The 57,671-nt window shown below is 42.5% G+C and carries 50 protein-coding genes and 1 tRNA gene (1 of these 51 only partly in view); 27 read left to right on the plus strand and 24 right to left on the minus strand.

Annotated elements, in window-relative coordinates:
* Positions 1-158 precede the first annotated feature (158 nt).
* Complete coding sequence (locus tag EO132_RS12640) at positions 159-587, plus strand: hypothetical protein (protein ID WP_127138211.1); 429 nt, start codon at positions 159-161, stop codon at positions 585-587.
* Between the two features lie 69 nt (positions 588-656).
* Here the strand turns inward: EO132_RS12640 and EO132_RS12645 are convergent.
* Positions 657-729, minus strand: a tRNA-Phe gene (locus tag EO132_RS12645).
* 102 nt (positions 730-831) lie between these two features.
* Here EO132_RS12645 and EO132_RS12650 point away from each other — a divergent pair.
* The 7 genes from EO132_RS12650 to EO132_RS12680 all read left to right on the plus strand — a co-directional run bounded on the left by EO132_RS12650 (position 832) and on the right by EO132_RS12680 (position 8,598).
* Complete coding sequence (locus tag EO132_RS12650; RefSeq protein ID WP_127138212.1) at positions 832-1,560, plus strand: type III pantothenate kinase; 729 nt, start codon at positions 832-834, stop codon at positions 1,558-1,560.
* Positions 1,561-2,826 carry a BamG family beta-barrel-assembly machinery protein gene (locus EO132_RS12655; protein ID WP_127138213.1) on the plus strand — a complete coding sequence of 422 codons (1,266 nt, stop codon included), beginning with the start codon at positions 1,561-1,563 and terminating at the stop codon, positions 2,824-2,826.
* A gap of 103 nt (positions 2,827-2,929) precedes the next feature.
* Positions 2,930-4,300 (plus strand): hypothetical protein, encoded by a 1,371-nt coding sequence (locus EO132_RS12660; protein WP_127138214.1) that lies wholly within the window; start codon positions 2,930-2,932, stop codon positions 4,298-4,300.
* The gene (lptC, locus tag EO132_RS12665) at positions 4,300-4,911 is read left to right on the plus strand and encodes an LPS export ABC transporter periplasmic protein LptC (RefSeq protein ID WP_127138215.1); all 612 of its coding nucleotides are present in this window, start codon (positions 4,300-4,302) and stop codon (positions 4,909-4,911) included. The genes EO132_RS12660 and lptC overlap by 1 nt, the downstream gene beginning before the upstream one ends.
* A complete protein-coding gene (locus EO132_RS12670) occupies positions 4,904-5,107 on the plus strand; it encodes a hypothetical protein (protein WP_119606555.1) in 204 nt (67 codons plus the stop codon). The genes lptC and EO132_RS12670 overlap by 8 nt, the downstream gene beginning before the upstream one ends.
* A 62-nt stretch (positions 5,108-5,169) precedes the next feature.
* The gene (locus EO132_RS12675) at positions 5,170-6,399 is read left to right on the plus strand and encodes a hemolysin family protein (RefSeq protein ID WP_470299670.1); all 1,230 of its coding nucleotides are present in this window, start codon (positions 5,170-5,172) and stop codon (positions 6,397-6,399) included.
* 84 nt (positions 6,400-6,483) lie between these two features.
* Positions 6,484-8,598 carry a peptidylprolyl isomerase gene (locus EO132_RS12680; protein ID WP_127138217.1) on the plus strand — a complete coding sequence of 705 codons (2,115 nt, stop codon included), beginning with the start codon at positions 6,484-6,486 and terminating at the stop codon, positions 8,596-8,598.
* A 70-nt stretch (positions 8,599-8,668) separates the two neighbouring features.
* Here EO132_RS12680 and EO132_RS12685 read toward each other — a convergent pair whose 3' ends face one another.
* From EO132_RS12685 to EO132_RS12695, 3 genes are all read right to left on the minus strand, one after another.
* Positions 8,669-9,250: a hypothetical protein gene (locus EO132_RS12685; protein ID WP_127138218.1), complete on the minus strand. Its 582-nt coding sequence runs from the start codon at positions 9,248-9,250 to the stop codon at positions 8,669-8,671.
* 612 nt (positions 9,251-9,862) lie between these two features.
* Entirely contained in the window at positions 9,863-10,771 is a 909-nt protein-coding gene (locus tag EO132_RS12690) for a GYDIA family GHMP kinase (RefSeq protein WP_127138219.1), read from the minus strand.
* Positions 10,771-12,087, minus strand: coding sequence for a hydroxymethylglutaryl-CoA reductase, degradative (locus tag EO132_RS12695; protein WP_127138220.1), 1,317 nt, complete (start codon positions 12,085-12,087; stop codon positions 10,771-10,773). The genes EO132_RS12690 and EO132_RS12695 overlap by 1 nt, the downstream gene beginning before the upstream one ends.
* Positions 12,088-12,411: 324 nt before the next feature.
* On the opposite strand from EO132_RS12695, the gene EO132_RS12700 reads away from it, so the two are divergent.
* A complete protein-coding gene (locus tag EO132_RS12700) occupies positions 12,412-13,974 on the plus strand; it encodes a peptide MFS transporter (RefSeq protein ID WP_127138221.1) in 1,563 nt (520 codons plus the stop codon).
* Positions 13,975-14,088: 114 nt separating this feature from the next.
* Here the strand turns inward: EO132_RS12700 and EO132_RS12705 are convergent, their stop codons facing one another.
* The 6 genes from EO132_RS12705 to surE form a co-directional block, all read right to left on the minus strand.
* Positions 14,089-15,318, minus strand: a complete 1,230-nt coding sequence (locus tag EO132_RS12705) for a ComEC/Rec2 family competence protein (RefSeq protein WP_127138222.1) — start codon at positions 15,316-15,318, stop codon at positions 14,089-14,091.
* A 2-nt stretch (positions 15,319-15,320) separates the two neighbouring features.
* On the minus strand, positions 15,321-15,749 hold the full coding sequence (locus tag EO132_RS12710; protein WP_127138223.1) for a ComEC/Rec2 family competence protein: 429 nt from the start codon (positions 15,747-15,749) through the stop codon (positions 15,321-15,323).
* A gap of 251 nt (positions 15,750-16,000) precedes the next feature.
* Positions 16,001-16,555: a C40 family peptidase gene (locus EO132_RS12715; RefSeq protein ID WP_127138224.1), complete on the minus strand. Its 555-nt coding sequence runs from the start codon at positions 16,553-16,555 to the stop codon at positions 16,001-16,003.
* A gap of 33 nt (positions 16,556-16,588) precedes the next feature.
* Positions 16,589-17,701 (minus strand): lipid-A-disaccharide synthase, encoded by a 1,113-nt coding sequence (gene lpxB, locus EO132_RS12720; protein ID WP_127138225.1) that lies wholly within the window; start codon positions 17,699-17,701, stop codon positions 16,589-16,591.
* A 9-nt stretch (positions 17,702-17,710) separates the two neighbouring features.
* Positions 17,711-17,998, minus strand: coding sequence for a hypothetical protein (locus EO132_RS12725; protein WP_127138226.1), 288 nt, complete (start codon positions 17,996-17,998; stop codon positions 17,711-17,713).
* The gene (surE, locus tag EO132_RS12730; RefSeq protein WP_127138227.1) at positions 17,988-18,767 is read right to left on the minus strand and encodes a 5'/3'-nucleotidase SurE; all 780 of its coding nucleotides are present in this window, start codon (positions 18,765-18,767) and stop codon (positions 17,988-17,990) included. The genes EO132_RS12725 and surE overlap by 11 nt, the downstream gene beginning before the upstream one ends.
* Before the next feature lie 201 nt (positions 18,768-18,968).
* On the opposite strand from surE, the gene EO132_RS12735 reads away from it, so the two are divergent.
* Both EO132_RS12735 and EO132_RS12740 read left to right on the plus strand, forming a co-directional pair.
* A complete protein-coding gene (locus EO132_RS12735) occupies positions 18,969-21,155 on the plus strand; it encodes a carboxy terminal-processing peptidase (protein WP_127138228.1) in 2,187 nt (728 codons plus the stop codon).
* A gap of 93 nt (positions 21,156-21,248) precedes the next feature.
* Entirely contained in the window at positions 21,249-22,046 is a 798-nt protein-coding gene (locus EO132_RS12740; protein ID WP_127138229.1) for a DNA/RNA non-specific endonuclease, read from the plus strand.
* Here EO132_RS12740 and rodA read toward each other — a convergent pair.
* The 7 genes from rodA to EO132_RS12775 all read right to left on the minus strand — a co-directional run bounded on the left by rodA (position 22,043) and on the right by EO132_RS12775 (position 29,780).
* Positions 22,043-23,326 carry a rod shape-determining protein RodA gene (gene rodA / locus EO132_RS12745; RefSeq protein ID WP_127138230.1) on the minus strand — a complete coding sequence of 428 codons (1,284 nt, stop codon included), beginning with the start codon at positions 23,324-23,326 and terminating at the stop codon, positions 22,043-22,045. The two genes, EO132_RS12740 and rodA, sit on opposite strands and share 4 nt — an antisense overlap.
* Entirely contained in the window at positions 23,316-25,184 is a 1,869-nt protein-coding gene (locus EO132_RS12750) for a peptidoglycan D,D-transpeptidase FtsI family protein (protein WP_127138231.1), read from the minus strand. The genes rodA and EO132_RS12750 overlap by 11 nt, the downstream gene beginning before the upstream one ends.
* A 54-nt stretch (positions 25,185-25,238) precedes the next feature.
* A complete protein-coding gene (locus EO132_RS12755; RefSeq protein WP_127138232.1) occupies positions 25,239-25,745 on the minus strand; it encodes a rod shape-determining protein MreD in 507 nt (168 codons plus the stop codon).
* The gene (gene mreC, locus EO132_RS12760; RefSeq protein WP_127138233.1) at positions 25,742-26,554 is read right to left on the minus strand and encodes a rod shape-determining protein MreC; all 813 of its coding nucleotides are present in this window, start codon (positions 26,552-26,554) and stop codon (positions 25,742-25,744) included. The genes EO132_RS12755 and mreC overlap by 4 nt, the downstream gene beginning before the upstream one ends.
* Positions 26,555-26,619: 65 nt before the next feature.
* A complete protein-coding gene (locus EO132_RS12765) occupies positions 26,620-27,648 on the minus strand; it encodes a rod shape-determining protein (RefSeq protein ID WP_127138234.1) in 1,029 nt (342 codons plus the stop codon).
* 55 nt (positions 27,649-27,703) lie between these two features.
* A complete protein-coding gene (purH, locus tag EO132_RS12770) occupies positions 27,704-29,236 on the minus strand; it encodes a bifunctional phosphoribosylaminoimidazolecarboxamide formyltransferase/IMP cyclohydrolase (protein ID WP_127138235.1) in 1,533 nt (510 codons plus the stop codon).
* 91 nt (positions 29,237-29,327) lie between these two features.
* Positions 29,328-29,780: a GAF domain-containing protein gene (locus EO132_RS12775; protein ID WP_127138236.1), complete on the minus strand. Its 453-nt coding sequence runs from the start codon at positions 29,778-29,780 to the stop codon at positions 29,328-29,330.
* 132 nt (positions 29,781-29,912) lie between these two features.
* On the opposite strand from EO132_RS12775, the gene EO132_RS19590 reads away from it, so the two are divergent.
* The 9 genes from EO132_RS19590 to EO132_RS12815 all read left to right on the plus strand — a co-directional run bounded on the left by EO132_RS19590 (position 29,913) and on the right by EO132_RS12815 (position 41,286).
* A complete protein-coding gene (locus EO132_RS19590) occupies positions 29,913-30,125 on the plus strand; it encodes an HYC_CC_PP family protein (RefSeq protein ID WP_235856455.1) in 213 nt (70 codons plus the stop codon).
* Positions 30,068-30,298, plus strand: coding sequence for an HYC_CC_PP family protein (locus EO132_RS19775; RefSeq protein WP_417935893.1), 231 nt, complete (start codon positions 30,068-30,070; stop codon positions 30,296-30,298). Before EO132_RS19590 ends, EO132_RS19775 begins: the two co-directional genes overlap by 58 nt.
* A gap of 93 nt (positions 30,299-30,391) precedes the next feature.
* Complete coding sequence (locus EO132_RS12785) at positions 30,392-34,132, plus strand: efflux RND transporter permease subunit (protein WP_127138237.1); 3,741 nt, start codon at positions 30,392-30,394, stop codon at positions 34,130-34,132.
* The gene (locus tag EO132_RS12790; RefSeq protein WP_127138238.1) at positions 34,129-35,349 is read left to right on the plus strand and encodes a TolC family protein; all 1,221 of its coding nucleotides are present in this window, start codon (positions 34,129-34,131) and stop codon (positions 35,347-35,349) included. The genes EO132_RS12785 and EO132_RS12790 overlap by 4 nt, the downstream gene beginning before the upstream one ends.
* A 16-nt stretch (positions 35,350-35,365) precedes the next feature.
* The gene (locus EO132_RS12795; protein WP_127138239.1) at positions 35,366-35,701 is read left to right on the plus strand and encodes a heavy metal-binding domain-containing protein; all 336 of its coding nucleotides are present in this window, start codon (positions 35,366-35,368) and stop codon (positions 35,699-35,701) included.
* 23 nt (positions 35,702-35,724) lie between these two features.
* Positions 35,725-36,276 carry a helix-turn-helix domain-containing protein gene (locus EO132_RS12800; RefSeq protein ID WP_127138240.1) on the plus strand — a complete coding sequence of 184 codons (552 nt, stop codon included), beginning with the start codon at positions 35,725-35,727 and terminating at the stop codon, positions 36,274-36,276.
* 67 nt (positions 36,277-36,343) lie between these two features.
* The gene (locus EO132_RS12805) at positions 36,344-38,842 is read left to right on the plus strand and encodes a heavy metal translocating P-type ATPase (protein WP_127138241.1); all 2,499 of its coding nucleotides are present in this window, start codon (positions 36,344-36,346) and stop codon (positions 38,840-38,842) included.
* Positions 38,843-38,849: 7 nt separating this feature from the next.
* The gene (locus tag EO132_RS12810) at positions 38,850-39,557 is read left to right on the plus strand and encodes a hypothetical protein (RefSeq protein WP_127138242.1); all 708 of its coding nucleotides are present in this window, start codon (positions 38,850-38,852) and stop codon (positions 39,555-39,557) included.
* A gap of 4 nt (positions 39,558-39,561) precedes the next feature.
* Complete coding sequence (locus EO132_RS12815; RefSeq protein WP_127138243.1) at positions 39,562-41,286, plus strand: efflux RND transporter periplasmic adaptor subunit; 1,725 nt, start codon at positions 39,562-39,564, stop codon at positions 41,284-41,286.
* 280 nt (positions 41,287-41,566) lie between these two features.
* Here EO132_RS12815 and groL read toward each other — a convergent pair whose 3' ends face one another.
* The 7 genes from groL to miaB all read right to left on the minus strand — a co-directional run bounded on the left by groL (position 41,567) and on the right by miaB (position 48,278).
* On the minus strand, positions 41,567-43,201 hold the full coding sequence (gene groL, locus EO132_RS12820) for a chaperonin GroEL (protein ID WP_127138244.1): 1,635 nt from the start codon (positions 43,199-43,201) through the stop codon (positions 41,567-41,569).
* Between the two features lie 21 nt (positions 43,202-43,222).
* Positions 43,223-43,501, minus strand: a complete 279-nt coding sequence (locus EO132_RS12825) for a co-chaperone GroES (RefSeq protein WP_014032184.1) — start codon at positions 43,499-43,501, stop codon at positions 43,223-43,225.
* A gap of 146 nt (positions 43,502-43,647) precedes the next feature.
* Positions 43,648-44,010 (minus strand): preprotein translocase subunit SecG, encoded by a 363-nt coding sequence (gene secG / locus EO132_RS12830; RefSeq protein ID WP_014032183.1) that lies wholly within the window; start codon positions 44,008-44,010, stop codon positions 43,648-43,650.
* Between the two features lie 10 nt (positions 44,011-44,020).
* On the minus strand, positions 44,021-44,911 hold the full coding sequence (locus tag EO132_RS12835) for a hypothetical protein (RefSeq protein WP_127138245.1): 891 nt from the start codon (positions 44,909-44,911) through the stop codon (positions 44,021-44,023).
* Positions 44,912-44,917: 6 nt separating this feature from the next.
* Complete coding sequence (locus EO132_RS12840; protein ID WP_127138277.1) at positions 44,918-45,436, minus strand: LptE family protein; 519 nt, start codon at positions 45,434-45,436, stop codon at positions 44,918-44,920.
* Between the two features lie 26 nt (positions 45,437-45,462).
* On the minus strand, positions 45,463-46,743 hold the full coding sequence (locus tag EO132_RS12845) for a sigma-54 interaction domain-containing protein (RefSeq protein WP_127138246.1): 1,281 nt from the start codon (positions 46,741-46,743) through the stop codon (positions 45,463-45,465).
* A gap of 89 nt (positions 46,744-46,832) precedes the next feature.
* Entirely contained in the window at positions 46,833-48,278 is a 1,446-nt protein-coding gene (gene miaB / locus EO132_RS12850) for a tRNA (N6-isopentenyl adenosine(37)-C2)-methylthiotransferase MiaB (protein ID WP_127138278.1), read from the minus strand.
* Between the two features lie 149 nt (positions 48,279-48,427).
* On the opposite strand from miaB, the gene EO132_RS12855 reads away from it, so the two are divergent.
* The 7 genes from EO132_RS12855 to porM all read left to right on the plus strand — a co-directional run.
* Positions 48,428-49,156 carry a hypothetical protein gene (locus tag EO132_RS12855; RefSeq protein WP_127138247.1) on the plus strand — a complete coding sequence of 243 codons (729 nt, stop codon included), beginning with the start codon at positions 48,428-48,430 and terminating at the stop codon, positions 49,154-49,156.
* A 68-nt stretch (positions 49,157-49,224) separates the two neighbouring features.
* Positions 49,225-50,478, plus strand: a complete 1,254-nt coding sequence (locus EO132_RS12860; RefSeq protein ID WP_127138248.1) for an LVIVD repeat-containing protein — start codon at positions 49,225-49,227, stop codon at positions 50,476-50,478.
* 117 nt (positions 50,479-50,595) lie between these two features.
* The gene (gene topA / locus EO132_RS12865; RefSeq protein ID WP_127138249.1) at positions 50,596-53,082 is read left to right on the plus strand and encodes a type I DNA topoisomerase; all 2,487 of its coding nucleotides are present in this window, start codon (positions 50,596-50,598) and stop codon (positions 53,080-53,082) included.
* Between the two features lie 241 nt (positions 53,083-53,323).
* The gene (locus EO132_RS12870; protein WP_127138250.1) at positions 53,324-54,481 is read left to right on the plus strand and encodes a formimidoylglutamase; all 1,158 of its coding nucleotides are present in this window, start codon (positions 53,324-53,326) and stop codon (positions 54,479-54,481) included.
* Positions 54,482-54,604: 123 nt separating this feature from the next.
* Positions 54,605-55,981 carry a T9SS ring complex lipoprotein PorK/GldK gene (gene porK / locus EO132_RS12875; protein ID WP_127138251.1) on the plus strand — a complete coding sequence of 459 codons (1,377 nt, stop codon included), beginning with the start codon at positions 54,605-54,607 and terminating at the stop codon, positions 55,979-55,981.
* Between the two features lie 84 nt (positions 55,982-56,065).
* A complete protein-coding gene (porL, locus tag EO132_RS12880) occupies positions 56,066-56,722 on the plus strand; it encodes a type IX secretion system motor protein PorL/GldL (RefSeq protein ID WP_127138252.1) in 657 nt (218 codons plus the stop codon).
* 67 nt (positions 56,723-56,789) lie between these two features.
* A protein-coding gene (porM, locus tag EO132_RS12885; RefSeq protein ID WP_127138253.1) for a type IX secretion system motor protein PorM/GldM crosses the window boundary here: on the plus strand, positions 56,790-57,671 show its 5' portion. The gene runs 690 nt beyond the window's last position; only the first 882 of its 1,572 coding nucleotides appear in the window; it begins with the start codon at positions 56,790-56,792; the stop codon falls past the right edge of the window.

Genomic DNA, 57,671 nt, shown 5'->3' on the forward strand with positions numbered 1-57,671 from the left:
CGGGATTTCTATGAAACGATATCATTCAATGTATCTAGCCGAGACCTCTCTGTCCCTTCTATTCTAGCTCTAATTTATTATTGGGAAACTACTATATTTATAAATAATAGATTGTGTGCGCGTAAACATACGAGCTGGGACCGTTAGCAGAAAGTTGAATGAGCAAACTAATTGAAAAGCCCTATCTGATTTTTTTAACAGCAATTCCGATAATTTTATTAATCGGAATCTTAAGTGGAGATTCTATACTGTACTTTAATGTTCATGGTACCTACTTAGTTATTTTGTATTTTCATTTAACAATCCTGATTTCAATATTTTTTGGAATCATTGGATTTGGATATTGGATTATGCAAAAGGCAATTAGAAAGTTATCAAAGTGGTTATTTTGGACCCATATCGGATTGACTTTTGGAGGAACATTGATCATACTGATTTTAGCTCAACTTTATCGGGAAGAAATCTTGGAATATGATTTTAATGATAATTTGACCCTCATCATCCTATTGATTCTATTGCTAATTGGAATTGGACAAATCTTATTTCCAATTAATATAATTTACGGACTGACAAAAAAGAAAAACTAACACGGGTTGATTTTAATAGGAAGGAACTAAAAACAAAAAACCCACAAACCAAGTTTGCGGGTTTTTTTGTGGTACCTCCAGGAATCGAACCAGGGACACACGGATTTTCAGTCCGTTGCTCTACCAACTGAGCTAAGGTACCATGCTGTATTAAGCGGGTGCAAATATAATTTCAAAATTAGGATATACAAACAAAAACCCGAAAAAAAGCCCTTGATTTTTTCCAATTCCCGATCTTTGTACTATGAACCTGGTCATCGATATAGGCAATACACGCATCAAATACGCTGTTTTCCAGAACAGAAGGTTAATCTACGACCATAGCTTTGAGTCGGGCCTGTTCCTTTCCAAAATCAAGGAACTCTTTGAGCAGTTCCCGCGCATCAACAACGCTATCATATCATCCGTAGGTAAACTGGACCGCAAGGAAAGGGATGTGGTTGCCCTTTTTTGCAAAGTGCACGTGCTTAGCAGTGCCTCCAAGGTGCCGTTCAAGAACAGCTACGCCACACCGAGCACTTTGGGGGTGGATCGATTGGCCCTCGCCGCAGCGGCCTATTACCAAAACCCACGGGGCAACACCTTGGTCATCGATGCCGGCACCTGCATTACCTACGAAATGGTGAACAATGCAGGGGAATACGTTGGCGGTGCCATTTCGCCGGGCATCCAAATGCGGTACAATGCCATGCACAACCAAACGGCGGGCCTGCCCCAACTGGCACCCGACGAACTTTTGGATTTTATTGGCAACTCCACCGAATCCTGCATGCACAGCGGCGTGATCAATGGTGTGGCGCAGGAAGTGGACGGGGTAATCAATCAATATCGGTCTCGTTTTCAACATTTAACAGTTATTTTAACAGGCGGAGACTCCCATTTTTTTGCCAAAAGGCTAAAAAACACCATATTTGCGAACTCCAAATTTCTCTTGGAGGGGCTAAATTGCCTACTGGAATACAACACAAATTGAATGATTAAAAAAATTCTGATCGCTTTTTTTTGCGTGACTGCCCATGGTTTGTTCGCACAAAATGGAACCATTTCGCCATATTCCTATTTCGGGGTCGGCGACCACAGGGACAACGGAAGTGTGGATAATCAAATGATGGGGGGAATAAGTATGCATGGGGATAGCATCCATGTCAACCTATCCAATCCAGCGGCATACTCCAAATTAAGACTGACCGCATACACTGCGGGACTTTCCCATAAAGAGTATAGGCTCAAGAGCTTTACCGAAGAGCAGAACACCTCCGTTACCAATTTGGATTATCTGGCCATTGGCTTTCCCTTGGCCAAGAATGTTGGTTTCGGTTTCGGTATAATGCCTTATTCATCCGTAGGGTATGATCTAAACTCCACCTCGACCAATAGTGGAGGGGCGGAAGTGACCAACTTCTTTTCCGGGCAAGGAGGGCTGAACAGGTTGTATGCCTCCCTTGGTTTTGAGCTTGTCAAGGACCTTAGTTTGGGAGTGACGGCCAATTTCAACTTTGGGACATTGGAATATGAAAGAATCCAAGCTGTGGAAGGAGTGCAGTTTGGAACATTGGACAACCGGGAATCCAAAATCAACGGTTACGACTTCAAGTATGCGTTGAACTACACACCCAAAATCAAAGATAAATATACATTGTACACATCTATATTGGTGCACACGCAGGGCAACTTGGTTTCCAAGAACAAGCAAACCCTTGGTTCTTTTTCCCTAGCCAGCGGCAACAATGTTGAAGTGGTCGATGTGAACCTCGATGCAACCAACCTAAGGAATACGGAATTAAAGATTCCTACTAGAGCAACCCTGGGACTTGGTCTTGGCGAGGATAGAAAATGGTTTTTGGGAGCGGAGTACAGTTTTCAGAAAATGAGTGATTTTGAAAATGCTTTCCTTGGATTGGAGAACGTAACCTATAATGATGCCAGTACCTATGCTTTGGGCGGATACTGGATACCGGATTATCGTTCACTTTCAAGTTATTTTAATCGCATTACCTACCGCGCTGGATTGCGGTATGATGTAAGCGGAATGACAGTCAACAATAAGGACATAAACAATTTTGGCATAACTTTTGGATTAGGTTTACCGATGGGAGGAACTTTTTCCAATCTTAATGTAGGTTTTGAATTGGGAAGAAGAGGGACAACCGATATGAACCTGATCGAGGAAAGTTATTTCAAAGTCAATTTGGGCTTATCCTTAAATGCAAGTTGGTTTCAGAAAACAAAAATAAATTGATAGCCCTTTTTTTTGATAATTTGATAAATAACCACCCATATAAGGTCCTCCAAGAGGATTTTTTAATGAAAATTTGTACTTTAACAGCTTTAAAACTAGTAAGATGAAAAAGAGACACTACTTAACGATGATAATGGTCACCATGTTGACGGGATTAAGTATGGCCCAAGCACAGAACCCCGAGTGTATGACCAATCTGTCCATTTATGCAGAACACGTAAAGGTTAAAAATTATGACGCAGCTTACGAACCATGGAAAATGGTTTACGAAAGTTGCCCGGATATCAATAAGGCAAACTTCTCCTATGGAGAAAGGATTTTGAAATCCAAAATAGATAATTCAACCGGAGCCGATAAGGATGCCTATATTCAGGATTTATTGGCATTGTATGACAATAGCTTGAAATATTTCCCAACAAAATATTCTGAAGCAGGTGTGGCAATCGATAAAGCATTGTTGTTGTATGACAATAAAATGGCTTCCGATGAAGAGATTTTCAGTATGTTGGACAAAGGATTCAAAGAGGATCAAGCCAACTTTAAGAATCCTAAGGCACTTTACCTATACTTCTCAAGTCTAGTTGATTTGCATGATGCAGGTAAAAAGGATCTTCAGGATGTATTTGAGACTTATGATGATGTAACTGGAAAAATTGAAGAGGAAAATCAAGAATTGACTAGTATTGTTACCAAGCTTCTTCCTAAAGATTCATTGGGCACCATGACTACTAAGGAAAAGAGAATGTTTAAGGTTGCTAGTGTGAATTCTGAAAATTACGGTAAAATAGCAAGCAGTATAGATTCCAAATTGGGTGCACTTGCAGATTGTGACAACCTTATCCCATTGTACGAAAAGAATTTTGACGAAAGAAAAGACGATGTGAAGTGGGTAAAGGCGGCCGTAGGAAGAATGTTCTCCAAGGAATGTACGGACGATCCAATGTTTAGAAAATTGTTCGAAGCCCAGTTGGCTCTAGATCCATCTGCCGATGCATACATGTACGGTGGTGTACTTAAGCAAAAATCAGGGGATTTGAACGGTGCCTTGGCGGACTTCAACAAAGCAGTGGAATTGGAAACCGATTCTTACAAGAAATCTGAAATTCTTTATAAGATTGCAACTACTGTTAGGAAAAATAGTTCGTCGCAAGCCAGGAGCTACGCGCTCAAGGCTATTGATGCCAACCCAGCTAACGGTAAAGCATATTTATTGATAGCTACACTTTATGGTAATAGTGCCAACGCATGTGGTGATACACCATTTGAAAAGAGAGCGATTTATTGGAAAGCTGCTGCCATGGCAAGAAAAGCGGCAACTGTAGATCCAGCATTGAGTGGTCGTGCAAGTCAGTTGGCGGCTAACTACGATGCCAAAGCCCCTTCCAAAGAAATGATCTTTAGCTCAGGAAAAGCGGGTCAAACCATTTCTTTCAACTGTTGGGTAGGTGGTAGTGTTACCGTACCTAATTTATAGTGAAGAAAACATCTGAACATATTTTAAAGAGTTTTGCCACGGTTTTTACCGTGGCAATCCTTTTTATATCCTGTGGTGACGACTACGAAAGAGTGGGAGAAGAGGCGGTAAAGCCCTTATTTCCCCAAGGAGTCGCCCAAAATTTCACATTGACTTATACCGAGACCGTTGAGTCAATGAATACCCAGGATTCCGCTACTTCCCGGGTAATAGCCGTACTTAAAAGTCCATTGTCAGAGGATTATGATAATCAAAGGTTTAAGTTCAAAACCTTTCCCGAAGGCCTACAGGTTGATTTTTATGATGATGAGGGAAAAAAAAGTGTAGTAGTATCGGATTATGCAATATATTATTCCCAAACTAATTTGATAGATTTGCAGGGAAATGTGGTCATTGAAACCCATGATGGTAAGAAACTGGAAACGGACCAATTGTTCGTGGATAGAAAGAACAATTGGATTTTTACCGAAGCCACTTTTACTTATACAAATCCAGAAGATGCAACCGTAATGGATGGCGAAGGAATGGATTTCAATACAGAGTTCACGTTTTTCAAGGCCCATAAGACCTACGGATTAATGACGATAAAAGAAGAAGAACAGGATGATTAAGATTTTACGATACACCGAATACCTTTACTTGGCCGTAGCGGCCATTTCCATTTACAAGATAGCCACACTTTGGAGCATAAATCCAAAGGATACCTACATTTTTATCTTCTTTGCCGTGGTGTCCATCGCCATGTTCGTTTTCAGAAGAAGATACCGGAAGCGTTTTGAACAGCGAAAAAAGGATAATCAACAATAACCTTGGACTCCTCTGTAGTAATTATAGTTCTTTCGCTGCTGTTTTCAGCATTTTTTTCAGGAATGGAGATTGCCTTCGTTTCCGCCAATAAGATTCATATTGAAATAGAGAAAAAGCAAGAAGGTTTCTTGGCCAAAGTACTCACTTTGCTCACGGATAAACCTTCAAAGTTTATTGCCACCATGCTTATCGGCAATAATATTGCTTTGGTAATCTACGGTCTTTTTATGGGCGATATGCTTATGGCATGGTTTCAAACCCTGTTACCGACCGACTATCAATTTTTGAATGCATTGCTGACGGATTTCAGTTTACTGTCTCAAACGGTTATTTCAACATTGGTCATCCTATTGACCGCGGAGTTTTTGCCCAAGGTGTTTTTCCAGATATATGCCAATGCACTGATCAAGATTTTTGCTGTTCCGGCCTATTTCTTTTATCTGTTATTTTCGCTAATATCATGGTTTGTTATCAAAGTGTCGGATTTTATCCTGAAGGTGTTTTTCAAGACCGATGGGGACGAGGTGCAGCTATCTTTTACGAAACTGGAATTGGGGGACTACATCAACGAACAAATGGAAACCGTGGAGGAAGAGGATGATGTTGATTCCGAAATACAGATTTTCCAGAACGCTTTGGAGTTTTCAACCGTGAAGGCACGGGAAGTGATGGTGCCGCGAACCGAGATTACAGCAGTGGAACTCAACGAGACCCCTAAAAACCTGGCCAAGCTTTTTACGGAAACAGGTTATTCCAAAATCCTGATTTTTAAGGAAAGCATTGATGAGATCATTGGGTATGTGCATTCCTATGAACTCTTCAAAAAGCCGAAAACCATCAAAAGTATATTGCTTCCCGTGGAATTTGTTCCAGAGACCATGCTCATACAGGATATATTGAACGTACTGACGAAAAAGCGTAAAAGTATGGCCGTTGTTCTTGACGAATATGGAGGAACTTCCGGTATCTTGACCGTGGAGGATATTATCGAAGAACTCTTCGGGGAAATTGAAGATGAACACGATTCCACCGACCTGCATGAGGAACAAGTGAGCGAGAACGAATACAAGTTCTCAGCACGAATGGAAGTGGACTATATCAATGAAAATTATAAACTGGAGCTTCCTGAGGGGGAAGAATATGAAACTTTGGGAGGATTGATCGTCAATCAAACAGGAGAGATACCCGAACAGGATTCAGAAGTAACCGTGGACAATTTTACCTTCAAAATATTGGAGGTGTCCAATACCAAAATCGACCTGGTAAGTGTACGCGTTCATACTGAAGATTAATAATTTCCGCCCCTTATTTAGCTTTCCTATTTGAAAAGAAAGTGGTATTTTCGCCCACTGAATTTAAAGAAAACAAGCAGTAAAATGGCAATATTAGAGAATATTAGAAAACGGACTACAGTTCTTATTCTAATTATTGGTTTGGCGTTGTTCGCATTCGTGATATCAGGAGTGTTCAGCAGCAATAATTTTTCCGGAGGAAAAGTAGGCTCCTCGGTTGCAGAGGTAAATGGAGAGAATATTCCCATCGATGAGTTCCGAGCTCAGGTAGAGACAGCTTCCAGAAGATACGGGCCAAGCGTTACCTCTACCCAGCTGGTGAACATGGTATACGATCAAGAGGTAAGAAAAACCATTTTGGACCAACAGTTCGAAGATTTGGGGATTGATGTGGAAAGCGATCAGATCATTGAATTCGTAAGAACATCAGGCTATGCCCAGATTCCGGATTTTCAGGATGAGAACGGAGTATTCAACGAGCAGGTCTTTAAAAGTGCCATTGCCGATTGGAGAGCCAACGACCCATTGCGTTACGATGCTTGGTTGCAAGATGAAGCCTCCATCATACAAGCCGCCAAAGAGCGTATGTACTTCAACTTGGTAAAAGGAGGGGTTACTGCCACCCTTGCCGAAGGAGAAATGAACTACGATATGGCCAACGACAAAGTGGACATGCAGTACATCCGTATTCCCTACACTTCAATTCCAGATAGTACCATTGAAGTTTCCAAAAGTGATATCCAATCTTACATCAATGATCACAAAGCTTTGTTCGAACAAGACAAAGCCCGTGATATCCGTTTTGTATATTTTGAAGAAAAGCCATCTGCTGAAGATGAGAATAATGTAAAAGCTGCAATTTCGAGCTTGATAGACGACAAAGTTACCAAGGCTACAGATACTACTTATGTAGAAAAGCAATTTAGGAACACCACTGATATGGCCGCGTTCTTGGACAGACATTCAGATGCCAAATTCGATACCATTTACAAAGCCAAGAAAGACCTTCCTTCCGTAGTTGCCGATACATTGATGGCAATGAGCGTAGGGGAAATCTACGGTCCATATAAAGACGGTGACGCTTACAAAGTATCCAAGGTCATGGACAGAAAGGAAAATGGAACAGTAAAGGCAAGCCATATTTTGATTACTTGGGAAGGTGCAGAGCGTGCTAACCCATCTATTACCAGAACCAAAGAAGAGGCCGAAGCCGAAGCAAATAGATTGTTGGCAGAAGCCAGAAAAGAAGACGTTATTTTTAGTGCTTTGGCAAGAGATAATTCAGATGGACCATCCGCACCACGTGGAGGAGATCTTGGATATTTCCAAGAAGGGGTAATGGCCGATGAGTTCAACGATTTCTGTTTTGGTAACCCAACAGGAACCGTTGGATTGGTGGAAACTCAATTTGGATACCACGTCATCAAGGTTGATGATAAGCAAGATGTGATACAACTGGCTACCTTGTCAAGGGAAATCGAGCCATCCGAAGAAACCATCAATACGTTGTTTACCAATGCCACTAAGTACGAAATGGCCGTGATGGATGCAGAGCCAGAAGATTTTGGGGATATTGCCAGGGAAAGTAACTACACGGTCCGACCAGTGAACAAAATCAAGGAAATGGAAGAGAACCTTCCGGGCCTTGGTTCCCAGCGTAGCATTGTGCAATGGGCATTCAATGATGATACCAGCGTAGGCGACATTAGACGCTTCAACGCAAACAACGGTTATGCCGTAGTACAGCTGACCAAAAAGTACAAGAAAGGACTAATGGCCCCTGAGGATGCTTCTGCAACAGCATTGCCAGCCATTAGAAAGGAACTTAAAGCAGAGCAAATCATAGCTGCCAACAAAGGTAAGACCATGGATGCTATTGCTTCGGACAATAATGTGAGCCCAAGCACTGCATCTGCGGTTACTTTGTCATCACCGACCTTGCCCGGAGCCGGTAGAGAACCTTTGGTTGTTGGGACAGCCTTTGCTCTAGAGCAGGATCAAACTTCCGATTTGATTGAAGGCAACACAGGCGTGTTCATGATCAAGGTTACCAATAAAACCGAAGCTGCCGATGTAGAAAATTACAGTACCTATGCACAAAACTTGCAAACAAGTGCAGCAGCAAGGGTAAACGGTGCCGTTTACAACGCTTTGAAGGACAAAGCTGAGATAGAAGATAAGAGAGCTACATTCTACTAGGATATAGCTGTAGCGGATATTGAAAAAGCCTCCCAACTGGGAGGCTTTTTTTGTTGAACTGTTTCGCAGCTTATTTACTTTCGGGTTCTTCCCACTTCATTTTATAGCAGATATGTGTGATTTTTCCTTTGGAGTTCACGGTAACTTGAAAACCTTGCTTGGAACGGAAATACGCATCCCGGAGGAAGTACCATTTACCATTTTTAAAAAAGAACTCTCTTTTGTCCGGTTTCCATTCGGCAATGGGATAGATGTAATCCAAAAATACTTGAAAGTGTGGCGCGGCATCTTTGTTCTGAACAAAATCTTCACGGATATTGCTGGTTAGTTTGGGGAGTTCGGTATTGGTTTTAATATGCTCAAACCGATTTACTTCCTGCCCATTGTCAATCACTATAAACCCATTGACTTTTCTTTCCTTTTCTCCATAAATGTTTTTGGTTTCTTGTTTGATATGGAACACATCATACTTCAAAATACGCTGTACCGATTCGGAAGTGATCTTATTATATTGGGTTGTACAACTCTTGCTTAAAAAGTTGTCAAGCCTCTGAGTTCCTTCTATATCATTTTGACAAAATGAAGAAGAAACAGAAAGTAGAAAAATGCCAATCAATGCTTTGCTGACTATGTTTTTACAGATTTGGGACATGTTGCAAATAGTTTGATGAATATTCAAACTTAAAAGCTATGGATGGATTTTTTGGGTGCCAATTGACGGATGATGGGTTTGGGTTTATGGATAAAGTAGTATGATTAATATTACGTATGAATTCTTCTTGGAAAATAAAAGAGACCAGATTGTTGTCCATAGAATTTATCGGGATGTTTAATGCAGAAATAAATAAGAAAACCATAGGGGCACAAAGTGACAGAAAGGGCATAAACAATCAGGTTTTGTGATTGGTTCTCTGATTGAATTATACTGTACAAAATCAGTATTGCATTATATGCAAAGAGAAAGAGCAATTTGTTTTTAAATAGATCTGCCCCTTTTTTAAACATTAAAAAGAGAGTGAAAAGAAAACCGATAACAATAAAAAGACTAAAGTGTACTTCAAAAAAATGATATAATATCTCCTTTTTTTGAAAGACTTATTGAACTAGTTACATTCTTCAAGTGCAAAATGAGAAAAAACATTCAATAAAGTCACAGTCAATTGATGAATAGGACATTTGGGTTCACCAATTAGGTAATTCAACTAACCTGAAAAAAAAGAAAGTTCAGAAAACCAGGTTTTTGAAATGCATTTTTCTGAATGACTTATAGCATCATTCTAGAATACGGAATCACCGTATCGTACCCTTTCGATTTAAAATAAGAAATACTTTTTTCATCGCCGGTCGCCAGAACAAAATCCCCTCCCCAAGCTCCAAGACTTTTTATCATTCCAAAATAATCTGGGAAAAGCTGATGCTTTACGGGCTCAATTTTTAGAATATGGGAAAGTAAGGTTTCATGCTCTTCCATCAGCGATTCAAAACCAGCCATAGTCGGGGCCTGAATCATTTTTTTGGTAATACTGGAAACTTCCTTGACCAGCTCGTGCTTGTCAAACTGTTGTTCTCGATAATTGGAAATGGCTTCCCTGCTACTTTGTTTTTGGTTGAGGTGAACAAAGAATAAGGAATTCTTGAAAATTGGATTGAAATCAATCTGTTCAATGTTCGGTTCTCCATCAACTAGTTGATAGGTGATTGGCGAGTTATGCTGTGCACACGCAATATCATAACCACTGCCCCCAAAGGCATTCGATAAAAGTTGGTAGGCATCAACACGTGCCCATTGCGCTAAATTGTTTATCAGTGTGGAAGACGTTCCAAGACCCCATGATCTAGGAAAAGTAAGGTATGTCTCAATCTGAAAACCATCACTATCCGTCAATAATAATGGATTTTGTGCATTGGCTTCCAAAAGTAAGGACCTCAAGGTCTTTGCCACGGTTTCATCAGAAGCGGAAACCACATGTGAATCGGTAAGGTCAAATTTAGCAGAGAACCATACTTCCTTGTTTTCATCTAAACTGGTCCACTCTATATATCCGGACTTGGTTGGAGTCACATGTAGCGATTGCCCGTAGCTAGTGGGGATGGCCAGTCCCAAGGCTCCATCCAAAATGGCATACTCCCCGGATAACAATAATTTTCCGTTGCTGTAAAACTCCTTCTCCATTAGTTTGATTTAATTCTTTCATAAGCCTCTTTTACCGAGGCATTGGTCACGGTTTGGTCCTTAAAATAAGTAACCAGTTCTTGTTTTTCAGCTTCCGTGGCGCCCAATTGGTTCAACATGTTCAACAAATGCATCTTCATATGTCCTTTTTGAATACCGGTGGTTACCAAACTACGAACTGCCGCAAAATTCTGGGCCAATCCGGCTACAGCAACAATTTGCATCAATTCTTTTGCAGATGGATGTTGAAGGATTTCCAAGGCCAATTTTACCATTGGGTGCAAGGTGGTCAATCCGCCAACGGTTCCGAGAGCAAGGGGAACCTCAATCCAAAACGTGAAAATACCGTCCTCGATTTTGGCATGGGTCAAACTGGAATATTGACCATCTTTGGCCGCATAGGCATGCACACCGGCTTCCACAGCTCTAAAATCATTTCCAGTAGCAAGTACAACCGCATCGATTCCGTTCATGATGCCCTTATTATGGGTAACAGCTCTGTAAGGTTCCGCCTTGGCAATGTTCACTGCCTGAACAAATTTTTCAGCAAATTCCTCGGCAGGCATATCAGCAATACCCAATTCCGAAATGGGACAACTAACCTCGGCCTTAACCAAACAATCTGGCACATAGTTGGATAGAATGCTCATTACCACCTCTATGTTTTTTTCTTCTTCCGTAAAACCATCAAAATCGAGTGCCAGCTCTTTTAAGGTCTTTGCGAATTGTTCCAAGCAGGAGTTGATGAAATTCGCTCCCATGGCATCCAAGGTCTCAAAAGTGCAATGGAGTTGATGATAGCCTTCAATCTTATCCGTTAGATCTCGTAATTCAAGGTTTTTGATGCCTCCGCCCCGCTTTTCCATGCGCTGGGTTATGGTAGCAACACTTTGAAGCAATTCTGGCTTGGCCGAAGTAAAAAAATCGGAAAGCTTTTGCTTGTCTCCCTTATATATAAAGTGTATCTGACCTACTTTCTCAGTACCAATGATCTCTGCTTTAAAGCCACCGCGCTCCAACCAGAATTTCGCCGCTTTGCTTGCTGCCGCGACCACCGAACTTTCCTCAATGGCCATAGGCACGGCGTAGAGCTCATTATTGATTTTAAAATTAGGAGCTACGGCAAAGGGCAAATAGTAATTGGAAACGGTATTCTCAATAAACTCATCGTGTAATTTTTGCACTCTGGGGTCTGTGTTCCAATACTGTTCCAACAGTTGTTTGGTAGCCTTGGGGTCCGTAGTGCAATTGGTGGCTATCCAATCAATTTTTTGGGTTTTGGTAAGTTTGGAAAATCCTTCAACGGGCGTGTTCATAAAGCTGGGTTAAAGCATTCAAATATACGGATATTGCCCATTTAGGCGAGCCTCGGATTTATTTTGAACCCGAAGTGGTACTTCAAAGGTTAAAATTTGTTGCAAACACAACATCAGAATTTATTTTTCCGATAAATATTAGTAAACTTGGGAGTTTTTAATCAATTAAACCTAGCGCATAAATAATATGTAGCTATGTGTGATTTGTAACAAAATATCATGTCGAGCGCAGTCGAGACATTTTTGTTTGACCTTTCGACTGCGCTCAAGATGACAAAAATGTTTTCTTGATAGTTCAGGAACCTATAACCAAACCAAAAATTTATGTCAGATATTGCTAAACCAGCCCACAAAAAAGAATTATTTGGCCATCCAGTAGGATTGTACGTATTGTTCTTTACCGAAATGTGGGAACGATTTTCCTATTACGGGATGCGTGCCCTTCTTACCCTGTATATGACTGCGGAAACATTGAAGAATGACCCACAAAGTGGTTTGGGATGGACAACCACTGAAGCTTTGGCACTCTATGGCTGGTACACCATGTTGGTTTATGTAATGAGTATACCCGGAGGGTTTTTAGCTGACAGATATCTTGGACAGAAAAAAGCAGTGACCATTGGAGCCATTCTCTTGACCATTGGTCATGGCGTCTTGGCTATTGATTATTTATGGGCCTATTACACCGGTTTGGGCTTTGTGATTCTGGGTGTAGGAATGCTCAAGCCCAACATCTCCACCATGGTGGGAGGATTATATAAACAAAACGACATCCGCAGGGATAAAGGCTTTAGTATTTTTTACGTAGGAATAAATCTCGGGTCATTCCTCGCATCCATTACCGTGGGTATCGTAGCTGCGGTTTATGGATGGCATTATGGGTTTGGCCTTGCCGGAATAGGAATGTTTGTGGGATTGTTGGTCTACCTCTACGGACAACGGTTTTTGGTCCATGTGGGCAACCAACCGACTTTGGAGGAAAAAGCCTCCGACATAAGTTTGGGACAATTGTTTTCTCAATTGCTCAAATCCCCGTTGCAATTGACCATAGTGGGAGTTCTTTTGGCGTATTCCATTTATGCCGGATTTACATACGACGGCCCCGATAACTGGGGGTATGGGATATTGTTTATTTTCCTTTCGCTCATCACTGGTATGATGATGATGATCTACAAAAACCTGAACGGAAAAGTCGAAAAGGACAGATACGTTGTTCTGCTCATTTCTCTTTTGATGGTAATTGTTTTTTGGGGAAGTTTTGAGCAGATGGGTGGCCTTATGAATCTATATGCCCAAGAAAAAACAAACAGAATGTTCATGGGGTGGGAAGTGCCCGCAGCATGGTTTCAGGCAGCCAATGCAGGATTCATCATCCTTTTTGCCGTAGCTGTGGCTAATTTCTGGGCGAGAAGAAAATTAAAAGGCAAGGAAGCCACCTCGTTGTTTAAAATGGCAACAGGGGTTATCATCATGGGCGTGGGATTCGTCTACATGGTTTTTGCCTCCTTGCAATATGAAAGTTCAGGTTCTTCGGCTATGTACTGGTTGGTTTTGACCTATCTCTTCCACACCATTGGAGAGTTGTGTCTTTCCCCTGTATCATTGTCCTTCTTCACAAAATTGGCGCCAGCAAGGTACATGGCCTTGATGATGGGCGTATACTGGGCCGCCACAGGTTTAGGAAACAAGGTTGCAGGAATCGTTGGGGAAAGCTCGGTTCAAGCAGGGGAACTAAAAGTATTCGGTGGACTGTTCATTTTTGCCGTATTATTTGGTACCTTGGTATTGCTCCTATTAAAACCATTGAAGCGATTGACGCACGGTGCTGAGGACAATGAGACCGAAATCACTGCAGAAAATGAAGTCGAAACCATCGAAAGAGGTTAGTCTTTCTTCAAACTAAAAACATGATATCCCTTTTCACCCTTGTAGCGTAAAGGGATTTCTTTTTTACTGCACGTTGTCTTCCATGTATTGATCAAGCTTGGGTAATTGCTGCCGTCAGCTAATACTTTTTTGGATTTGATGGAATCCAGAACCCGTTCCAGATTGATTTTCGGGGATTGCGCGAGCAACAGATAATCCAAATGTTTCCAAAGGAAGAATGCCCGTACCATCCATAAAAAATAGTTTTTTGGTGCCAATACCATAACTATTTTGCACTACCATGGTATCTACTTTTTGAATCCGTTCAGTCACAGCATTGTTGGTTGCACTGTTTCCAATATTGGAACTATCCGAAGTGATTATGGAAAGTGAATCACCCAATTGATGCAGTACAACCGTATTCCTGGAACGGTGCACCAAGATGATAGTTTCTTTGTGATGGGTTTGGACTTGGGTCCAGATTATCCAGCTTTGAAAAACAATCAGCCCCCCAAAGAATACCAAAACTGACTTCCATCGGGGCTGGGATAGAAAAATCACTGAGGCAAGGATAATGAAGTATGCTAATATCAGCTGAACTGAATCAAAAGGAATGTTTTTGATGATAAAACCTTCTTGCTGGGCTACCCAACCTATGATTGAATTCATGAGCTGAATGGCTCCATTGAAACCATTGACTAAAAATTGTGGTAAGTAATCAATCAAGGCCAATAGGATGACCAAGATGCCAAAGCCCAAAATCAGTCCTAAAAATGGGATGACTAGCAAATTGGAGACAAAAAACAAAGCAGGGAATTGATGAAAATAAAACAAACTGATGGGTAATACACACAACTGGGCGGCTACACTCACCGATAGTAATTGCCACGTTTTACGAATAATGATGTTTTCGGGGAACCAAAATGTTTGCAGTTTCGGATAGATCCAAACAATGGCGAATACCACAGCATAGCTCATTTGGAAGCCCACTTGAAACAGAAACAATGGCTTTACCAATAAAATGAACAGCATGGAAAGCGCAATAATGTTGAACAAGTTGGTCGGCCGGCTCAGGTAAAGCGCATAGGCCACGAAGGAGAACATGGTCACCGCACGGAAAATGGAAGGTGAAAGCCCGGCCACAAAAGCATAGCCCCAAAGTAGTAAAACAACAACTATAAGCTTGATGGTTTTACCTTTAGGTAAACGTTCCAAAGGAGACAAAATAAACTCCAAAAGGAACAGAATAATCCCGACGTGAAGTCCCGATACCGCCAAAATATGAACGACGCCCGCATTTTTGTAATTGTTATAGTTGGTTTCGGAGATATCGTCCCGTTTTCCCAAGAGCAAAGCTTGTATCACGCTTAGCTCCTCGGCTCTAAAGTTTTTGCTTCTAGCTTGGCAATGATATGTTCTCTGAAATTGCTAGCCACACCGAAAAAGGTTTTAGTGGCATGTTCCTTTTTTACGATACTACCGTAGTTGATTCTTATTTGATGCCAAATACCCTGCTTTTCGAGGTAGCTTTTGTAATCAAATTGGAGTGGATTCAAGGATGGACGAATACCTTCAGGTTTGCCATAAATCAAAAGTTCATCATCAACTTGCAACTGCTTTAGCGTAGAGTCCCCCGAAAGGCTGAAAAGTAATCTTCCAGAAGCTTGTTTGTTATCCGCAGCAATGATTTCCGAAACATATCGGTGCGAAAAAGTGCTGGGTTTGAGTACCTCCTTCACTTTTTGATGCCACGCTTTTTCTTGGTTGAGACGCATTTTTGAGTAATGATGGGGCATACCTCATACCTTTGCCCATGGAAATCCCAACAACGAGCACACCCAAACATAGCGTGACGAGCGTAGTGACCACTTCAAAATACGGGAACCCTGTTCTACACTGCTTTTTACCGACCCAATAAAGAATAGGTGTCAAAACCAACATGGATAATAAGGGCAAAAGTGGCGCTACATCAAAATAAAAGCCGATTGTGATGCCCAAGGCCACCCACACTGTGAGTTTAATGGATGCAAAATTTATCTGACGCACCTTACAGGATACGCATGGCCTTTACAAAAGCGCTGTTCCAGTACCCTTCCCGTAGCGAGGATACCAGCACGCCTCGTGAGGTTGTGGCGTGAATAAATTTGATGTCGTTTCCGTCCACATCGACAACAAGTCCTACATGGTTGATGCGCCTTCCCGTTTTACTGGTCTTAAAAAAAAGCAGGTCCCCTTTTTCCACATGGTTTACCCGCACTTTTTGCCCTTCCATGGCCATTTGATAGGAAGTTCTGGGGAACATGATGTTGTTTTCCTTTAACGAAACATAAATCAGTCCAGAGCAATCCATGCCCCGTTTGGTGGTACCCCCGTATTTGTAACGGGTCCCAGAAAAAGTCAATGCGGTGGAAATGATTTCGTGTGCCTTAGTATTTTTACGCCCCTCTTTTTTGCGTTCCTTTTTGGATTCGTTAGGGGGAGTGTCGGTGGTTGACCCCTCTACCGTAACGGTTCGGGTCTTGCTGTAGGTGCGTCGTTTTTTACCTGGACCGCAAGCGGCAATGGTAAAAAGCAATAGTAAGATTATGGTTTTTCGTAACATCCAAGAATAGATTTACTTTCTTGGATGATAAAACTACGCATTTTTCACAATTAATTGGGCCGTCATTTGACTGGCACCTTTTCCTCCCAATTTTTCCTTGAGCGACTTATAGTCGGAAAGCATGCGTTCCCGTTCAGTTCCTTCGACAACTTTGGAAAGTTCCGCTTTAAGGTTCTTTGGGGTCAGATCGTTCTGGATCAATTCTTTGACAACCTCCCTTTTCATGATGAGGTTCACCAAGGAAATATAATCCAATGTGATGATACGCTTCGCTATTTGATAGGAAATCCAATTTCCTTTATAGCAGACCACTTGAGGGATGCCAAAAAGAGCGGTTTCCAAAGTGGCAGTTCCGCTAGTGACCATTGCAGCGTGGGAATGTTTGAGCAGCGTATAGGTTTTATTGGATACAAACTCCACTTTGTCTCCTTTAAGGAATGGGGCATAAAACGCATTGGGAAGACTGGGGGCCCCAGCGATTACGAATTGATAATCTGGAAAATCTTTTTTTACCGAAAGCATCACATCCAACATCTTTTGCACTTCTTGTTTTCGGCTTCCGGGCAATAATGCGATGATGGGCTTTTTTGGGTCTAAATTGTTTTCTTTTCGAAATGTTTCATTATCCTGAAGCGGAGTGTTCTCAATGGCATCAATCAGTGGGTGCCCTACGAACTGCACAGGAAAACCATGTTTTTTCTCATAAAAATCCTTTTCAAAAGGCAGAATAACGTACATGTTGTCAATGTCCCGCTTTATTTTTTTGATCCTGCCCTCGCGGGATGCCCAAATCTGAGGTGAGATGTAATAATTGGTTTTGAAACCATTTTCTTTGGCCCACTTTGCGATTCTAAGGTTGAAACCTGAGAAATCAATAAAGATAATCTGATCGGGGTTGAACTTTTGGATGTCTTCTTTGCAGTACGAAATGTTTTTGAAGATGGTGGGAATGTTCATCAACACCTCCAAAAAACCCATAAAGGCCATATCCTTGTAATGTTTGGCCAGTTCGCCGCCAGCTTGCTGCATCAAGTCGCCGCCCCAACAACGTATCTCCGCTGAGGTATCCACTTTTTTCAGCGCCTTGATCAAATTGGACCCGTGCAAGTCCCCCGATGCTTCGCCAGCTATAATGTAGTATTTCATGTTCCTGTACTATGACATTACTTTGTATAGCAGTATAACCAAAGCGGTCACCAAGGTTGCCAGCATAACACCCTTGGACCGTTGATCTCTTTTGATTCGTAAAAACCCGAAAAACGCCACTAAGTTCAATATAGCACCCAATGCCAACAAGCTGCCAATATGTCCTTGCTCAATGGCGGCATTAAAGGTTTCCACAATGCCCAGATCGGAAAATAGCAGAATATAGAGCAAAGTCCCAAAGGTATTTGCAATGAGTCCCACGATAAAGCCTATGATGATTTCTTTCTTATTGTTCATTTAAGTTCCAGTTGTTGATTTGTGGTATAGCATGATGCGCCGTAAGGTCGAATTGAGTGGGCACTACCGAAATATAGCCCTTTGCCAAAGCCCATTCGTCGGTGTCCTCGCCTTTGTCCAAAAGTTCGAATTCTCCCGTTAACCAATAATAATTTTTTCCTGAGGGACTTGTGCGTTTATCAAATTCCTCTTTCCAATTACCGCGTGCCTGCCGGCATATTTTTATACCCTTTGGTGCAGTTTCCGTTTTTGGAATGTTCACATTTAAAACAGTTCCCTTGGGAATTCCGTTGGCCAATGCTTCGGAGACAATACTTTTGATGGCTCCCAAAGCAGGTTCAAAATTGGCGTCCCATGAGTAATCGCACAAAGAGAAGCCAATAGCTGGAATGCCTTCGATGCCCGCCTCGATGGCAGCGCTCATGGTTCCCGAATAAATCACGTTGATGGATGAATTGGACCCATGGTTGATGCCGCTCACACAAATATCGGGCTTGCGGTCCAAAATGACCCGAAGGGCCAATTTCACACAATCTGCAGGGGTGCCGCTGCAACTGTACTCGCTGGGAGCACCCTCTTTATGGTCCACGACCACCTTTTTGGAAAACAGGGTGCTATCCACCGTAATGGCATGCCCCATCCCACTTTGCGGACTGTCAGGAGCCACTACGACCACATCTCCAAGCTCTTTCATGGTTCGTATCAGAGCCCTGAGTCCAGGAGCCGTGATTCCATCATCATTGGTTACCAAAATAAGAGGTTTTCCCATATTGGATAATTTAAGCCATAAAAATACGTTTTTCATAAGGATATGAAGCTTTTGCCGTTTAACAAAAAATTAAATGCAGCGGAAAGGACTGGCACGGTTTTTTCTGTATATTAGGGAATTCATACAATTAGAAACGACGGATGACGTAATGAAGATTTGACAGTATGAGGTCAGATTATTTCGCTCCAGAAAAATCACATTATGAAAAAGAACTTTATTTTGGCACTTTTGGTTATTCTTGTTGCAGTAGCCTCCTGCAGTTTTACCAATAAGTCTTTTGATAACGACAACAAGGATAAATTTTTATTGGAATTGATTTCCTACGTATTGGAAAGAGGGCATTACGAGCCCAAAGAAGTTAATGATAGCTTCAGTTCCAATGTTTTTGATGATTTCATCGAAGTCATCGACCCTACCAAAAGATACTTCCTGGAAAGTGATATCAGGGAATTTGAAAAATACAGGTTTATGATCGATGATGAGATCAGAAACACTGATATTGAATTTTTCAACATTGTATATCAACGTTTGATGGTACGTATGGAAGAGGCCAAGGAAATCTACAAGGAAGTCCTCTCCACTCCATTTGATTACACCATTGATGAAACCATTGAAATCGATTATGACGATCAAGAGTTTGCTGCCAACAAAAAGGAGCTTAAAGAACGTTGGAGGAAACAATTGAAATACAATACGTTGGCTGGTTTTGAGAATAAGATAGAAAACAAGTGGCGTGCATCGATAGTGGAGTCGGGAGGATCTCCCCAAGACGATGATGCCCTTGTGAACGTTTCCTATAACGAAATTCCAAGCAGCATAGATAAAGCACTTACAGAAGAAGAAGCCAGAGAAGTCACAAAGAACACTTTGGATGAATTCTTTGATTTTGTGGATGATTTGGAACGTGAAGATTGGTTTGTTCAGTACTTGAACACCATTGTGGAAGAATTTGACCCACATACGTTCTATTTTGCTCCAGAGGAAAAGGAAAAATTCGACATAGGCATGTCAGGTAAGTTTGAAGGAATCGGAGCTAGACTGCAGAAGAAGCCCGAAGGAGCCAAAATCGTTGAGATTATTTCCGGAGGTCCCGTTTGGAGAGACCAAAGCCTTGAGGTTGGAGATCAAATCCTCAAAGTGGGGCAAGAAGGAGAAGAACCCATCAATATTGTGGGAATGCGATTGGAAGACGCCATTAAATTGATCAAAGGCCCCGAAGGAACCGTTGTGGAACTAACAGTGAGAAAGGTTGATGGCACCATCGAAACAGTTTCCATTACCAGAGATGTAGTGGAATTGGAAGAATCCTACGCAAAATCTGCCACAATTAATGCTGGCGATCAAAAATACGGACTTATCAACCTTCCAAAATTCTATGTGGATTTTGAAGATTATGCCGAAAGAAATGCTGCCACGGACGTTGCCAAGGAATTGGAACGCCTCAAAGAAGCTGGAGCAGAGGGTATCATATTGGATTTGCGTGATAATGGGGGAGGATCATTGAAAACCGTTGTGGAAATGGCGGGATTGTTCATCAAAGATGGTCCCATCGTCCAAGTGCGTTCCTCTGGTCAGCGCAAGGAAGTTCATGAGGACAAGGACGAGCGCATTCAATGGGATGGACCATTGGTTATCTTGGTAAACGAACTATCCGCATCCGCATCTGAAATATTGGCCGCGGCCATGCAGGATTATAAGCGAGCCGTAATTATCGGTAGCAAACAAACTTTCGGAAAAGGAACCGTTCAAAACGTGATTCCTTTGGACAACATTGTTCGTGGCAACGACCATGGGGATTTGGGGGCCATTAAATTGACCACCCAAAAATTCTACAGGATCAATGGAGGTTCCACTCAGTTGGAAGGTGTAAAAAGTGATATCGTGGTTCCAGACAGGTACAGCTATATCGATTTGGGCGAACGCGATCAACAAAACCCATTGGGTTGGGATAAAATCACACCTGCCGACTATAAAGTTTGGGATGGGTACATCGATTTTGATGAAGCTGTGAAAAGCAGTAAGGAACGCATGGCAAAAAATGAGCAAATAAGGCTTATTGAAGAAAATGCCAAGTGGCTAAAGGAACAGCAAGATGAAAACTTGATTTCCTTGAATTACGATGCTTACGTAAGCAAGGAAAAAGAAGCCAAAAAACGCTCTGAAAAATTCAAAAGCCTAAGGGATTACGATTCCAGACTTACTTTCAGTTCCTTGCAATACGAACAGGAGTTGTTCACTCAGGATTCTGTGCTCAGGGAAAAAAGAGACAGATGGCACAAAGATTTGGCGCGTGACATTTATGTGGAAGAAGCCGTGAACGTACTCAAAGACCTTCACAAGAACAATATCAAGAAAAAAGAGAACGAATTGGCTAGCGTAAAAGGATAGTCATATCGATAATATATTTAAAAAGCCAACTTGAAAGAGTTGGCTTTTTTTATGCAACTTTGGCCGATGAATTTCCAACAAGTGTGGGATCAAATGAAGAATAGGACCATTTATGCCTTGCTCATGGCGCTATGCATTATAGGGTTTTGGGTGTTCGATAATTTTTATACCCCTGCCACATATTCCAATACCAAAGAGCCGGATATTGACCTGAATGAATCCAACTTTTTACCAAGCTCCACAACTGGGGAAATCGTAAGGCACAACTATTACATACTTTCTTACAGTGAAGCCCATGAACAGGCGGAGTGGGTAGCATACACCCTAAAAAAAGAGCATCTAACTTATGATGACAGGAAACGTCCCTATTTTATCGAAGATCCACAGGTACGGACAAAATCCGCGGATTGGCGTAATTACAGAGGTTCGGGATACGATAGGGGGCACTTGCTCCCCGCCGGCGATAGACGGTTTTCGGAACAGGCTTACAATGAGACTTTTTACACCAGCAACATCAGTCCGCAGGACAAGGACTTCAATGCCGGTATTTGGAACCGTTTGGAGCAGAAAGTGCGGTTTTGGTGCAAAAAATATGGTGATATAATGGTGGTAACAGGAGGTGTACTGGAAAATAACTTGATTGAGATTGGCGATGAAGATGTGGACGTACCCCGATTTTTTTACAAAATAGTGATGAGGGGGAAGGGCGATGATGCCAAGGTCATCTCATTTTTGATGCCTGCTGAAGAAACTCGGGAGGAGCTGGAACATTTTGTGGTCTCCATTGATGAGATCGAGACGAAAACGGGCATTGATTTTTTTGAGAAACAACCTGAAGCCTGGCAATTGGAAATAGAATCTAAAGTAGATGCCAGTGGATGGAAATTCTAAATACCGTCCTTCAAGCGGTTGGAGTCCAGTTTCAGGAAGATGAACAACAGCATCGTGAAGAAAATCAATCCGGAACCACCGTAACTGAAGAAGGGCAAAGGGACCCCGATGGTGGGCAATAGCCCAATTACCATCCCGATATTGATAAAGTAATGGAATACCAAGATCGAAATTACGCCATACCCATACATTCGGCTAAAATCGCTTTTTTGTCGTTCCGCGATGTAAATCAACCGTAAGAAGAACAGGGAGAATAATAGAATCACTGCAGAAGTGCCCAAAAAGCCCCACTCTTCGCCCACAGAACTAAAAATATAATCCGTGTGCTGTTCGGGGACAAAATCCCCTTTGGTCCGTGTGCCCTCCATAAATCCTTTTCCTGCAAACCCACCCGATTCAATGGCTTTTTCCGATTGATAGGTATTGTAACCAATGGTCTTTCGGATTTCATCCAGCTTTTCCTCATCCTTTTCCAAACTCAACCATAGGGCAAAGCGATCCCTATGCCGTTGTTCAAAAACGTTCTCAAAAACAAAGTTCACAGATAGGGAAAAGAGTATGGAAACAGCGATTACTCCCAAAACGGGGGCTATCGGGATTTTTACTGAAGCTTTTTTGAAGGTGTAGATCAGTAAAGTCAGTATGATCAATCCAATGGCGACCCAAACCGTGCCGAACATTAATGTTGTGGCAAATAACACTACGGCAAAAATGAGGATGCCTAAGTAATAAATGGGAAACCCCTCTCTGAACAGTACAAAAAAAAGTGAAAAATAAATGAGCGAACTCCCGGGGTCAGGTTGGGGCAAAATCAATAAAGCCGGCAATAGGATAATGGCCACGGCGTATAATTGATGTTTTCCCGTTCGTATATCGGTTTGGATATCGCTCAAGAACTTGGCAAGTGCCAAGGAGGTACCCACTTTGGCCAACTCAGATGGTTGAAGATTGAAGAATCCAAGGTCGTACCATGACGTTGCGCCTGCTATCGTTTTTCCAAAGACAAACAGACCCAAGAGCAAAACAATGGAAACAATATAAAATATGGAGGCAAAGCGTTCAAAAAAGTGCGATTCCACAAACAGTACAAAGATGATGCCCAATGCAGCAAGGCCTATGAAAAAGAGCTGTTTGCCATACAAAGTTGAAAAATCAAAAATGGAAGTGCTGGTCTCGCCTACGGAGGTGGAGTAAATATTGAGCCATCCGATAAATACCAAAAGTGCATAGAGGATGACACTGATCCAATCCAACCTTCCAAAAGGCCCTTTACCAGTCATATTCGTTTATTTCGAAAGGTTCATCACTATACGGTTTGGCATATTCGTGCTCCAAGGTTTTCTCTAGCATTCGTTTTTCCAAATCTTTTCGTGTAATCTCCCCTTTGATATATTTTTCTATCAAGAGTGAAGCAATATGCCCAGCATAACGTGATCCGTAGTAGCCATTTTCAATATATACTGCCAAGGCTATTTGAGGATTTTCAACAGGGGCAAAGGCCACAAAAACAGAGTGGTCCGTTAGCTGCATCCGTTCTCCATCAATACGTATATAATTTTCTACTGTACCCGTTTTACCTGCAATATCAATCCCTGGGATTTTAACCCATCTGGCCGTACCGTGATTATACACATTGGCCATACCTTGGATTACGGGGTCAAAATGTTTTCTGTCAATGGTGGTATAACGGGGTTCCGTGTATTTCGGGTCTATTTTCCCGTTATTTCCTATACTTTTAATCACATGGGGTGTGTAAAAATATCCACGATTGGCAATGGCAGCTGTCATATTGGCCAATTGTAATGGCGTGGCTGCAATTTCTCCCTGCCCTATGGAATTGGAAATGATGGTGGATGCCGCCCATCTGCCATCTCCGTACCATTTGTCGTAATAGGCTACATCTGGAATTCTCCCAGGAGCACCCGTAGGAAGGTCAGTGCCCAAATAATCACCGAGTCCAAAACTTTTCATATGTTTTTCCCAAACATCCATGCCTTCGTCGGTGGTCTCATATTTATCAAAAATCTTCCGAAATACCCCGGCGAAATAAGCATTGCAGGATTGATAGATACCGGAGTTCAAGTCCCTGACACCACCACCGCAATGGCATCCTCTCAGGGTGTTCCCCACGTAAAACCCATGATAACACCTGAACTTCGTGTCAGTGTTGATAACTTCTTCTTGTAAACCTATCAAAGCATTTAATGTCTTAAAAGGAGATCCTGGGGAAGGCTGGGCCAAAATGGAACGGTCCCAAGTGGGTTTGGATATAGTATCGTAATGCAGCTTGCTGTAGTTTTTGGATCGTTGTCTACCTACCAAAAGAGCGGGGTCGTAGGTGGGCCCCGAGATCATGGTCAATATCTCGCCTGTTTTTGGCTCAATGGCCACAATGCCACCGCGTTTGCCGTGCATCAATTTTTCTCCGTACTCTTGGAGTGTTTTGTCCAAAGTGATCTGGATTTCCTTGCCTTGTTGTGGAAGGGTGTCCAATTTTCCATCCTTATACGGTCCAATGTCCCTATTGAAACGGTCTTTTTGAATATGTTTTACCCCTTTTTGCCCCCGGAGGATTTCCTCATATTGTTTTTCAATGCCTGTGCGCCCCTTCAATTCCCCCGCAACGTAGTAGGGATTGTTTTTAAGGTCCCATTCGTTGACCTCACTGATATACCCAAGCACATTGGCGGCACTTTTGGTGTTGTAGTAGCGCAACGATCGTTTCTGGATATAAAAGCCCGTAAAATGGCGCATTTTTTCCTGAAGCTTGGCATAGTCTTCCTTGGAAAGCTGCGGCACCAAAACCGAAGGTAATCTGGGGGAATACCGTCTCGCTTTTTCCATTTTGGATAGAAACTCAGGTTTTTCGATTCCCAAGAGGTTACAGAACTCCAAAGTGTCCAAAGGTTTTACTTCCCTTGGGATGACCATCACATCGTATGCCGGTTGATTTCCCACCAATAGCTTGCCGTTGCGATCGTAGATGTAGCCTCTTTCGGGATAATCATAGACTTTTTTTATGGCAGGATCATCCAGTATTTGGTCCGGCGAAAACCGAAACAATTGCAAATAGGATAACCTACCTATGAAGGTGAAACCTATAAGTACAACAACGGATGAGAGCAATAATTTTTTCATGACCAACCTATATTCTTGGACGCTACATATATACCAACGGTAGAAACTACGTTTTTATTCGCTTTTTGGACTAAAAAGTGAACTGAATAATACACAAAGTATTAAAGTTACAATACCTGTGGTAAAAACTTTTTTCAAAATTAACAGGATATGGGCGATACTTAAAATTTCGAACGAAAAGAATATCAAATGGTGGAATAAAATAAGTAAAGCCAAAAAGGTAATGCGCTGCACCTTTGTGGTATTCTTGAAACTGAAATTTTGGAAATCATAGTTTACACCAAAACAAAAGCGCATAATAGCGGGACGTGCGTAAGCAATGGTTACGGATGCCAATGCATTAAGGGCGAGTGTATCCGAGAAAATATCTATGACCACTCCCAACAAAAATGCTGTGAGCATAAAAATGGCCCTGTTTCCTTTGATGGGATACCAATAAAAGAAGACCACATACACGAATGGATTGATGAATCCCAGAAAGTTCAGGTTGTTGAATATGAGAACTTGTGTGATGACCAACAACACAAAACGCAAAATATTTATGATCAGGGTGTTGTTCATTCTATCGTTCTGGATTCTAGTTCCTCGATTTCCTCTTTGTCTTTATTTTCTATCAAGTATACATTTTTGATGTTGGCCATGTCAGAAAACAGTTCCACATCAATATTGTAAAAACTCTGGGCATCATTGAGGTCGTACTTTTTGATGGTGCCGATGGGTACGTTTTCCGGAAAAATACTGGACATTCCCCCTGTAACAATGGTGTCACCTACGACTAAGGGAACCAGTCGGGGGATATCAACCAACTGGACAACGGTATAGTCTTTTGTGTCCCAAATCAAGGAGCCAAAGTATTCGGTACCCTTTATTTTGGCATTGATGTTCGATTTGGTATTGAGTACGCTCTGAACCGTGGCAAAATTGTTGGATACATTTTCCACGATACCCAAAATGCCATCTGTAGTGATTACGCCCATATCTTGGGCCACACCGTCTTTTTCGCCTTTGTCTATCAGGACATAGTTTCGGGGCGAGGTAAAACTGTTCTTGATAAGTTTGGCATCCAAAACCTGATATACCGCCAAAGTGGAGTCCAAGGGTTCAACACTGTCATATTGGGCATTGAACAACATTTTGCGCAACTGCTGATTTTCCTCTACCAATCTATTGTTCTCCTCTTGCAGGTTGAAATAAGAGGACACATCGGAACCAGCACCATAAATGCTTCCCGTGACCCATCGTGAGGAGTTAAAAAACTTGGATTGATGGTAGGTATGCGACCGAATGGTCATCACCAATGCGATAAACGCAAAAAACGCATACAGAAATGCATTTCTATAACGTAAAATAAAATTGATGATGCGTTGCATGCAATCGTATCGTTAAGAAGGTTTTTCAACTCCTTGAAGGTAATAGAACTGCAAGGATTACAGCGCTATTTTATTAAAATACTTTTATAGCGTTCCAGGTTTTTAAGTGCAATACCCGTTCCTCGAACAACCGCTCTCAAAGGGTCTTCGGCAATGTAAACGGGCAAATCGGTTTTTTGGGAAAGCCTTCTGTCCAGTCCACGGAGCATGGACCCTCCACCTGCTAAATAAATACCTGTATTGTAAATATCGGCGGCAAGCTCCGGAGGTGTTTGGGACAAGGTTTCCATAACCGCATCCTCAACACGCAAAATACTTTTATCAAGAGCTTTGGCTATTTCCCGATAAGAAACCTGGACTTGCTTGGGTTTTCCCGTCAATAGATCACGACCTTGGATGGATTTATCTTCGGGTGGGGATTTCAAATCCTCTGTGGCCGAACCAATTTCTATTTTGATGGCTTCCGCAGTACTTTCACCTACATACAAGTTGTGTTGTGTACGCATGTAATAAATGATATCGTTGGTAAACACATCACCCGCAATTTTAACGGATTTATCACAAACAATACCTCCTAGTGCGATGACCGCAATTTCCGTGGTACCACCACCTATATCCACGATCATGTTTCCTTTGGGCTGCATAATATCGAGACCGATACCAATCGCAGCGGCCATGGGTTCATGGATCAGGTAGACCTCTTTACCGTTTACGCGTTCTGCAGACTCTCGAACCGCACGCATTTCCACTTCGGTAATCCCGGATGGGATACAAATGACCATGCGCAAAGCAGGTGGGAACCACTTTTTCTTTAACGCCGGAATGTTTTTGATGAACATGCTGATCATCTTCTCTGACGCATCAAAGTCAGCGATTACACCGTCTTTCAACGGTCGTATGGTTTTGATGTTTTCATGGGTTTTCCCCTGCATCATATTGGCTTCGCGGCCCACCGCGATTATTTTTCCTGATACGCGGTCCCTAGCCACAATGGAAGGACTGTCGACAACCACTTTGTCCAAGTGGATGATCAGGGTATTTGCAGTACCAAGGTCAATGGCAATTTCCTCGGTCATGAAATCAAAAAATCCCATAAAAAAAGCGTCTATTTCGGATTAACGGTAAAATTTATCGGCTAAAGTACTAAAATTAATGTTTAAAATGTCTAGTACCTGTCATCACCATGGCCAATCCGTTTTCGTTGCAATAATCAATGCTCAATTGGTCTTTGATGGAACCTCCTGGTTGAATCACGCTTTTAATGCCAGCTTTATCCGCAATCTCCACACAATCAGGGAATGGGAAGAACGCATCGCTGGCCATAACGGCACCGTCCAAATCAAAATCGAATGACTTTGCTTTGTGGATGGCTTGGTTCAATGCATCAACACGTGAAGTTTGACCTGTTCCGCTGGCACACAATTGTTTGCTCTTGGCCAAAACAATGGTGTTACTCTTGGTGTGCTTGCACAATTTGGAAGCAAAGATCAAATCCTCAATTTCTTCTGGCGTAGCTTGCTTTTCGGTTACAGGGGTCAAATCTTCTTTGGAATCGGTTTTGGAATCCTTATCCTGAACCAAAACACCGTTCAAGCAAGTTCTGACCAAAGTTTCTGGCAATTCAATCTCGTTTTGAATTAAAATGATTCTGTTCTTCTTGCCCTTCAAGATTTCCAAAGCTTCATCTGAATAGCTGGGAGCAATTACCACTTCACAGAACAGTTTGTGGATTTCCTCTGCCGTGGGCCTGTCAATTTCAACATTGGAAATCAGAATACCGCCAAAAGCGGAAACAGGGTCACCGGCCAATGCATCCACATAGGCTTGGTGTATTGTGCTACGCGTAGCCAATCCACACGCATTGTTGTGTTTTAGAATGGCAAAGGTAGGGTCGTCATTTTTGAATTCACCCATTAGGTTTACCGCAGCATCAACATCCAATAGGTTATTGTACGATAGCTCCTTCCCATGAAGTTTTGAGAACATGGCATCAAAATCCCCAAAAAAGAATCCTTTTTGGTGTGGGTTTTCTCCGTAGCGCAACACTTGACCTTTGGTCTCGCTGATCTTCAATACGGTTTCTTCTTTCTCTTTGTTGAAGTAATTGAAGATAGCAGTATCGTAATGTGAAGAAATATTGAAGGCCTTGGTGGCAAAACGTTTACGGTCTTCCAAGGTAGTGGATCCATTTCCTTCGGAAATCACGTTTAAAAAGTCTACGTAATCCTCCATGGATGATACACAAAGTACATCCTTGAAGTTTTTGGCGGCAGCCCTGATCAGGGAAATACCACCGATATCGATTTTCTCGATAATATCCTGTTCGGATGCACCGCTGGCGACGGTTTTCTCGAAAGGATATAGGTCTACAATGACAATGTCCAACTGAGGAATGTCGAATTCCTTCATTTGGGACACATCATTATCATTGTCCTGCCTGTTCAGAATCCCTCCAAAAACCTTGGGGTGCAATGTCTTTACACGACCGCCCAAAATGGATGGGTAGCTGGTCACATCTTCAACAGGTACCACATCGATACCAAGGTCTCGGATAAATTTTTCGGTTCCCCCTGTAGAATAAAGGGTTACACCTAGTTCATCCAATTTTTTCACAATAGGTTCCAATCCGTCTTTGTGGAAAACGGAAATCAATGCAGCGGAGGCTTTTTTGGCAGTACTCATTTCTATCTTAAAAATCAATTTCTTAAACGTACAAAAGTACTTGATCTGTCCCTAAAAAGCAGTACGGTTTATTAACAAAATGGGAGAAGTTTTACAGGATTTCGGCCACTTTCTGATTGATGAATTCCAAAAAGCGCTCATCTTCCTCGGTAAATGGGTCGGGTGTGTTGGAATCGATATCGATTTGGCCCACATTTTCCCCATTGATAAACAAGGGGACTACGATCTCAGATTTGACCGTAATGCTACAAGCGATATAGTTGTCCTGTGCGGCCACATCAGGTACTACAAAGTTCTCGTTGCTCACCGCAACCTGTCCACAAATGCCCTTTCCAAAAGGTATGATGGTGTGGTCGGTAGGAGCGCCAGCGTAGGGTCCCAATTTCAGTTCTTCCTTGTCACCATTCTTAAAATAGAACCCAACCCAATCGTAATGATTCACATTACTGCGCAAAAGTTCACAGATTTCGCCCAAACGGGTATCCACGGATTTGGTTCCGTCCTTTACGATTTCAAGTACCTTGGGTTCCAAAGATTTTAGCATGAGGGTTTTTTTTTGCAAATGTATTGAATCATGGATTTGTACGACAAATTAAATAATGCTTACATGTTGAAAACAGATAAAGTTCTGTTAAGCAAAACAATAAATGTTAATATTTTGTAGTTTTGTAATCGAATGAAACAGTTTTTTCATCAAATAGTGTCCTCTTTAATGGCCCTTTTGGTCTTGGCTTCCACGGTTTCGTGGACGGTGGACAAGCATATTTGCATGGGCCGTGTAATGGATATATCCCTTTTTCGCATGCAGATGATTGCGGAATGGATATGGATATGGAAAAATCCTGTTGCGATGATGAAACTTTCACTGTTCAAGGTCAGGACGACCTAAAAATCTCTTTCGAGAACTTTGATTTGGACCAACAAGTCTTCTTGGTAAGTTTTGTCCAAACCTATTTTCATCTTTTCGAAATTGATTCCGAAGAACCAAGCACTTTCAGTGAGTACAACCCACCACCATTGATACGGGATGTGCAGGTACTTGACCAGACTTTCCTTATTTGATTTAAGCATTGATTGAATTTTCCCGACCCGAATGGTCGGGCAGTTGCGTTTATACGCGTTTTCCTGTCAATCTAATGTTTAAATCAAAGCTTTATGCTGAACAAAAGCATCAAATTTTTAATAGAGAACAAATTGGTAGCCGTGTTGCTCCTGCTGGTTTTTATGGCTTGGGGTATCGTAAGCACACCTTTTAATTGGGATACGGGCGGTGTTTTGCCGAGTAATCCGGTCGCAGTGGATGCCATACCTGACATTGGCGAGAACCAACAGATCGTTTTTACCAAATGGCCCGGTCGCTCTCCTCAAGATATCGAGGATCAAATAACTTATCCATTGACCACTTCCTTATTGGGTATTCCAGGGGTGAAAACCATTCGAAGTTCTTCTATGTTCGGGTTTTCTAGCATCTACATCATTTTTGAGGAAGATGTGGAATTCTACTGGAGCCGAAGCCGTATTTTGGAAAAACTCAATTCACTTCCAAACAACCTATTGCCCGATGGTGTAAATCCAGCTTTGGGACCCGATGCCACTGCTTTGGGCCAGATTTTCTGGTACACCTTGGAAGGTCGCGATAAAGATGGCAATGTCACCGGAGGATGGGATTTGCAAGAGCTTCGTAGTGTGCAGGATTACTATGTAAAATACGCATTGTCATCCGCAGCGGGCGTGTCCGAGGTAGCATCTATTGGAGGATTTGTACAGGAATACCAAATAGATGTAGATCCCGAACTGATGAAGCAGTACAATGTTGGGCTGAAACAAGTTGTAAAAGCTGTAAAGCAAAGTAATCGGGATATTGGGGCACAGACCCTGGAGATCAATAAAGCTGAGTATTTGGTGCGCGGGTTGGGTTACATCAAATCTTTGGACGACATAAAGAACGCCGTAGTTACAGCAACGGATTATACCTCCATTCGCGTTCAGGATGTGGCCCGAGTTTCTTTGGGGCCAGCTGTTCGTCGTGGGATTTTGGACAAGGAAGGTGCTGAAGTAGTTGGAGGTGTGGTCGTGGCCCGTTATGGAGCCAATCCATTGGAAGTCATCAATAACGTAAAAGAGCAGATTAAGGAATTGAGCGCAGGGCTTCCCTCCAAAGAGTTGAAGGATGGAACCACTTCGCAACTCACCATTGTTCCTTTTTACGACAGGACAGAACTTATCCAAGAAACGTTGGGAACGCTCAACGAAGCCTTGACCCTAGAGATTCTAATTACCATTTTAGTGATTGTGGTCATGGTGTTCAATCTAAGGGCCTCTGTTTTAATTTCTGGTTTGCTTCCTGTTGCTGTTTTGATGGTCTTCATTGCCATGAAAATGTTTGGCGTAGATGCCAATATTGTTGCCCTATCAGGTATAGCGATTGCCATAGGAACCATGGTCGATGTCGGAGTGATCCTCTCCGAAAATATCATCCGTCACATGGATGAAAACGATAAAAATTTATCTACAAATGAGGTGGTGTACAACGCGACCTCCGAAGTTTCAGGTGCTATTTTAACTGCAGTGCTGACGACCATCATTAGTTTCATTCCTGTCTTTACCATGGTCGGCGCCGAAGGAAAACTCTTCAGGCCCTTGGCCTTTACCAAAACCATGGCATTGACGGCATCCATTATCGTAGCCCTGTTTTTGATTCCACCTTTTGCCGCTATCATTTTTAGAAAGAAAAGTTCCAATCAAACCATCAAATACATTTGGAATGGGCTTTTGATTGCTTTGGGATTAATTGCCATCGCTTTTGGATATTGGTTGGGCTTGGCCCTGATTGCTTTTGGTGCTACAGGAATCCTCAAATTGAGAGAGGTTATTGATGAAAAGAAAGCAGGAATGCTCAATGTGGGTATCTGCGTTGCAACGATTGTTTTCTTATTGGCCACATATTGGAGGCCTTTGGGCTTTGATCGCAGTATTGGCATCAACTTGCTCTTTGTTGGGTTGGTTTGTGGTGTGTTATTGGGAGTATTCTACTTCTTCAGACAATACTACAGCCGAATTTTGACATGGGCTTTGGAAAACAAATTGTTGTTCCTGTCCATTCCGACCGTCATCGTTGTTTTCGGATTCTTTATTATGCGAAATACAGGTCAAGAGTTCATGCCTTCCTTAAATGAAGGTTCTTTCCTCTTGATGCCGACTTCTTTACCTCATGCTGGAGTTGAAGAAAACAAACGGGTCTTGCAACAGTTGGATATGGCCGTTGCTACTATTCCGGAAATCCAAACCGTAGTAGGGAAAGCTGGAAGAACGGAATCCGCTTTGGATCCTGCACCACTTTCCATGTACGAGAACATTATTCAATACAGGTCGGAATATCAAAAAAATGAAGCGGGAAGTCCACAGCGATTTAAGGTCAATGCTGACGGCTATTTTGAATTGAGCAATGGAAAAGTGCTGGCCAATCCAAATGTGGAGGTAAGTAATGAGCAAAATTATGCCGAAAACCATGTGAGCGAACCATTGCGAATCGATAGAGATCTTTTGATTCCAGATGATGATGGGGAATACTTTAGAAACTGGCGTACCGAGATCAAGAAACCGGACGATATCTGGAACGAAATTGTGAAAGTAGTGAAACTGCCCGGAGTTACTTCGGCTCCCAAATTACAACCCATCGAAACGCGGTTGGTGATGCTTCAAACAGGGATGCGTGCACCCATGGGCATCAAAGTAAAAGGTCAGGACTTGAAAGAAATTGAAAACTTCGGTCTTCAACTGGAACCGATTCTAAAAGAAGCTACCGGGGTTAAAGATGAAGCTGTTTTTGCGGACCGAATCGTTGGAAAGCCCTATCTCCTTATCGATATTGACCGCGAAAAACTCGTTCGATACGGTCTTGTTATCGAAGATGTACAGCAAATCTTGGAGGTTGCCCTTGGTGGGATGACGTTGACCCAAACTGTGGAAGGAAGGGAACGTTATGGTGTTCGGGTTCGTTACCCAAGAGAACTTAGGGAAAATCCCACCGATATCGGGAACATTTATGTTCCTGTACAAAAAGGCAGCCCTGTTCCTTTGAGCGAATTAGTGACCATTCGATACGAGCAAGGTCCACAAGCCATTAAAAGTGAGGATACTTTTTTGGTCGGCTATGTACTGTTTGATAAGCAAGATGGATATGCCGAAGTTGATGTCGTGGAAAATGCCCAAGCCAAGATTTTGGAAAAGATAGAAAGTGGGGAACTGATAGTGCCCAAAGGTATCAGTTATCAGTTTACGGGCTCGTATGAAAACCAGTTGCGGGCAAAGAAAACCTTATCAGTAGTAGTGCCGTTGGCGCTGTTGATCATATTTTTGATTCTGTACTTCCAGTTTAGGTCAGTTCCCACGTCCTTGATGGTCTTTTCAGGGATTATGGTGGCATTTGCCGGCGGATTTTTAATGATATGGTTCTATGGGCAGGATTGGTTCCTCAACTTCAGTTTTATGGGAGAAAACCTGCGGGACCTTTTCCAAATGCACACGATTAATCTTAGTGTGGCGGTCTGGGTAGGTTTTATTGCCTTGTTCGGAATTGCTACGGATGATGGGGTGGTAATGGCCACGTATCTTACCCAAACTTTTGATAAGAACCGACCCGATAGCTTGAAAGGTATTCGCGCTTCGGTTTTGGAAGCAGGAGAAAAACGAATCAGACCTTGTTTGATGACTACAGCGACTACAATTTTAGCGCTATTGCCCGTACTTACCAGTACAGGCAGAGGAAGTGATATAATGATTCCCATGGCCATTCCAAGTTTTGGGGGTATGTTGATTGCCTTGATCACCTTGTTTGTGGTACCCGTACTGTACAGTTGGAAAAGTGAATTGCAACTTAAAATGCAAAACCGATGAGAAAAATATTCATATATGTAGTTTTTGCTTTAGCAGTAATTGGTCTAAAAGCTCAGTCCTTGGAAAGCTATCTTCTGGAAGCGGAATTGAACAGTCCCATGATTCAGGCTTTGGAATTACGCTATAATATTGCCAAGGAAAAAGTGAAAGAGGTAAACACATTGCCCAACACTACAATTGGAGCTGGGTATTTTGTGAGCGAACCAGAGACGAGAACAGGGGCACAACGAGCAAAGTTTTCGGTATCTCAGATGTTGCCTTGGTTTGGTACTATCACAACTCGTGAAAATTATGCAAGTTCCATGGCAGAGACCGAGTATGCCGAAATAGTGATTGCCAAACGAAAATTGGCCCTTTCCGTAGCGCAATCGTATTACAAACTATATGGAATTCAGGCTAAACAACAGGTGCTTCAGGAAAACATCCAATTGCTCAAAACTTACGAAACGTCGGCCCTGACCTCTGTGGAAGTGGGAAAGGCTTCGGCTGTGGATGTGTTGAAACTTCAAATTCGACAAAACGAATTGCAGCAACAGAAAGAAGTATTGGAACAATCCTATATCGCAGAGCAGGCCGTTTTCAATAATCTATTGAATCGTGAGGAAGGTATTTCTGTTGAGGTGGTGAATGAAATGGATATACCCGAAGAAGACCCTATCCTGAACAAGGAAGATTTGAGCCTCAACCCTGAATTGTTGAAATACGATCGGTTGTATGAATCGGTTACCCAATCGGAATTGCTCAACCAAAAAGAGAATGCACCAAGCTTTGGGATTGGGTTGGATTACATTCCTGTCTCGGAACGGGATGACATGGTTTTTAGCGATAATGGGAAGGATATCGTAATGCCGATGGTCACTTTTTCAGTGCCTATTTTCAATAATAAATTTAAATCGACCACCAAACAAAACGAGCTTCGTCAAAAGGAGATTGAACTTCAAAAAGAAGAACGATTGAACGTCTTGGAAAATGCTTATGCCAATGCCATTTCGCAACGAAACCAAGCGAGAATAGCGCATCAAACCCAAACAAAGAATTTAAAACAGGCGAAGGATGCCGAAGAAATCCTGATCAAGAATTATGAAACGGAAACTATTGACTTTAACGATGTGTTGGATATTCAGGAGTTACAGTTAAAGTTCCAGTCCAATCAAATACAATCTGTGCAGTTGTACTACCTGCAATCTGCCATCATCAATTATTTAATTAACAAGTAAATTTAATTTATCAAAAATGAGAACAAACATTAGAACTATTATCGGAATCGCATTCGCTTCAGTATTGGTACTTACCGTATCGTGCAAAGGGAAAACAGAGGAGGTAAAGGAAACTTCCACCGAAGCGACCACGGAGCATGAAGGTCACGATATGGATAATATGGACCATGAAGGACGTGATATGGACAACATGGAAACCGCAGATAAACAAGGTAAGGAGTACACTTCCAAATATGTTTGCCCAATGCACTGCGAAGGTAGTGGTAGTGACGAAGAAGGGAAATGTCCAGTCTGTGGTATGACCTACGTGTTGAACGATGACTTTCAAATGGAAGAACACGACCAACATTAATTAAAAATTCATTTGTACCGAAGATGCGCATTAAAGTAAAAAATATGGTTTGCGATAGATGCAAAGCAATTCTAAAACAAGAGTTTGGCAAGGCTGGTATCGAAGTGGTGCAACTGGAGTTGGGCGAAATTCAGTTTGCTGAAAATGCCCTAATAAAAATGGAAGGGATTCGGGAAATTTTGGTCAAAAATGGTTTTGAATTGATAGAAGATTTGAATGATAGCTACATTGCTGACATTAAAAAATACTTGCTCAATGCCTTGAATGATGATTTGTACCAGAATCTCTCGAAATACCTTTCAGAAAAAATAAACAAAGAGTATTCGTCTCTCAGTAAAATGTTCAGGGCCAAAGAAGGCCTGACCATTGAAAAATATTTCATCCTTTTAAAGGTTGAGAGGGTAAAGGAAGAAATTCAAATGGAGACGAAAACATTTTCGGAGATCGCTTACGATTTGAACTATAAAAGTAGTAGCCATTTGGCCAAACAATTTAAATCGATAACCGGAATGTCGATGAGCGACTATCGAAAAGTACAAGATTGGAATCGGAAGCCTTTGGATGAAATTGTATAAAAGACATCCAGAATTGTAAAAAACTTCCAACTGGTGTTCAGTTAGTTTTGAATAAAAAACAAACAAGATGAAGCATACCTATCACATACACGGAATGAGCTGTAATGGCTGTAGAAAGCATGTAGAAGAAACCTTGTCCAAAGTGGATGGAGTGAATGCGGTTGAAGTGAATTTGGAAAAAGCCGAGGCCTTGATTGAGATGGAGGGGCATATTCCGATCGAAAGGTTCCAAGAAGCTCTGGAAAACGATGGGGGTGGGTACAGTATTCATGCGAACGGTCAACATCATAAACCGGAGAAGAAGGAGAAGAAAGCGGTTTCCAATGGTAACGGTACCTTTTATTGCCCTATGCAATGTGAAGGAGACAAAACCTATGACAAGCCCGGTGATTGTCCTGTCTGTGGCATGGATCTAGTAGAAGAGCAAAATACAGCTGCAAGCTCAAAGCAGCAATGGACCTGTCCCATGCACCCCGAAGTTGTGGAAGATGCTCCAGGTTCCTGTCCAAAATGTGGAATGGATTTGGTGCCAAAAGAACCAGAAGCCAGTGCTGAGGAAAAAACGTATAAAAAACTGCTCAAAAAGTTTTGGATAGCCTTTGCGTTCGCATTGCCCATCTTTTTGATTGCCATGAGCGATATGATGCCCAATAATCCGCTTCATGAAATACTGGCTCCAAAATATTGGAATTGGGTGCAGTTCGCATTGTCGATTCCTGTGGTTTTTTATGCTACTTGGATGTTTTTTGAAAGAGCCTACCGAAGTATCAAAACATGGAACTTGAACATGTTTACCTTAATCGGGATTGGAGCTGGAGTGGCTTTTGTGTTCAGTGTACTTGGATTATTGTTTCCAGATTTTTTCCCTGATCAGTTTAAAGGGGAAACAGGTGCGGTCCATGTTTATTTTGAAGCAGCAACCGTAATCCTTACCCTGGTGCTTTTAGGTCAATTGTTGGAGGCCAGAGCGCATAGCAAAACAAATAATGCGGTAAAGGAATTATTGAAATTGGCACCCAATAAGGCTATCAAAGTAGTCGATGGAGAAGAAGTCGAGGTAAGCATTGATGATATTGAACTTGGTGATGTCTTACGCGTTAAACCCGGAGAAAAAATTCCCGTGGATGGTGTTATAACCGAGGGGGAAACTTCTGTGGATGAATCCATGATCACAGGGGAACCCATTCCCGTTGAGAAGGGAGTAGAGGATAAAGTGAGCAGCGGTACTATCAATGGGAATCAAACGTTTTTGATGAAGGCCGAAAAAGTGGGTAGTGACACCCTGCTTTCGCAAATTATCAGCATGGTAAACGAGGCGAGCCGAAGTCGTGCGCCCATCCAGAATTTAGCCGATAAGGTGTCCGCCTATTTTGTGCCGACTGTTGTTGTTATTTCCATTTTGACCTTTGGAGTATGGGCCATTTGGGGACCGCAGCCAACCTATGTGTTTGCCTTGATCAATGCCATTGCGGTTTTGATCATTGCATGCCCTTGTGCTTTAGGACTTGCCACACCCATGTCCGTAATGGTAGGAGTCGGAAAAGGCGCCCAAAATGGAGTGTTGATCAAAAATGCTGAAGCTCTGGAGAAAATGGCGGATGTGGACACCTTGATTATTGATAAAACGGGAACCATTACCGAAGGAAAACCCACCTTTGGTCACTTGGAAGTTTTTTCGGATGAGTATTCGGAGAAAGATTTACTGCAATACCTAGTTTCGGTCAATGCCAATAGTGAACATCCTTTGGCTCAAGCGACCGTAAAATATGGTCAGGAGCAAGGCATCAAAATGCTAAAAACAAAATACTTTAATGCCGTTACAGGCATGGGGGTGGAAGGAAAGATCAAAGACTCTGAAATTCATTTGGGGAACATCAAACTGATGGAAAAAGCCAATGTGGAGATTTCTGATGAGATGAAGGATAAGGTCAAAAATGCACAAGAAAAAGGAAAAACAGTTTCCTATCTGGCTGTAGACGGTAAATGTCATGGTTTTGTGGCAATCGGGGATAGAATCAAGAAGACCAGTGGTAAGGCCATCAAAGCGATTCAGAATAAGGGAATTTCGGTAATCATGCTGACTGGCGACAATGCAACTACTGCCCAAGCCGTTGCGAATGAGTTAAACTTGAACGATTTCAAAGCAGAGACCCTACCTGAGGACAAAATGAAGGAAGTGGAGCGCTTGCAGAGTGAAGGTAAAGTGGTCGCTATGGCGGGTGATGGTATCAACGATGCACCAGCATTGGCCAAAAGTAACTTGGGTATTGCTATGGGTACCGGTACCGATGTGGCCATAGAAAGTGCCATGATTACTTTAGTAAAAGGGGACTTGCACGGTATTGTAAAAGCACGGAACCTCAGTGAGGCCGTCATGAAAAACATAAAACAAAACTTATTTTTCGCATTGATATACAACACTATCGGTGTACCAGTTGCAGCAGGTGTACTCTATCCCTTTTTCGGGATTTTGCTTTCGCCCATGATAGCTGCCTTGGCGATGAGCTTTAGCTCGGTATCGGTAATAGCCAATGCATTGAGATTGCGAACTAAATCAATCGACTAAAACAAAAATGGTAAAACGGACGACAGCGGTTAAAATTAGAAAGGCCCATAGGTATTTGGGCATATTCTTGGGCATTCAATTCATTATGTGGACAGCAAGTGGTCTCTACTTTAGTTGGACGGATATTGACGAAATCCACGGAGATCATTTCAGGAATATGGACTATGAACCTGTAGCTTTTGATGGACTTATTGGTTTTTCAGAAGTTAATTTGCCCGTTAAAATCAGTTCGTTGAACTTAAAGGAGATTGCAGGAAAGCCTTATTACTGGATCAATAACGACTATTTAGTGGATGCCAAAAATGGCAATCTTAAAGCGGGGATTACAGAAGAGGAAGCGTTGGCAGTGGCGGAGCGTCAAATGTCACCTGAATTAAAAGTGAAAGGAGTTGAGGTAATCAAAGAAACCGATAAGCACCATGAATATCGAGAAAAAAAACTACCTGCCTATGTGATTAGCTACGACTCACCAGAGAATATCAAAGCCTACGTTTCAGTGGCCGATGGGTCGTTTCAAACCGTACGGCATCGTAATTGGAGATGGTTCGATTTTCTCTGGATGACACATACCATGGATTACGAAAGCAGGGATGATTTCAACACAACCGTGCTCCGAGCTTTCTCACTCTTGGGACTGATTACCGTGTTGAGCGGATTTTTACTTTGGTTTACCTCGTCACCCACGATGAGGAAAGTGGTTAAACGAAAAAGATAACGTTATGAAAAAGGAAAACATCATATACATTGGGATAGCCGTTGTGGTTGGATTGTTGGTGGGGTATCTCATATTTGGGGGCAATGCTGAAACTACTTCAATGAATGAACCTGACCACACCGCTGAATCAACTTCGGGGGAAATGTGGACTTGTTCCATGCACCCGCAGATCATGAAGCAAGAGCCAGGCTCATGCCCGATCTGCGGAATGGATTTGATTCCTGCTGATAATGCAGGCGAGGGGCTTATGGCCAATCAAATTAAAATGACGGAGAATGCCATGATTTTGGCAGGGGTGGAGACGGTTCGAGTTGGCGCAGCTAAGGATGGGGAAGAAAACATAAAGGTTTCCGGCAAAGTTGTTGTCAATCAGGAATCGGATGCGGTGCAATCTGCCTACTTTGATGGGCGAATAGAAAACATCTTTGTCAATTTTGAGGGAGAAGAAGTCCGAAAAGGTCAAAAGTTGGCCACGATTTATGCGCCAGCCTTGGTTTCCGCCCAGCAAGAATTATTGACAGCTGCCACTTTAAAGGAATCCCAACCGGAATTGTACAAAGCGGTCCGGAACAAATTAAAGCTTTGGAAATTGTCCGAAGCACAGATTAATCAAATCGAAAGCTCTGGACAGGTACAGGAAAACTTTCCAGTATATGCCAATGTAGGCGGAGTGGTTTCAGAAATTAAGGTGGAAGAAGGTGATTATATCAAGACAGGCTCGCCTTTGGTGAAAGTGGCCGACTTGAATTCCGTTTGGGCCATTTTTGATACTTATGAAAACCAGTTGAGTTTGTTTGAAGAAGGTCAGACGTTGCATGTAACGACAACATCATATCCCAATGAAACATTCCCTGCCAAAGTCTCTTTTGTAGCTCCAACATTGAACAAGAATACAAGAACATTGGAGGTGCGTGCAGAACTTGACAATACAAGAGGGATGCTCAAGCCAGGTATGTTTGTGCAAGCCGAAGTTGAGGTGCGGGACGATCAGGAAGATGGGGTGTTGACCATTCCTGAAAGTGCTGTTTTGTGGACAGGAAAACGGTCTTTGGTCTATGTACAGCCTAATCCAGATAATTCCATTTTTGAAATGCGAGAAGTACAGTTGGGTAACTTACGAAATGGGGATTATGTGGTCAATTCAGGTTTGGAATCTGGGGATTTAGTCGTGGCCAAAGGTACTTTTACGGTGGATGCAGCAGCGCAATTACAAGGAAAAAGATCCATGATGAATCAAGATGGGGAAACCATGCAAATGGGTAATGGAGCTCATTCTAGCATGTCAATGGCGTTTTCCCAAGAAGCACAAGGTAAGTTTGGGGATTTGTTAAAGGTTTATTTGGATTTAAAGGATGCTCTAGTTGCTTCGAATCAGGAACAAACGCAAACATGGGCACAAAAAGGAGCTGGAATGGCTTCAGAAATCAGCAATATGCAAATGGATGACATGGGAAAGACCCATATGTCCAAATTAGCGGAACAATTCAGGGATATGGCTTCAAAAAATAAACTGGAGAATCAACGAGATGTTTTTGTCCGCCTTTCCCAAAATATGATTCAAATAGGGCAGCAAATGCAAAATTTAGATACAAAGCTTTATGTGCAACGTTGTCCGATGGCCAATAATGATAAGGGGGCTGATTGGCTCAGTCTGGAGGAAGAAATCCGGAATCCCTACTATGGTGATGCCATGCTCACTTGTGGCAGTGTAGTGGGAACCATCGACTAGTTTTAGTTAATATTTAGCCAAATAAATGATACGGATTCATTTCTGAAATACATTTACTTCAGTTTTTAAATTATTGACTGATGAAACAAGCAAAGTCAAACGGAAAGTCATCTCCTGCAAAAGCTGTGAAGCCTGTTGCCAAGAAGACTGCCCAAGCTACTGGTAAGAAGAAGTAACTTGTGGTTTTTGGTTCTCTGCAGAACCGTACAACTTAAGAGAAAAGAAAACGCCCCGATTTGCATCGGGGCGTTCCTATTTTTAATCCGAATAAGATTGTTGATTACATCATGCCTGGCATTCCACCACCACCTCCCATTGGAGGCATTGCTGGGGCATCTTCCTTGATATCGGTCAAGGCACACTCTGTGGTCAAGATCATTCCTGAAACAGATGCTGCGTTCTCCAAAGCAATACGGGTCACTTTTTTGGGATCGATGATTCCTGTTTTAAGCATATCCACGTATTTATCGGACTTGGCATCGTAACCGAAGTCTTTCTTGCCTTCCAATACTTTGGCGATAACCACGGAACCTTCACCACCAGCATTCTCTACGATAGTACGCAAAGGAGCTTCAATGGCTTTGGCCACGATCTGTACACCTGTGGTTTCATCCAAAGAGTCGGTTGCCAATTTCTCAAGAACCTTTTTGGCTCTTACCAAGGCAACACCACCACCGGCAACTATACCTTCTTCAACAGCGGCACGGGTTGCGTGCAAGGCATCGTCCACACGGTCTTTTTTCTCTTTCATTTCCACTTCAGAAGCGGCACCAACGTAAAGTACGGCAACACCACCGGCCAATTTGGCCAAACGTTCCTGAAGTTTTTCTTTATCGTAATCAGATGTTGTGGTCTCGATTTGAGCTTTGATCTGGTTTACTCTCGCTTTAATGTCATCTGCATTTCCGTTTCCGTTAACAATGGTCGTATTGTCCTTGTCAATGGTTACGGTCTCAGCAGTACCCAACATATCCAAAGAAGCGTTTTCCAAAGAGAAACCTCTTTCTTCAGAGATTACGGTACCACCGGTCAAGATAGCGATGTCTTCCAACATGGCTTTTCTTCTGTCACCAAAACCTGGAGCTTTCACAGCGGCAATTTTAAGACCACCTCTCAATTTGTTCACTACCAATGTAGCAAGAGCTTGCCCTTCTACGTCTTCAGCAATGATCAAAAGAGGTCTTCCTGATTGCGCTACTGGCTCAAGGATAGGGAGAATTTCCTGTAGGTTGGAGATTTTCTTGTCGAAAAGAAGAATATAAGGGTTCTCCAAATCGGCAATCATTTTATCGGTATCGGTCACGAAGTAAGGAGAAAGATATCCTCTATCAAACTGCATACCTTCTACCACGTCAACATACGTATCGGTACCTTTTGCCTCTTCCACAGTGATCACACCTTCTTTTCCAACTTTGGCGAATGCCTTGGCTATCAAATCACCAATGGCCTCGTCGTTGTTCGCAGAGATGGAAGCTACCTGCTTAATTTTATCTGAGTCGTTACCAACTTCTTTGGTTTGTTTTTGCAGGTCGGCTACCAAAGCTTCTACGGCTTTGTCGATTCCGCGTTTCAAATCCATTGGATTTGCACCTGCTGCAACGTTTTTAAGACCTTCTTTTACGATAGCTTGGGCCAAAACGGTTGCGGTTGTGGTACCGTCACCGGCTTGATCGTTGGTTTTGGAAGCAACTTCCTTTACCATTTGTGCACCCATATCTTCAAGGGCGTCTTCCAATTCAATTTCTTTTGCAACAGATACACCATCTTTGGTTACTTGTGGTGCTCCAAAGGACTTGCTGATGATTACGTTTCTACCTTTTGGTCCCAAGGTTACTTTAACAGCCTCGGCCAATTTATCAACGCCTCTTTTCAGACCGTCACGTGCATCTATGTCAAACTTAATATCTTTTGCCATTTCTTTCTAGTTGATTTTTAGTTATACAATTGCCAAAATATCGCTTTCGCGCATCATCAAATAGTCGGTGCCATCGAACTTTAGTTCGGTGCCGGCATATTTTCCATAAAGAACGGTATCACCGACTTTAACGGTGACCTTTTCGTCCTTGGTTCCAGGTCCAACAGCCACAACAGTTCCCTTTTGTGGTTTTTCTTTTGCGTTGTCCGGAATGATGATACCGGAGGCAGTTTTGGTCTCGGCCTGTAGAGGCTCAATCAAAACCCTGTCTGCCAATGGTTTGATATTTACTTTAGCCATATTTTTAATTTTTAGGTGTTTGTTTTAAAAATTCTTGAATCTAAAAGGCAGAAATTGTGCCATTGCACAAAAACTGACATTCTGGAAAACAAAAATGCCAGCTTGTCATTTCAAGCTGGCATTTTTCTATGCTTTGTCACTTTTTATTATCCAATAGTGTCTACTGGACTTGTAGTGTCGGCTGGTGGAAGTTGTTCTGGTACTTCCTCAGGAACCGTTTCCGGTATTTCCGTATCGTCACCTTGAAGTAGTTTGGAATCTGCTTGGCTATAGTTTCCTTTTAAGGAAACATTGGAAAGCAATATCAAAACAATCAATAGGGTGGCAAGGGTCCAGGTACTCTTATCCAAGAAGTCCCCTGTTTTCTTTACGCCACCAACAACTTGGTTGCCACTTCCTCCGAAGGATGAGGACAAACCACCTCCTTTTGGGTTTTGGACCATAATGACCAAGACCAATAAAAGGCACACGATAATGATCAATACCAAAAAAATTGCAAACGTGCTCATATCTTAAAACTTAATCTTTTTCTTTCTGCAGCTTCTTCACCGCCTGAATTTGATCTGCAAAGAAACCACTTTTTTCTGGATATTTCAAACTCAATATTTTAAACGCTTGAATGGCCTTTTTATACTTTTTCTGCTCCAGATAAACCTTGGCCAACGTCTCTGTCATCAACTCGTTTTTGTCGATTTTTGTCGACTCTTTAATATTGACTTTTGGGTTGGTTTCCTTGGGAACTATCTTGGGGTTGTTCTCGATGAACTTGTCCAACAGCTCAAACTTTTTCTTCCGTTCCAATTCTTCCATGGCATCCACTTCGGGGGTGTCTTGGGGCTCATCGGTATGGGAGGTAAGCTGAAGCCATTCGGTAAAGGAATGCTTCTCTTTTTTTGTGAAGGGAATCGGCTTGCCCAAGTTTAAATCGGAATCTGATTCTTTGATTTCTTCCGTCTCCTTTTCAACTTCTTTATTGGATGTTCGCGATTCAAAAAGTTCTGGATTGAGAATCTGTTCCGCATCGGTTAAATTCTGAGGCAATGCTGGTTCGTTGGATTCCGAGAGCATACTTGCAGCATTCGGGTTGGGCTGAATTTCTTCTGAAACGGCCTCTTGGTCTTCCAGTTTTGCCCCCCTTCCAGCAATGGCATCCGCAATATTGTTCTGTATGAATTCCTTTGATGTGATGTAATCAAAAAGAACATCCCTGTCTGCCGTATGGGCAGCGGTTACTTTTAAGGCACTGTTGTACTTATAGCTGTCCAGATTTTTAAGTCCCTTTAAATGCAAGGCGCGAGCGGCCTGAAAATAGGGGTATTCCTCAATAATGCCTTCCAGTTCCCTAGTTTGATTGGGCGATAGGATGGTATTGGAGTTTTGAAGAATATGTATAAAATCCGAAACGTTCATATACTGCTACCAATTTCCCAAGGAAGCATTGAAAATGTCTTGGGTAAGTCGTTCAAAAATCTCTTCATGGGCGGCTGCCTGTATCGACGGCAAGGCCGCTGCGGCATCAAAATCATAAAAGAAGGAAAATCTCCTTTCAAAATCGGCATCTTCCTTTGTTGTATTGTAGAACCGAACGTTAACGCTCATCGTCAGTCGGTTTTGAGCTGTTCGTTGGTCAGAGGTGGCTGTCATCGGTACCACTTTGTACTCCACGATTTCTCCTTCGTACAACAAATCCCCATTGCTACCTGTCAAGGACAAGCTGGTCAAGTTGTTGATCATGTCCTGCAGTGCCAAGGTAAAATCCCGACCCAGTCCGGGTACAATTACGGAACCGGGCGTTTGATCGGCATAGTTCTGGAAAAAGTTGACTTGAAAACTTTCGGCGGTACCGATATCGGCACCTGAGAAGTTGTAGGCTCCACAGCTCTGTAGGAACAAAACAAGTCCAACCAACCCAACCTTTAAACCATTCTTTTTCATCATTGTTCTCAAACTTTTACTCTTGATTAAAGATCGTACTGTTTTATTTTTCTGTAGAGCGTTCTTTCCGAAATTCCGAGCTCGGCTGCTGCGGCCTTACGTTTTCCCTTATTGCGCTCTAGGGACTTTTTAATCAATTCGATTTCCTTTTCCTGTAAAGATAGGGTTTCTTCCTCTTCGATTTCCTCCGCAAAATGATATCTGTCCTCTGGTGGTTGTTGTGACGGAGCCGGTGTGGTTGGTTCCAACACGGGCTCTGGCAAATGCAACAGTTCAGCAGGGGTCTCCTCGTGTTCTATATCTTCTTCCTGCTCTTGACTGCCATATATTTTGCGAATCAATCCCTCGTTTTCACGCTGTACCTTGTGGGAGTCGTTCTCTTTTAAGATTTCCAGAGTCAATTTTTTAAGGTCGTTCAAATCGCTCTTCATGTCGAAGAGCACTTTGTACAAGATTTCGCGCTCATTGCTGAAATCCCCTTCTTTTTTAGCCTGTCCCACAACGGCAGGCAAGTTGGAACCGCTTGAATCGGGCAAATAACTTTTAAAGGTTGTGGCAGAAATACTTCGTTCCTCTTCAAGTACCGAAATTTGTTCTGCGATGTTCCGTAATTGACGAATGTTTCCAGGCCAACGGTATTGCAACAATAAATTTACCGCATCATCCTCCAAGCGGATCGTAGGCATTTTATATTTCTGTCCAAAATCCGAAGCAAATTTTCTGAACAACAAATGGATGTCTTCCCTTCTGTCGCGAAGCGGTGGCAAATTGATTTCAACCGTGCTCAACCTGTAATACAGATCCTCACGGAATTTTTCTTTTTGAATGGCCTCGAACATATTGATGTTGGTGGCGGCCACAATCCTCACATCCGTTTTTTGCACTTGGGAAGACCCTACTTTAAGAAATTCCCCATTTTCCAGTACACGTAACAAACGAACTTGGGTGGTCAACGGGAGTTCTCCGACCTCGTCCAAGAAAATGGTTCCGCCATCGGCCACTTCAAAATAACCGCTACGGGTTTGGGTGGCTCCGGTAAAGGCTCCTTTTTCGTGTCCGAAGAGTTCGCTGTCAATGGTTCCCTCGGGAATGGCACCGCAGTTTACGGCAATGTATTTGGCGTGCTTTCGGTGGGAGAGTGAGTGAATGATCTTGGGAATGGATTCCTTTCCCACACCACTCTCTCCTGTTACCAATACAGAAATATCGGTGGGAGCGACTTGTATGGCCTTTTCTATGGCACGGTTGAGCTTGACATCGTTCCCGATGAGCTCGAACCGCTGTTTTATGGATTGTACACTTTCCATATATTTTCATTCCTGCGATGGCAGGAATTTTTTTAATTCAACATTGTACTTCAGTTGCGATTGACAGCCGAGCGTAATGCAAATGGTTATTAATTGTTTTCTGAATATTCCACTGCTTCCCCGATAAGGGTTGCCGATGTACATTCATTGATTTTGACGTTGACGAAATCGCCTACCTTGTAATTTTCCTTTGGAAATACCACAACGGTATTTTGGGAATTACGGCCCATCCAGTGAACATCCGATTTTTTGGAAGTTCCCTCGATAAGAACTTCTTCAGTCTTTCCCAAATGTTCTTGGGTACGGTAATGGCTATGCTCTTGCTGCAGTTCGATGATTTCCGTCAGGCGTCTTTTTTTGATAGCTTCAGGAATGTCATCTTCCATTTTACGCTCGGCCAATGTTCCAGGTCTTTCGGAATAAGCGAACATAAAACCGAAATCATATTTTACGTATTCCATCAAACTCAAGGTATCCTGATGGTCCTCCTCTGTTTCTGTTGGGAAGCCGGTAATCATATCTTGACTTATGGCACAATCGGGAATTATTTTTTTGATGTTATCAATCAATTCAAAATATTCCTCACGCGTATGCAAACGATTCATTGCTTTCAGAATACGGTTGCTTCCACTCTGTACGGGCAAGTGAATGTACTTGCAGATATTTCTGTACTTGGCCATGGCCTCGATGACATCCAAGGTCATGTCCTGTGGGTTGGAGGTGGAAAAACGGATGCGCATTTTAGGTTGGGCTTGAGCCACAAGTTCCAACAATCCTGCAAAGTTTACTGAAGTGGCTTTTTGCATGTCCGTGGCCTTGTCAAAATCCTTTTTCAATCCGCCGCCATACCAAAGGTAGCTGTCCACGTTTTGGCCTAAAAGTGTAATTTCCTTGAACCCCCTTTCCCAAAGGTCGTTTACTTCTTCCAGAATGGATTGTGGGTCGCGGCTACGTTCCCTTCCTCGCGTAAAAGGAACCACGCAGAACGTGCACATGTTGTCGCATCCACGTGTAATGGAAACAAAAGCGGAGACTCCGTTGGTGTTCAAACGAACGGGAGCCACATCGCCATAGGTCTCATCTTTGGAAAGGATAACGTTTACCGCATTTCTACCTTCATCAATTTCCTGGATCAGGTTGGGGAGGTCTTTGTAAGCATCTGGTCCCACAACCATGTCCACGATTTTCTCTTCTTCCAAGAACTTGCTCTTCAGGCGTTCGGCCATGCACCCAAGAACACCCACTTTCATGTTGGGCTTGGTTCTTTTTACCGCATTGAACTTTTCCAAACGTTTGCGAACCGTTTGCTCGGCCTTTTCACGAATGGAACAAGTGTTCACCAAAACCAAATCGGCATCGTCCAAGTTTTGGGTGGTATTGAAACCTTCCTTGGCCAAAATGGATGCTACGATTTCGCTATCGGAAAAATTCATTTGGCAGCCATAGCTTTCTATGTACAGCTTTCTGCCGTTCTTTTCATTGTTTTCCAGCGCCAAGGTGCTTCCCTGTTGGCTTTCGTCTATTACTTTTTCCACGCTCTTTTCCTCTATCATAAATGTTTCAATGGGGTGCAAAGATAGTGCTTATTACAATTTAGTGACAATATGGCAGTATTTTTTAATAATATATTGCGATATCCCTTGTTAGTGTTACCTTCAAGCTTAAAACATAACCAATTTAAAAGATGAATTTCACAAACCTTTCCGAAAGAATCAAACAGAGTGCACCAGTAGAGTTTGGAACTGTATTCAATAATTCTGTGGAGCTCTTCAAAAAAGTATGGCTGCAAGGATTTCTTACTCTTGTATTGACCTTCGTGAGCATTTTGCCCTTTTATTTATTGATTTACCTGCCTATGGTCGCTATGGGAATAAGTGATCCCAATGCATTTGATGAACAGGAGATGCCGCCTGCTTTTGCGGGATTGATGAGTTTAATGATGCCAATTTTTTCTGTAGGTGTGATGACAGTTGGTATTTGTTTGAACGCCGCTTTTTTGCGCATTTGTAGAAAATATGATCTCAATGAATCAGGAAAGGATGATTACTTCTATTACTTCAATAAAGAACATTTGATCAAGGCTCTGATTCTTTCCTTGATAATGACAGGTTTGTCCCTGTTGGGATTATTGACCTGTGGATTGGGAATCATTTATTTGGTGGTGCCCATGTCCCTGTTTCCTGCCTTTTTCGCCTTTGACAAGGAACTTACCGCTCTGGAAATCGTAAAAGCGGGCTTTGCGCTGGGTAATAAAAACTGGTTGATGATATTTCTTTTGGTAATCGTAGCTGGATTAGTGTCGCAACTCGGTGTGGTCTTATGTTTGGTTGGGGTTTTATTTACCGCCATGTTCAGTAAAATCCCAATCTACTTTATATATAAGGATGCCGTGGGAATTTCCATGGATGTTTAAATTTTTATAGGTCTTGGGCGCAACGATATTCTCCTGATTGTATCTAAACAATTAAAAAGCAAACTACTATGAAAACCAAGACCATTTTATTTTTATGCATTAATTTTTTGCTCATCACTTCTTGTTCCACTGATGATTCCAACGGACCATCTGAAGAGTATTTGGTAGCTCGTCCACTAACCATGAGCAGGGCGGAATTTTCCAATAGTGTGGATATAATCGCACCACGTCCCATGGATGAATCGGGCAAAGTCTATACTTATGGGGATTACATTTTCATTAACGATAAGTACCAAGGGGTTCATGTCATTGACAACAGTAATCCCAGCCAGCCGGTAAAGGTGGCTTTTATCCAAATCCCGGGGAATGTGGATATTTCGGTAAAGAATGATTATTTGTTTGCCGACAGTTTGATGGATTTGGTGGTACTGGATATTTCAGACCTTGACAATATCACCATAGTGAATCGGTTGGAGAATGTGTTGCAAAGCTACGTAGCCGCTCCTTTTGAGGCAGATGTGGTCGAATATGGCGATTATGACTATGGCTCCAACGACATTTTGATTGGTTGGGAAGTGGTTTCCGAACGTCTAACGGAAGAGCAGTATCGAGCGCGTTTCGGGGATTACGGCATTGCCTTTGGGGAAGTGATGAATAATGCCAGTGATGGAACAGGGGAAGGAGGGTCGTTGGCAAGGTTCAAAATTGTAGAGGATTATCTCTATGCCGTGGACAGTCACAATATCAACGTTTTCAATATATCGGATTTGGACAACCCCCAAGTTTTGGAAGATGTTTATGCAGGATTTGATATCGAAACCATTTTCAATAGAGACAACTATTTGTTCTTGGGAAGCATGAGAGGCATGTACATATATGATATTACATCCCCTGGTACGCCAACATTGGTTTCGGAATTTGAACATGGAACGGCTTGTGATCCCGTTGTGGTCGACGGCGATTATGCCTATGTGACCTTAAGGGGAGGAAATATGTGCGGTGCTACGGAAAGTGGGTTGTTCATTGTCGATATTTCTGATATAGAAAATCCTGAACTGGCCATATCCTATCCGATGGATGGACCTTATGGTTTGGGCATCAAGGATGAAAAAATATTTATCTGTGACGGGGACTCCGGTCTTAAAGTCTACGATAAAACAGATATAAACGACTTGAAAGAGTTAAATCACTTTGAAGATATTGTTACGTTTGATGTCATTCCCATGGAAAACCACTTGATCATGGTCGGCGATGAAATCCTGTACCAATATGAGTATCTCGACAACAGTATTAAGCTCATTAGTCAAATAGGGCTTGAATAATGGCATGAAAAATCAGTTTTTATATCCCACTTTTAGTGGGATATTTTTTTATTGGGACGGGGGTAAAACCCTAAAATCGAAAAATTGATATACTTTTGTTATCACAAAACCCAGTGCATGCCAAAGAATTTAGTTATTGTAGAGTCCCCCGCCAAAGCAAAGACCATTGAACGATTTCTAGGAAAAGAATTTCAAGTAGAGTCAAGTTTTGGGCACATAGCCGACCTTCCCTCAAAAGAGCTCGGTGTTGATGTGGAGAACGATTTTAAGCCAAAATACACCGTAGATAAGGAGAAGAAGGCCTTGGTAAAAAAACTCAAGGACTTGGCAAAGAAAGCAGAGACCATTTGGTTGGCCAGTGATGAGGACCGAGAAGGGGAAGCCATATCCTGGCACTTGGCAGAAGAGTTGGGCTTGGACAAAAACAAGACCAAACGAATCGTTTTCAACTCCATTACCAAATCGGCCATCCAAAAAGCGATTGAGAACCCAAGGGACATTAACTACAATTTGGTCAATGCACAACAGGCACGTAGGGTGTTGGACCGATTGGTGGGCTATGAACTATCACCAGTGCTTTGGAAGAAAATAAAACCGGGACTTTCCGCAGGTAGGGTGCAATCCGTAGCAGTGCGCTTGATTGTGGAACGGGAGCGCGAGATTGAAGGATTTACCCCAGAGGCCTCATTTCGTATCAAAGCGGAATTCAAAACAGATGGTGGCAATGCGTTTGCCGCTAAGCTGAACAAAACATTTCCCACGAAGGACGCAGCAGAGAAATTTCTGAAAGAAAACATTGGGGCGAACTTTTCGGTTTCCGATTTGTCCCAAAAGCCAGCAAAGAAATCGCCAGCTGCACCCTTTACCACATCCACATTACAGCAGGAAGCTTCAAGAAAACTTTATTTTTCGGTAAGCCGAACCATGCAGGTCGCGCAACGGTTGTACGAAGCAGGTCTCATAACCTATATGAGAACGGATAGCGTCAATCTGTCCAACGAAGCTATTGCAGCGGCAAAAGACGCCATTCTGGACAACTATGGCGAAAAGTACAGTCAAACCAGGAACTTTACGGGCAAATCCAAAGGAGCACAAGAAGCTCACGAGGCCATTCGCCCGACCGATATGAAATTACAGTCGCCCCAACTGGAGCGCGACCAAGCAAAATTATACGAACTGATTTGGAAACGTACCCTTGCTTCGCAGATGAGCGATGCCCAATTGGAACGTACCAATGTGAAAATAAAAGCGAGCACCCATAACGAAGAATTCTCTGCAAATGGGGAAGTGGTGAAGTTCGATGGTTTCCTTAAAGTATACCTGGAGGGAACCGATGATGAAGATGGAGAGGAGCAAGAAGGCATGTTGCCGGCCATGAAAGTGGGAGAGCCGCTTCAAAATGTGTTTATTTCCGCCACAGAAAGATTCACACGACCACCTTATAGATATTCCGAAGCCTCTTTGGTAAAGAAACTGGAAGAATTGGGAATTGGTAGACCATCCACCTACGCACCGACCATATCAACCATCCAAAATAGAGGATATGTGGAAAAAGGTACGGTGGAAGGTTCTGAACGCAAGTACGCGCAATTGGTGCTCGAAGAAAGCAAAGTCTCAGACAAGCAACTGACGGAGATGGTCGGTTCAGAAAAAGGAAAAATCGTTCCCACGGATATCGGGATGATCGTGAACGACTTTTTGGTGACCCATTTTACCCAAATACTGGATTATAATTTCACGGCCCAAGTAGAAGAGGATTTTGATGAGATCGCATCCGGTGAGGAGGATTGGCAAGAAATGATGAAAACTTTCTACAAGGATTTTCATCCCAATGTGTTGGAGGTCGAGGAGAATGCTGAGCGTGCCAGTGGAGAGCGTGTGTTGGGTACCGACCCAAAATCAGGCAGGCAAGTATCCGTAAGATTGGGTCGTTTTGGACCGATGGTACAAATTGGTACGGTGGACGATGAGGAAAAACCTGAGTTCGCCAGTTTGTTGCCCGATCAGTCCATAGGTACCATTACATTTGAAGAGGCCATGACGCTTTTTGAACTCCCAAGAAAATTGGGTGTGTACGAAGGTGAGGAAGTGGAGGCCAATGTGGGCCGTTACGGACCCTATGTCCGATTCGGAAAAAAATTCATATCCCTAGCCAAGGGCGAAAGTGCCTTTGATGTGGATATGGACCGAGCCATAGAGCTGATCATTGAAAAGCAAAAGGCCGATGCGCCAATTGCGACCTACGAAGGAAAAGACGTTACCAAAGGGAAAGGTAGGTTTGGACCTTTCATCAAATGGGACGGCATGTTCATCAATGTGAACAAGAAATACGATTTTGACAATCTATCCGAAGGGGATATTGCTGAATTGATCGAGGCCAAAAAGAAGAAGGAAGCTGAAAAGCTCATTCAAGAATGGCCCGAAGAAAAAATCAGGATAGAAAAAGCCCGTTGGGGAAGACACAATATCATAAAAGGTAGGGTAAAGGTGGAGCTCTCCAAGGATGTGGATGCCACAAAGATCACTTTGGAAGAAGCGCAGGCCCTACTGGAAAAGAAATCACCAAAGAAAAAAGCCAAGACAAAAGCAAAAGCTAAGAAATAGCATGAATAAAGTAAGAATCATTGGCCTGCTAATCCTGCTAGTCGGAATTGTAATTCGTTTTGTGCTTAAAAATGATACTATGGATTTTATTTCTGGACTCTTGGTAGGACTTGGAATTGGACTGATCATAGTTGGGAGAATCTGGGGAATAAGTACGAAGAAATAATATCCCTACTTTATAGCATTCATTTAGATTTCGGAATTGAATTCAAAAAAAATATCATAAAGTTCAAATAAAAAGATGGCATTTGATTTTCTGGTTCCGGTCAAGGACAAGGTATTGGCGCATTCCGAATTGTTGCCAGGACAAGCATTGGGAAAAAACGTCCACATGCACACGGAAAAGGACGGACTTCCGGTATTCGCCCATGCCGATGTTGCCATTTTTGGCGTATTGGAATCCAGAAATGCTTTTGAGAAAAAACCAGAAAAATTGGATTTGGACGAAGTCCGTATTCAACTGTACCGCTTAATGATGGGCAACTGGAACTCCACCATTATCGATATCGGGGATGTGGAGGAAGGCGATACCGTTGAGGACACCTATTTTGTGGTAAAGGAAATCGTGGCGGGGTTGCTCGAGGAAAACATCATACCCATAGTATTGGGGCTTACACAAGATATTACTTTTCCTACCTACCGCGCTTTTGATAAAATAAAGAATATGGTGAATCTGGTCTCCATCGATAGTCGGTTCGACTTTGGTGAGGACGATGAACTGATTTCATCACATTCCTATATGAGCAAGATCATCACCGATAAGCCCAACAATCTTTTCAACTTCTCCAATATAGGATACCAGAGTTATTTCAATGCCCAGGAAGAAAAGGATTTGATGGAGCGTCTTTTTTTCGATGCCTATCGATTGGGCGAGATTGCCGCTAACATAGAATTGGCGGAACCCGTATTGCGCAGCAGTGATATTGTAAGCTTGGACTTGCGCGCCATCCGTGCCAGCGAAATGGGGATGACCCGAAATTTTTCCCCCAACGGTTTTACGGGCAGGGAGATATGTGCCATTGCCCGCTATGCGGGAATTAGCGATAAAGTATCCCTTTTTGGCATCTACGAAGGGGAGAATTCCCATCAGGCTTTTCAGATGATAGCACAGATCATTTGGTATTTCATAGAGGGCCTGAGCTATAGGATAAAAGAATACCCAAGCTCTAAGAGCGAAGACTTCACAAAGTTTACTGTACCCACGGACACGGAGGAATTGATCTTCTTTAAAAGCCATGTCACGGAAAGATGGTGGGTGGAAGTACCAACAATTTTAGCTGAACATACTAAAACAAATTCGGTGGCGTTATTACCTTGCACCGAAGAGGACTATTTGGATGCTTGCAACCAGAACATTCCCGAAAGGTGGTTCAAAGCCTATAGAAAGGGCTTGAACTAAATAAATTAAATTTTGATCATTAATTGTTTTTACACAATAATTCATTCAAAAATCAGTTTTGAGAGTAATGAATGTGTGTAGCACAGTTATTTAAATCTTGAATCGAACAATTTAACCTAAAGTATGAGAAAGCTATTCTTTTCATCTCTAGCACTTGTTTTTTTGCTTACCAGTTGTGGCTCTAAATCAAGGTCAAAAGGTGAACTAGTTGGGGTAAAGGGAAAAAAATGGCATCCAGAAAAACCCTATGGAATGGAACTGATTCCCCAAGGCGCCTTTGTTATGGGTAAAGCCGAAGAGGATCAGGCAAAAGTATTGAACGCTCCCACAAGAACGGTTACCGTACGTTCCTTTTATATGGACGATACGGAAATCACCAATAGTGAGTACCGTCAGTTTGTGGAGTGGGTCAAGGATTCCATTGTAAGGACCAGATTGGCCATTTTGGCCGATGAGTTGGGCATAAGCCCAGAGGATGAGGGTATCGGCGAGTACGCCTTCAAGGATACCGACACCACCGAACTTTCCGTTTACGATAAGTACATGCTCGACAATTATGCGGGTATGGGAGATAATTATTATGAAGGCAGGGCCTTGAACAAAGATGTTGACCTTGTATGGGATACTTCCGAATATCCGGATGAGTACTATGCTGAGGTTATGGACTCCATGTATCTTCCGGAAGAGGAGAGCTACAATGGATTGAGAAGCATCGATGTCACAAAAATCAAATACAAGTACAGCTGGATGGATATCGAAGCTGCTGCCAGAGCAAGATCGGGCAGTAGAAAGGACTTCATCAAACAAGAGGAACTGGAAATTTATCCAGATACCACTGTATGGATTCGAGATTTTGAATACAGCTACAACGAGCCAATGCACAACGATTACTTCTGGCACGACGCCTATAGCGACTATCCTGTAGTGGGGGTCAACTGGATGCAGGCCAAGGCTTTCTGTAACTGGAGAACTAAATTCAAGAACGACGACCAGAAAAGTCGTGGAAAGCAATTTGTGAACCAATTCAGATTGCCGACCGAAGCAGAATGGGAATATGCCGCAAGAGGTGGTATTGAAGGAGGTACATATCCTTGGGGTGGTCCGTATGTGATCAGTGACACTGGGTGTTTTATGGCCAACTTTAAACCACAACGTGGGGACTACGCAGCCGATGCAGCCCTATATACGGTAGAGGCAAAATCCTTTGAGCCCAACGAATACAACTTGTACAACATGGCTGGTAACGTATCTGAATGGACCAACTCCAGCTTTGATCAAGGCGCTTACGAATATCTGTCCACTATGAACCCGAACATCGGTTCACAGGACAATCAACGTAAGGTTATCCGTGGAGGTTCTTGGAAAGATGTGGCCTACTTCCTTCAGGTAAGTACCAGGGATTACGAATATCAAGATTCCGCAAGGAGTTACATCGGATTCAGAACCGTTCAAGATTACATGGGCGAGGAAGATGTCAACAGTAGCAGAAGCGGACTATAAAATACAACGAGAGAACATTATATAAACAAGTAAGAGTAGTAACCAAATACTTATTTTTTATATAACTTAATTAAAACTAGAATTATGGCGCAGTCAAAATCAACAAAAAAGCTGTTTAACATGGCCTACGGGCTTGGAGCATCGGTAGTAATTATTGGTGCATTGTTCAAGATCCTTCACTGGGAGTTCGGACCACTTACAGGTGGACTTCTTCTTGCAGTTGGACTTATCACTGAAGCATTGATCTTTGCCATCTCTGCATTTGAACCAGTGGACGATGAATTCGATTGGTCTTTGGTATACCCGGAATTGGCCGGTGGTGAGCAAAACGCTTCCAGAAAACAAGAAGCTAAAGATGCTCAAGAAGCTGAAGGTCTTCTTTCCAAGAAATTGGATAGCCTTCTTAAAGAAGCTAAAATCGATTCCGATCTTTTTGCCAACTTGGGAGAAAGTATCAAGAGTTTTGAAGGTGCCGCTAAGAATATCACTCCTACAACAGACGCTATTCAGCACACTAAAAAATACTCTGAGGAATTGTCTCACGCTGCAGCTCAAATGGAATCTTTGAACAGCTTGTACAAAGTACAATTGGAAAGTGCAAGCAGACAAGCTTCCATCAACGAAGAAGTAGTTCAGAATGCAGGTGCCTTGAAAGACCAAATGGAGTCTTTGGCCACTAACCTATCTTCTTTGAACGGAGTGTACGGAGGTATGCTTACAGCCATGGGCGGAAAAGTCTAATTAGAGGTTTTAAATCAACAGAAAACCAAACCAAATCAAATTAATTATTAAATCTAATTAGAAAAACATGGCAGGAGGAAAACAAACACCACGTCAGAAGATGATCAACCTTATGTACTTGATCTTCATCGCGATGTTGGCACTTAATATGAGCAAGGAAGTACTTGCCGCTTTCGGACTGATGAACGAAAAGTTGGAAACTTCCAATACAAACATGGACGCCAATAACTCCAGCTTCTTCGCAAGCTTGGAAACCAAAGCTTCGGAAAACGAAGAAGAATACGGCGAACTGTACGAAGATGCTCAGCAGATCAAACAACTTTCAGATTCTTATTATAGCTATTTGGAAGGATTGAAGAAAGAAATGACCGCAGACTTGGAAGACCCAACGGACTATGTGGTTATGGACAAGTCTGACTACTTGGACCAAAAATTCTTTCAGGGCGATAATTTGGGCCCAGAAGGTAAAAAGTTCATGGAGCAGATCAATAATTACCGTGAAGGTGTTGTCAACGCTTTGCCAGCAGAAGGTTTTGAATCTTTGAAATCAGCGGTTAAAGCACGTTTCGCCACAGGTGGTGAAGACGGTAAAGTAGAGAAAAGAGACGGTACACGTCAAGATTGGATCAACTATCACTATGAAGGGTTCCCACTGGTGGCCTCTTTGACAAAGATGACACAGTTGCAGGCCGATATCAAAACTACCGAGCAAGAGGTGTTGAAAACCCTTTTGGAAGGTGAGTTGACAGAGGCTGTATCCTTGACCAACTTTGCAAGTTCTTTGAATGCTCCAAAAACAGCATACTATTCAGGAGAAAAATATGATGGTAAAATCATTGTTAGCAAGACTGACAAGACATCCACTCCTGTAAAAGCTGAATTGACTTTGGACGGAAGACCATTGACAGAAGGTAAGGATTACGAATTGGAAGCTGGTGGTATCAAAATG

It is taken from the genome of Flagellimonas oceanensis, assembly GCF_003992595.1.
GTDB classification, from domain to species: domain Bacteria; phylum Bacteroidota; class Bacteroidia; order Flavobacteriales; family Flavobacteriaceae; genus Flagellimonas; species Flagellimonas oceanensis.

Excerpts from the sequence above, each read along its gene's own strand:
- EO132_RS12785 (WP_127138237.1), top strand. The coding sequence starts at position 30,392 with ATGCTGAACAAAAGCATCAAATTTTTAATAGAGAACAAATTGGTAGCC.
- EO132_RS12640 (WP_127138211.1), top strand. The coding sequence starts at position 159 with ATGAGCAAACTAATTGAAAAGCCCTATCTGATTTTTTTAACAGCAATT.
- porK (WP_127138251.1), top strand. The coding sequence starts at position 54,605 with ATGAGAAAGCTATTCTTTTCATCTCTAGCACTTGTTTTTTTGCTTACC.
- EO132_RS12800 (WP_127138240.1), top strand. The coding sequence starts at position 35,725 with ATGCGCATTAAAGTAAAAAATATGGTTTGCGATAGATGCAAAGCAATT.
- groL (WP_127138244.1), bottom strand. The coding sequence starts at position 43,201 with ATGGCAAAAGATATTAAGTTTGACATAGATGCACGTGACGGTCTGAAA.
- EO132_RS12670 (WP_119606555.1), top strand. The coding sequence starts at position 4,904 with ATGATTAAGATTTTACGATACACCGAATACCTTTACTTGGCCGTAGCG.
- EO132_RS19590 (WP_235856455.1), top strand. The coding sequence starts at position 29,913 with ATGAAACAGTTTTTTCATCAAATAGTGTCCTCTTTAATGGCCCTTTTG.
- surE (WP_127138227.1), bottom strand. The coding sequence starts at position 18,767 with ATGGGAAAACCTCTTATTTTGGTAACCAATGATGATGGAATCACGGCT.
- porL (WP_127138252.1), top strand. The coding sequence starts at position 56,066 with ATGGCGCAGTCAAAATCAACAAAAAAGCTGTTTAACATGGCCTACGGG.
- mreC (WP_127138233.1), bottom strand. The coding sequence starts at position 26,554 with ATGCAACGCATCATCAATTTTATTTTACGTTATAGAAATGCATTTCTG.
- EO132_RS12725 (WP_127138226.1), bottom strand. The coding sequence starts at position 17,998 with ATGAACAATAAGAAAGAAATCATCATAGGCTTTATCGTGGGACTCATT.
- EO132_RS12650 (WP_127138212.1), top strand. The coding sequence starts at position 832 with ATGAACCTGGTCATCGATATAGGCAATACACGCATCAAATACGCTGTT.
- EO132_RS12685 (WP_127138218.1), bottom strand. The coding sequence starts at position 9,250 with ATGTCCCAAATCTGTAAAAACATAGTCAGCAAAGCATTGATTGGCATT.
- EO132_RS12870 (WP_127138250.1), top strand. The coding sequence starts at position 53,324 with ATGGCATTTGATTTTCTGGTTCCGGTCAAGGACAAGGTATTGGCGCAT.
- purH (WP_127138235.1), bottom strand. The coding sequence starts at position 29,236 with ATGAGTACTGCCAAAAAAGCCTCCGCTGCATTGATTTCCGTTTTCCAC.
- EO132_RS12700 (WP_127138221.1), top strand. The coding sequence starts at position 12,412 with ATGTCAGATATTGCTAAACCAGCCCACAAAAAAGAATTATTTGGCCAT.
- EO132_RS12845 (WP_127138246.1), bottom strand. The coding sequence starts at position 46,743 with ATGGAAAGTGTACAATCCATAAAACAGCGGTTCGAGCTCATCGGGAAC.
- EO132_RS12825 (WP_014032184.1), bottom strand. The coding sequence starts at position 43,501 with ATGGCTAAAGTAAATATCAAACCATTGGCAGACAGGGTTTTGATTGAG.
- EO132_RS12805 (WP_127138241.1), top strand. The coding sequence starts at position 36,344 with ATGAAGCATACCTATCACATACACGGAATGAGCTGTAATGGCTGTAGA.
- EO132_RS12750 (WP_127138231.1), bottom strand. The coding sequence starts at position 25,184 with ATGAAAAAATTATTGCTCTCATCCGTTGTTGTACTTATAGGTTTCACC.
- lpxB (WP_127138225.1), bottom strand. The coding sequence starts at position 17,701 with ATGAAATACTACATTATAGCTGGCGAAGCATCGGGGGACTTGCACGGG.
- EO132_RS12735 (WP_127138228.1), top strand. The coding sequence starts at position 18,969 with ATGAAAAAGAACTTTATTTTGGCACTTTTGGTTATTCTTGTTGCAGTA.
- EO132_RS12855 (WP_127138247.1), top strand. The coding sequence starts at position 48,428 with ATGAATTTCACAAACCTTTCCGAAAGAATCAAACAGAGTGCACCAGTA.
- EO132_RS12815 (WP_127138243.1), top strand. The coding sequence starts at position 39,562 with ATGAAAAAGGAAAACATCATATACATTGGGATAGCCGTTGTGGTTGGA.
- EO132_RS12740 (WP_127138229.1), top strand. The coding sequence starts at position 21,249 with ATGAAGAATAGGACCATTTATGCCTTGCTCATGGCGCTATGCATTATA.
- EO132_RS12695 (WP_127138220.1), bottom strand. The coding sequence starts at position 12,087 with ATGAACACGCCCGTTGAAGGATTTTCCAAACTTACCAAAACCCAAAAA.
- EO132_RS12765 (WP_127138234.1), bottom strand. The coding sequence starts at position 27,648 with ATGGGATTTTTTGATTTCATGACCGAGGAAATTGCCATTGACCTTGGT.
- EO132_RS12675 (WP_470299670.1), top strand. The coding sequence starts at position 5,170 with ATGGAGATTGCCTTCGTTTCCGCCAATAAGATTCATATTGAAATAGAG.
- EO132_RS12680 (WP_127138217.1), top strand. The coding sequence starts at position 6,484 with ATGGCAATATTAGAGAATATTAGAAAACGGACTACAGTTCTTATTCTA.
- secG (WP_014032183.1), bottom strand. The coding sequence starts at position 44,010 with ATGAGCACGTTTGCAATTTTTTTGGTATTGATCATTATCGTGTGCCTT.
- EO132_RS12715 (WP_127138224.1), bottom strand. The coding sequence starts at position 16,555 with ATGTTACGAAAAACCATAATCTTACTATTGCTTTTTACCATTGCCGCT.
- rodA (WP_127138230.1), bottom strand. The coding sequence starts at position 23,326 with ATGACTGGTAAAGGGCCTTTTGGAAGGTTGGATTGGATCAGTGTCATC.
- EO132_RS12755 (WP_127138232.1), bottom strand. The coding sequence starts at position 25,745 with ATGAACAACACCCTGATCATAAATATTTTGCGTTTTGTGTTGTTGGTC.
- EO132_RS12660 (WP_127138214.1), top strand. The coding sequence starts at position 2,930 with ATGAAAAAGAGACACTACTTAACGATGATAATGGTCACCATGTTGACG.
- EO132_RS12795 (WP_127138239.1), top strand. The coding sequence starts at position 35,366 with ATGAGAACAAACATTAGAACTATTATCGGAATCGCATTCGCTTCAGTA.
- EO132_RS12655 (WP_127138213.1), top strand. The coding sequence starts at position 1,561 with ATGATTAAAAAAATTCTGATCGCTTTTTTTTGCGTGACTGCCCATGGT.
- EO132_RS12835 (WP_127138245.1), bottom strand. The coding sequence starts at position 44,911 with ATGAACGTTTCGGATTTTATACATATTCTTCAAAACTCCAATACCATC.
- EO132_RS12690 (WP_127138219.1), bottom strand. The coding sequence starts at position 10,771 with ATGGAGAAGGAGTTTTACAGCAACGGAAAATTATTGTTATCCGGGGAG.
- topA (WP_127138249.1), top strand. The coding sequence starts at position 50,596 with ATGCCAAAGAATTTAGTTATTGTAGAGTCCCCCGCCAAAGCAAAGACC.
- EO132_RS12710 (WP_127138223.1), bottom strand. The coding sequence starts at position 15,749 with ATGCCCCATCATTACTCAAAAATGCGTCTCAACCAAGAAAAAGCGTGG.
- EO132_RS12840 (WP_127138277.1), bottom strand. The coding sequence starts at position 45,436 with ATGAAAAAGAATGGTTTAAAGGTTGGGTTGGTTGGACTTGTTTTGTTC.
- EO132_RS12790 (WP_127138238.1), top strand. The coding sequence starts at position 34,129 with ATGAGAAAAATATTCATATATGTAGTTTTTGCTTTAGCAGTAATTGGT.
- EO132_RS19775 (WP_417935893.1), top strand. The coding sequence starts at position 30,068 with ATGGAAAAATCCTGTTGCGATGATGAAACTTTCACTGTTCAAGGTCAG.
- EO132_RS12775 (WP_127138236.1), bottom strand. The coding sequence starts at position 29,780 with ATGCTAAAATCTTTGGAACCCAAGGTACTTGAAATCGTAAAGGACGGA.
- EO132_RS12860 (WP_127138248.1), top strand. The coding sequence starts at position 49,225 with ATGAAAACCAAGACCATTTTATTTTTATGCATTAATTTTTTGCTCATC.
- EO132_RS12810 (WP_127138242.1), top strand. The coding sequence starts at position 38,850 with ATGGTAAAACGGACGACAGCGGTTAAAATTAGAAAGGCCCATAGGTAT.